General features: G+C 65.4%; 52 protein-coding genes (2 of these 52 cut by a window edge). 23 read left to right on the forward strand and 29 right to left on the reverse strand.

What is annotated here, in order from left to right:
- A protein-coding gene (locus tag HGK27_RS03185; protein WP_206242765.1) for a ribonuclease R family protein crosses the window boundary here: on the forward strand, positions 1–237 show its 3' end. Its footprint begins 2034 nt before the window's first position; the window shows 237 of its 2271 coding nt (coding positions 2035–2271); the start codon falls outside the window, past its left edge; it ends in the stop codon at positions 235–237.
- 188 nt (positions 238–425) lie between these two features.
- On the opposite strand, the gene HGK27_RS03190 is transcribed toward HGK27_RS03185, so the two are convergent.
- On the reverse strand, positions 426–881 hold the full coding sequence (locus HGK27_RS03190; RefSeq protein WP_206238681.1) for a universal stress protein: 456 nt from the start codon (positions 879–881) through the stop codon (positions 426–428).
- Between the two features lie 155 nt (positions 882–1036).
- Here HGK27_RS03190 and HGK27_RS03195 point away from each other — a divergent pair, with 155 nt between their 5' ends.
- From HGK27_RS03195 to HGK27_RS03215, 5 genes are all read left to right on the forward strand, one after another.
- Positions 1037–2326, forward strand: a complete 1290-nt coding sequence (locus HGK27_RS03195; protein WP_206238683.1) for a pyruvate dehydrogenase complex dihydrolipoamide acetyltransferase — start codon at positions 1037–1039, stop codon at positions 2324–2326.
- Between the two features lie 192 nt (positions 2327–2518).
- The gene (locus HGK27_RS03200; RefSeq protein ID WP_206238684.1) at positions 2519–2914 is read left to right on the forward strand and encodes an acyl-CoA thioesterase; all 396 of its coding nucleotides are present in this window, start codon (positions 2519–2521) and stop codon (positions 2912–2914) included.
- A gap of 4 nt (positions 2915–2918) precedes the next feature.
- Entirely contained in the window at positions 2919–4331 is a 1413-nt protein-coding gene (gene lpdA, locus HGK27_RS03205; protein WP_206238686.1) for a dihydrolipoyl dehydrogenase, read from the forward strand.
- 88 nt (positions 4332–4419) lie between these two features.
- On the forward strand, positions 4420–5919 hold the full coding sequence (locus tag HGK27_RS03210; RefSeq protein WP_206238688.1) for a hypothetical protein: 1500 nt from the start codon (positions 4420–4422) through the stop codon (positions 5917–5919).
- Positions 5920–6070: 151 nt separating this feature from the next.
- On the forward strand, positions 6071–6991 hold the full coding sequence (locus tag HGK27_RS03215; RefSeq protein ID WP_206238690.1) for a flagellin N-terminal helical domain-containing protein: 921 nt from the start codon (positions 6071–6073) through the stop codon (positions 6989–6991).
- Between the two features lie 72 nt (positions 6992–7063).
- Here the strand turns inward: HGK27_RS03215 and HGK27_RS03220 are convergent, their stop codons facing one another.
- On the reverse strand, positions 7064–8389 hold the full coding sequence (locus HGK27_RS03220) for an FAD-dependent oxidoreductase (protein WP_206238692.1): 1326 nt from the start codon (positions 8387–8389) through the stop codon (positions 7064–7066).
- Between the two features lie 525 nt (positions 8390–8914).
- Here HGK27_RS03220 and HGK27_RS03225 point away from each other — a divergent pair.
- On the forward strand, positions 8915–11545 hold the full coding sequence (locus HGK27_RS03225) for a putative bifunctional diguanylate cyclase/phosphodiesterase (RefSeq protein ID WP_206238694.1): 2631 nt from the start codon (positions 8915–8917) through the stop codon (positions 11543–11545).
- Here HGK27_RS03225 and HGK27_RS03230 read toward each other — a convergent pair.
- Positions 11533–12441 carry a LysR family transcriptional regulator gene (locus HGK27_RS03230; RefSeq protein WP_206238696.1) on the reverse strand — a complete coding sequence of 303 codons (909 nt, stop codon included), beginning with the start codon at positions 12439–12441 and terminating at the stop codon, positions 11533–11535. The genes HGK27_RS03225 and HGK27_RS03230 overlap by 13 nt on opposite strands.
- A 322-nt stretch (positions 12442–12763) precedes the next feature.
- Here HGK27_RS03230 and HGK27_RS03235 point away from each other — a divergent pair, with 322 nt between their 5' ends.
- The 3 genes from HGK27_RS03235 to HGK27_RS03245 are packed head-to-tail and all read left to right on the forward strand — an operon-like array spanning position 12764 to position 18684.
- The gene (locus HGK27_RS03235; protein ID WP_206238698.1) at positions 12764–15982 is read left to right on the forward strand and encodes an efflux RND transporter permease subunit; all 3219 of its coding nucleotides are present in this window, start codon (positions 12764–12766) and stop codon (positions 15980–15982) included.
- Positions 15975–17252 carry an efflux RND transporter periplasmic adaptor subunit gene (locus HGK27_RS03240; protein ID WP_206238700.1) on the forward strand — a complete coding sequence of 426 codons (1278 nt, stop codon included), beginning with the start codon at positions 15975–15977 and terminating at the stop codon, positions 17250–17252. Before HGK27_RS03235 ends, HGK27_RS03240 begins: the two co-directional genes overlap by 8 nt.
- Complete coding sequence (locus HGK27_RS03245; protein WP_407674584.1) at positions 17242–18684, forward strand: efflux transporter outer membrane subunit; 1443 nt, start codon at positions 17242–17244, stop codon at positions 18682–18684. The genes HGK27_RS03240 and HGK27_RS03245 overlap by 11 nt, the downstream gene beginning before the upstream one ends.
- A gap of 124 nt (positions 18685–18808) precedes the next feature.
- Here HGK27_RS03245 and HGK27_RS03250 read toward each other — a convergent pair whose 3' ends face one another.
- Together HGK27_RS03250 and HGK27_RS03255 are read right to left on the reverse strand one after the other, a co-directional pair.
- Positions 18809–19675, reverse strand: a complete 867-nt coding sequence (locus HGK27_RS03250; RefSeq protein ID WP_206238701.1) for a GGDEF domain-containing protein — start codon at positions 19673–19675, stop codon at positions 18809–18811.
- A 244-nt stretch (positions 19676–19919) separates the two neighbouring features.
- The gene (locus HGK27_RS03255) at positions 19920–20399 is read right to left on the reverse strand and encodes a hypothetical protein (protein WP_206238703.1); all 480 of its coding nucleotides are present in this window, start codon (positions 20397–20399) and stop codon (positions 19920–19922) included.
- Between the two features lie 237 nt (positions 20400–20636).
- Here HGK27_RS03255 and HGK27_RS03260 point away from each other — a divergent pair, with 237 nt between their 5' ends.
- Entirely contained in the window at positions 20637–21101 is a 465-nt protein-coding gene (locus tag HGK27_RS03260; RefSeq protein WP_322099013.1) for a YbaN family protein, read from the forward strand.
- Between the two features lie 229 nt (positions 21102–21330).
- Positions 21331–21774, forward strand: coding sequence for a hypothetical protein (locus HGK27_RS03265; protein WP_206238704.1), 444 nt, complete (start codon positions 21331–21333; stop codon positions 21772–21774).
- Here HGK27_RS03265 and HGK27_RS03270 read toward each other — a convergent pair.
- The 3 genes from HGK27_RS03270 to HGK27_RS03280 all read right to left on the reverse strand — a co-directional run bounded on the left by HGK27_RS03270 (position 21740) and on the right by HGK27_RS03280 (position 25821).
- Positions 21740–23167 carry a PepSY-associated TM helix domain-containing protein gene (locus tag HGK27_RS03270; RefSeq protein ID WP_206238706.1) on the reverse strand — a complete coding sequence of 476 codons (1428 nt, stop codon included), beginning with the start codon at positions 23165–23167 and terminating at the stop codon, positions 21740–21742. The two genes, HGK27_RS03265 and HGK27_RS03270, sit on opposite strands and share 35 nt — an antisense overlap.
- 10 nt (positions 23168–23177) lie before the next feature.
- Entirely contained in the window at positions 23178–25328 is a 2151-nt protein-coding gene (locus HGK27_RS03275; protein ID WP_206238708.1) for a TonB-dependent receptor plug domain-containing protein, read from the reverse strand.
- A 94-nt stretch (positions 25329–25422) separates the two neighbouring features.
- Entirely contained in the window at positions 25423–25821 is a 399-nt protein-coding gene (locus tag HGK27_RS03280; RefSeq protein ID WP_206238710.1) for a hypothetical protein, read from the reverse strand.
- 166 nt (positions 25822–25987) lie between these two features.
- Between HGK27_RS03280 and HGK27_RS03285 the strand changes: the two genes are divergently transcribed.
- Genes HGK27_RS03285 through pnuC form a run of 3 tightly spaced genes read left to right on the forward strand, consistent with a single transcriptional unit; the run spans position 25988 to position 30075 of the window.
- Positions 25988–28315: a TonB-dependent receptor gene (locus HGK27_RS03285; RefSeq protein WP_206242769.1), complete on the forward strand. Its 2328-nt coding sequence runs from the start codon at positions 25988–25990 to the stop codon at positions 28313–28315.
- 7 nt (positions 28316–28322) lie between these two features.
- Positions 28323–29468 (forward strand): phosphotransferase enzyme family protein, encoded by a 1146-nt coding sequence (locus tag HGK27_RS03290; RefSeq protein ID WP_206238712.1) that lies wholly within the window; start codon positions 28323–28325, stop codon positions 29466–29468.
- A 37-nt stretch (positions 29469–29505) separates the two neighbouring features.
- Positions 29506–30075, forward strand: a complete 570-nt coding sequence (gene pnuC, locus HGK27_RS03295) for a nicotinamide riboside transporter PnuC (protein WP_206242771.1) — start codon at positions 29506–29508, stop codon at positions 30073–30075.
- A gap of 3 nt (positions 30076–30078) precedes the next feature.
- Here the strand turns inward: pnuC and HGK27_RS03300 are convergent, their stop codons facing one another.
- Positions 30079–33108, reverse strand: coding sequence for a sensor histidine kinase (locus HGK27_RS03300; protein ID WP_206238714.1), 3030 nt, complete (start codon positions 33106–33108; stop codon positions 30079–30081).
- A gap of 147 nt (positions 33109–33255) precedes the next feature.
- On the opposite strand from HGK27_RS03300, the gene HGK27_RS03305 reads away from it, so the two are divergent.
- Complete coding sequence (locus HGK27_RS03305; protein WP_241126817.1) at positions 33256–33921, forward strand: response regulator transcription factor; 666 nt, start codon at positions 33256–33258, stop codon at positions 33919–33921.
- 4 nt (positions 33922–33925) lie between these two features.
- Here HGK27_RS03305 and HGK27_RS03310 read toward each other — a convergent pair whose 3' ends face one another.
- From HGK27_RS03310 to HGK27_RS03365, 12 genes are all read right to left on the reverse strand, one after another.
- Positions 33926–34630, reverse strand: coding sequence for a YoaK family protein (locus HGK27_RS03310; protein WP_206238716.1), 705 nt, complete (start codon positions 34628–34630; stop codon positions 33926–33928).
- A 17-nt stretch (positions 34631–34647) separates the two neighbouring features.
- Positions 34648–36072, reverse strand: coding sequence for an alginate export family protein (locus HGK27_RS03315; RefSeq protein WP_206238717.1), 1425 nt, complete (start codon positions 36070–36072; stop codon positions 34648–34650).
- Positions 36073–36077: 5 nt separating this feature from the next.
- A complete protein-coding gene (locus HGK27_RS03320; RefSeq protein ID WP_206238720.1) occupies positions 36078–36497 on the reverse strand; it encodes a DoxX family protein in 420 nt (139 codons plus the stop codon).
- Positions 36494–37402, reverse strand: coding sequence for a glyoxalase (locus tag HGK27_RS03325; RefSeq protein ID WP_206238722.1), 909 nt, complete (start codon positions 37400–37402; stop codon positions 36494–36496). Before HGK27_RS03325 ends, HGK27_RS03320 begins: the two co-directional genes overlap by 4 nt.
- A 40-nt stretch (positions 37403–37442) precedes the next feature.
- Entirely contained in the window at positions 37443–39284 is a 1842-nt protein-coding gene (locus HGK27_RS03330) for an amidohydrolase (protein WP_206238724.1), read from the reverse strand.
- A 22-nt stretch (positions 39285–39306) separates the two neighbouring features.
- Positions 39307–39555, reverse strand: a complete 249-nt coding sequence (locus HGK27_RS03335; RefSeq protein WP_206238726.1) for a DUF1427 family protein — start codon at positions 39553–39555, stop codon at positions 39307–39309.
- A 67-nt stretch (positions 39556–39622) separates the two neighbouring features.
- The gene (locus tag HGK27_RS03340) at positions 39623–40282 is read right to left on the reverse strand and encodes a hydrolase (RefSeq protein WP_206238728.1); all 660 of its coding nucleotides are present in this window, start codon (positions 40280–40282) and stop codon (positions 39623–39625) included.
- Positions 40283–40547: 265 nt separating this feature from the next.
- Entirely contained in the window at positions 40548–41681 is a 1134-nt protein-coding gene (gene nhaA, locus HGK27_RS03345) for a Na+/H+ antiporter NhaA (protein ID WP_206238729.1), read from the reverse strand.
- A gap of 99 nt (positions 41682–41780) precedes the next feature.
- Positions 41781–42830 carry a PAS domain S-box protein gene (locus HGK27_RS03350; RefSeq protein WP_241126818.1) on the reverse strand — a complete coding sequence of 350 codons (1050 nt, stop codon included), beginning with the start codon at positions 42828–42830 and terminating at the stop codon, positions 41781–41783.
- Between the two features lie 184 nt (positions 42831–43014).
- Positions 43015–43260: an Arc family DNA-binding protein gene (locus HGK27_RS03355; RefSeq protein WP_206238731.1), complete on the reverse strand. Its 246-nt coding sequence runs from the start codon at positions 43258–43260 to the stop codon at positions 43015–43017.
- Positions 43257–43433, reverse strand: a complete 177-nt coding sequence (locus HGK27_RS03360; protein WP_206238733.1) for a hypothetical protein — start codon at positions 43431–43433, stop codon at positions 43257–43259. The genes HGK27_RS03355 and HGK27_RS03360 overlap by 4 nt, the downstream gene beginning before the upstream one ends.
- A 62-nt stretch (positions 43434–43495) precedes the next feature.
- Positions 43496–43864 (reverse strand): PRC-barrel domain-containing protein, encoded by a 369-nt coding sequence (locus HGK27_RS03365; protein WP_206238735.1) that lies wholly within the window; start codon positions 43862–43864, stop codon positions 43496–43498.
- A gap of 249 nt (positions 43865–44113) precedes the next feature.
- On the opposite strand from HGK27_RS03365, the gene HGK27_RS03370 reads away from it, so the two are divergent.
- The 5 genes from HGK27_RS03370 (at position 44114) to HGK27_RS03390 (ending at position 47398) form a co-directional block, all read left to right on the forward strand.
- On the forward strand, positions 44114–44419 hold the full coding sequence (locus HGK27_RS03370; protein ID WP_206238736.1) for a plasmid stabilization protein: 306 nt from the start codon (positions 44114–44116) through the stop codon (positions 44417–44419).
- A 31-nt stretch (positions 44420–44450) separates the two neighbouring features.
- Complete coding sequence (locus HGK27_RS03375) at positions 44451–44735, forward strand: hypothetical protein (RefSeq protein ID WP_206238738.1); 285 nt, start codon at positions 44451–44453, stop codon at positions 44733–44735.
- A 76-nt stretch (positions 44736–44811) separates the two neighbouring features.
- The gene (locus HGK27_RS03380; RefSeq protein WP_206238739.1) at positions 44812–45666 is read left to right on the forward strand and encodes an SDR family oxidoreductase; all 855 of its coding nucleotides are present in this window, start codon (positions 44812–44814) and stop codon (positions 45664–45666) included.
- 76 nt (positions 45667–45742) lie between these two features.
- The gene (locus tag HGK27_RS03385; protein ID WP_206238741.1) at positions 45743–46810 is read left to right on the forward strand and encodes a zinc-binding metallopeptidase family protein; all 1068 of its coding nucleotides are present in this window, start codon (positions 45743–45745) and stop codon (positions 46808–46810) included.
- Positions 46811–46945: 135 nt separating this feature from the next.
- Positions 46946–47398 carry a PA2169 family four-helix-bundle protein gene (locus HGK27_RS03390; protein WP_206238743.1) on the forward strand — a complete coding sequence of 151 codons (453 nt, stop codon included), beginning with the start codon at positions 46946–46948 and terminating at the stop codon, positions 47396–47398.
- A 315-nt stretch (positions 47399–47713) separates the two neighbouring features.
- Here HGK27_RS03390 and HGK27_RS03395 read toward each other — a convergent pair whose 3' ends face one another.
- The 5 genes from HGK27_RS03395 to fumC form a co-directional block, all read right to left on the reverse strand.
- Positions 47714–48706, reverse strand: a complete 993-nt coding sequence (locus HGK27_RS03395) for a DNA topoisomerase IB (protein ID WP_206238745.1) — start codon at positions 48704–48706, stop codon at positions 47714–47716.
- A gap of 33 nt (positions 48707–48739) precedes the next feature.
- The gene (locus tag HGK27_RS03400; RefSeq protein ID WP_206238747.1) at positions 48740–49045 is read right to left on the reverse strand and encodes a hypothetical protein; all 306 of its coding nucleotides are present in this window, start codon (positions 49043–49045) and stop codon (positions 48740–48742) included.
- 1 nt (position 49046) lies between these two features.
- On the reverse strand, positions 49047–50765 hold the full coding sequence (locus HGK27_RS03405) for a thiamine pyrophosphate-dependent enzyme (RefSeq protein ID WP_206238750.1): 1719 nt from the start codon (positions 50763–50765) through the stop codon (positions 49047–49049).
- Positions 50766–50855: 90 nt separating this feature from the next.
- Positions 50856–51320, reverse strand: a complete 465-nt coding sequence (locus HGK27_RS03410) for a pyridoxamine 5'-phosphate oxidase family protein (protein WP_206238752.1) — start codon at positions 51318–51320, stop codon at positions 50856–50858.
- Between the two features lie 252 nt (positions 51321–51572).
- Positions 51573–52970, reverse strand: a complete 1398-nt coding sequence (fumC, locus tag HGK27_RS03415) for a class II fumarate hydratase (RefSeq protein ID WP_206238754.1) — start codon at positions 52968–52970, stop codon at positions 51573–51575.
- A 107-nt stretch (positions 52971–53077) separates the two neighbouring features.
- Between fumC and HGK27_RS03420 the strand changes: the two genes are divergently transcribed.
- The gene (locus tag HGK27_RS03420; protein ID WP_241126819.1) at positions 53078–53476 is read left to right on the forward strand and encodes a DoxX family protein; all 399 of its coding nucleotides are present in this window, start codon (positions 53078–53080) and stop codon (positions 53474–53476) included.
- On the opposite strand, the gene HGK27_RS03425 is transcribed toward HGK27_RS03420, so the two are convergent.
- The 3 genes from HGK27_RS03425 to HGK27_RS03435 are packed head-to-tail and all read right to left on the reverse strand — an operon-like array spanning position 53473 to position 55803.
- Complete coding sequence (locus tag HGK27_RS03425) at positions 53473–53883, reverse strand: VOC family protein (protein ID WP_206238756.1); 411 nt, start codon at positions 53881–53883, stop codon at positions 53473–53475. The two genes, HGK27_RS03420 and HGK27_RS03425, sit on opposite strands and share 4 nt — an antisense overlap.
- On the reverse strand, positions 53880–54584 hold the full coding sequence (locus HGK27_RS03430) for an alpha/beta fold hydrolase (protein WP_206238758.1): 705 nt from the start codon (positions 54582–54584) through the stop codon (positions 53880–53882). The genes HGK27_RS03425 and HGK27_RS03430 overlap by 4 nt, the downstream gene beginning before the upstream one ends.
- Positions 54577–55803, reverse strand: a complete 1227-nt coding sequence (locus HGK27_RS03435) for an MFS transporter (protein WP_241126820.1) — start codon at positions 55801–55803, stop codon at positions 54577–54579. The genes HGK27_RS03430 and HGK27_RS03435 overlap by 8 nt, the downstream gene beginning before the upstream one ends.
- A 96-nt stretch (positions 55804–55899) precedes the next feature.
- Between HGK27_RS03435 and HGK27_RS03440 the strand changes: the two genes are divergently transcribed.
- Positions 55900–56469 carry the 5' portion of a LysR family transcriptional regulator gene (locus tag HGK27_RS03440; RefSeq protein WP_206238760.1) on the forward strand. Its footprint extends 318 nt past the window's final position, so the window shows 570 of its 888 coding nt (coding positions 1–570); it begins with the start codon at positions 55900–55902; its stop codon lies beyond the right edge, outside the window.

Consider the following 56469-nt stretch of genomic DNA (forward strand, 5'->3'; position numbering starts at 1 on the left):
CAGGTGCTGCGCGGCGAGCAGAGCGGCATCACCTATGCCATCGGTGACCGGCTGCCCTTGCGGCTGGCGGAGGCCAATCCCTTGACCGGCGCGCTGAAGTTCGAACCCAAGGACAGCGATGGCCGCATCGAGAAGCGCGGTGCCCCGGCGCCTGTCGGGCTGAAGAAGCGCGGCAGCCATCTGGTGGGCCAGCGCGGCCGCCCGGCCAACATCCGCCATCAGGGGAAACGCCGCTGATGATGCAGGGGGGCGTCTTTTGGACATTCGGCAAGGCCGAATGTGCGGCATCGGCCCGCTCCCCTGTCCGGTCAGGCATCGGTCGTACCCTGTGGGTGGCCGGGCCAAGAGCAGATACCGCGAGCGGGCCGGTGCCGCCCGCACAAGGCGCTTTTGCGCCCTGTGCCAAAAGGCACGCCAAAAGACTCTCAGCTCAGTCGGTCGATCTCATCCTCGGCAAGGCTGCCGGGGATGATCATCAGCGGGCAGGGCAGGGCGCCAAGGCCCGGGCCGGTGAAGTGAGTCACCAGCGCGCCCGGCTCGCCATCGCGCGCGGCGCCCAGCACCAGCGCGGCAACCTCGCTGTGCGCGGCAAGGTAATCGCGCACGACTTTCACCGCCTCGCCCTGCTGGACCGAGATGTCGGGCATGCGTCCGCCCTCGGCCACGATGGCGCCGGCAAGGCTTGTCAACAGCACTTCCGCACGATCCCGCGCTTCCTGCTCGATGGTGGCCTGAATGCCGCCGAAGGCCACGAAGGGCTCGGGCTCGATCACGCTGAGCAGATGCACCGCGCCCCCGGTTTTGGCGGCGCGCCTGCTCGCGAAACGCAAGGCCACGCGGGCCTCTTCGGTTTCGTCGATGATGACGAGATAGATCCGCATGGCTCCTCTTTTCCCGGTTCCCGTACCGCGCATTTTGCGCCATCACCTATCCGTCACAAAGCTATTTCACGCAAGCCACCTTGCCGAGGCTCATACTTTTGGCCAGAAGCCCGCGTGAACAAACATCCCACCTTGGATTGAGGACTGATTGCCCCATGCCGATTGCGATCAAGATGCCCGCGCTCTCGCCCACGATGGAGCAGGGCAAGCTGGCCCGGTGGCTGGTGAAGGTTGGCGACACCGTCTCCTCCGGCGACATTATGGCCGAGATCGAGACCGACAAGGCCACCATGGAATTCGAGGCTGTCGATGAAGGCGTGATCGTCTCGATCGACATCGCCGAGGGTACCGACGATGTGAAGGTCGGCACCGTGATCGCCCAGCTGGCCGGCGAGGGCGAAGATGCCTCCGCCAAGCCTGCTGCCGCTGCCGAAAAGCCCGCTGCTGCTGCCCCGGCGCCTGCCGCCGCCGCTCCGGCCCCGGCTGCCGCGCCTGCCGCTGCTCCTGTGGCCAAGGCTGCGGGTGACCGCGTGGTCGCCTCGCCGCTGGCCCGCCGCATTGCCGCCCAGAAGGGCGTCGATCTGGCTGGTATCGCCGGTTCGGGCCCCAATGGCCGCATCGTCAAGGCCGACGTCGAGGGCGCCAAGCCCGGTGCCGCCGCACCTGCCGCTGCTGCGCCCGCCGCCGCCCCGGCTGCTGCCGCTCCCGCCGCGCCGACGCCTGCCGCGCCTGCTGCCCTGCCTGACTTCGGCATCCCGCATGAAGACCAGCCGCTCTCGGGCATGCGCAAGACCATCGCGCGCCGCCTGACCGAGTCGAAGCAGCAGGTGCCGCATATCTACCTGTCGCTCGACGTGCGCCTCGATGCGCTGCTCAAGCTGCGCGGCGAGGTGAACGCTTCGCTGTCGGGCCGCGGCGTGAAGGTGTCGGTCAACGACATTCTGATCAAGGCGCTGGGCGTTGCTCTGGAGCAGGTGCCGGTGTGCAATGTCGCCTTCGCCGGTGACTCGATCCGCCAGTACAACCGCGCCGACGTGTCGGTGGCGGTCTCGATCCCCAACGGCCTGATCACCCCGATCATCAAGGATGCCGCGGGCAAGGGTCTGGCCAAGATCAGCACCGAGATGGCGGACCTCGCCAAGCGCGCCAAGGAAGGCAAGCTGGCCCCGACCGAGTATGTCGGCGGCACCGCCAGCCTGTCGAACATGGGCATGATGGGCATCAAGACCTTCCAGGCGATCATCAACCCGCCGCAGGCCATGATCCTGGCCATCGGCGCGGGCGAGAAGCGCCCCTGGGTGCTGGAAGATGGCACGCTGGGCGTCGCCACCGCGATGACCATCACCGGCAGCTTCGACCACCGCGCCATCGATGGCGCCGATGGTGCCAAGCTGATGGCGGCTCTCAAGACTCTGATCGAGAACCCGCTCAGCCTGCTGGCCTGACGATAAGGCCCTGGTCCCGCGCTGTGGAGGCGCGGGGCCGGGGCATGGCCTCGCTGCCACCGGGCAGAGGGGCAGGATAAAAGACCGCGAGGCGGCATCGTGACAGGGAACGGGCGCGGGAATGGCCAAGGCATAACTGCTACCCACCCGGCGCGCGCCCTTGGACGCTCCGCCTTGCAAGGAAGACCCCCGATGATCGAACCGCTCGTTCCCCGCCCTGCCACCGAACCGGTGATCCGCGTCACCGCCATGCCGCGCGACGCCAACGCCTATGGCGACATCTTCGGCGGCTGGCTGATGAGCCTGATGGACAATGGCGCAGGGCTGATCGCCTCGCGCCATTCGGCGGGCCGCGCGGTGACCATCGCCATGGACGGCATGCAGTTTCTGAAGCCGGTGAAGATCGGCGACGAGATTTCCGTCTATGGCGAGATCACCAAGGTCGGGCGGTCTTCGATGACGATTGCGGTGGAGACCTGGCGTCGCCACCGCCATGAGCTTGAGGCGATCAAGGTGACCGAGGCGGTGTTCACCTTCGTTGCCGTGGATGATGACGGGCGTCCTCGCCCCGTGACTCAGGAGAAATAATCTCGTGGCTGAACAGTATGATGTGATCGTTCTGGGTTCGGGCCCCGGTGGCTATGTCGCGGCGATCCGCGCGGCGCAGCTGGGCCTCAAGACCGCCATTGTCGAGCGCGAGAATCTGGGTGGCATCTGCCTCAACTGGGGCTGTATCCCGACCAAGGCGCTGCTGCGCTCGGCCGAGGTGTTCCACCAGATGCAGCATGCCAAGGCCTATGGCCTCTCGGCAACGGGTGTGACGGCTGATCTGGCCGCTGTGGTCGCCCGCTCGCGCGGGGTGGCCAAGCAGCTCAATCAGGGCGTGACCCACCTGATGAAGAAGAACAAGGTCACCGTCCATATGGGCGTTGGCAAGATCGTCAAGCCCGGCACGCTGGAAGTGACCGGCGAGAAGGGCAAGGAGACCCTGACCGCCAAGCACATCATCGTGGCCACTGGCGCGCGTGCCCGCGACCTGCCCTTCGCCAAGGCGGATGGTGACAAGATCTGGACCTACCGCCACGCCATGACGCCGAAGGAAATGCCTTCGAAGCTGCTGGTGATCGGTTCGGGCGCGATCGGCATCGAATTCGCCAGCTTCTACAACGATCTGGGCGCCAAGGTGACCGTGGTCGAGATGATGGACCGCATCGTGCCTGTCGAGGACAAGGACGTTTCGGCCCATCTCGAAAAGTCGCTGACCAAGCAGGGCATGACGATCCTGACCGGCACCGGCGTGGATGGCATCACCACCACCGCGACCGGCATCAAGGCCAAGATCAAGGGCAAGGACGGCAAGGTCACCGAGGAAGACTTCAGCCATGTGATCGTGGCCGTTGGCGTGGTCGCCAACACCGAGAACATCGGTCTGGAAGAGGTCGGCATCAAGACCGAGCGCGGCATCATCTCCATTGATGACTATGGCCGCACGGCTGTGAAGGGCATCTGGGCGATCGGCGACGTGACCCCCGGTCCATGGCTGGCGCACAAGGCCAGCCATGAGGGCGTGACCGCTGCCGAAGCCATCGCGCAGGAGCTGGGCAACAAGGAGGTCCACCCCCACGGTCTGGACCGCAACAACATCCCGGGCTGCACCTATTGCCACCCGCAGATCGCCAGCGTCGGCATGACCGAGGCCAAGGCCAAGGAAGCCGGTTACGAGCTGAAGGTCGGCAACTTCCCCTTCATCGGCAATGGCAAGGCCATCGCTCTGGGTGAGCCCGAGGGCTTCATCAAGACGGTGTTCGACGCCAAGACCGGCGAGCTGCTGGGCGCCCACATGATCGGCGCGGAAGTGACCGAGTTGATCCAGGGCTATGTGGTCGGCAAGCAGCTGGAAACCACCGAGCAGGAGCTGATGCAGACGGTGTTCGCGCATCCGACCCTCTCCGAAATGATGCATGAGAGTGTGCTTTCGGCCTACGGTCGCGCGATCCACTTCTAAGCGTCAGGCGCTGGAAAAAGGTTGGGGCCTGCCCGCCGGATGACCTCCGGTAGGCAGGCCTTAACCATATTTCGGCATGGTGCCCGCCATGAGGGGCATCGATCGACATCCGGCCGAGGGCGTGGGCGCCACGATCACCGTGCGCAGTCTGGCCTTGGCTCTGCTGGCGGTGCTGGGTGGCATGCAGCTTGGGCTTTGGGCCTTTCTGGGCCTGCCTGTGGCGCTGCTGCTGGGCGGCGCTGCGGCGCTGCTGCTGCTGATCCTGGGGCTGGCGAGGCTGACGGGCTGGCGCGGTTCGGTCAGCCTTGGCTCATGGTCCATCGCCACATTTGTCGCTTTGGTGATCCTGCTGCTGGGCGGCGAGGGGCGCTGGTTCTATGCCACGCCCGACTGGCAGGTGCGCTATGGTGTTTTGCGCGATCTGGCCGGACAGCCATGGCCTTTCATCTATCCTCAGGGCGATCTGCTGCGCCTGCCGCTGGGCATCTATCTGGCCCCGGCGCTGATCGGCAAGCTCTGGGGCTTCCACGCGGCGGAACAGGCGCTGCTGGTGCAGAACACCCTGCTGCTGGGCATGCTGCTGGCTCTGGGTGGGGCCCTGTTCGAAACGACGCGGCAGCGGGGCATCGCGCTGGCCTTCTTCTGGGGCTTTTCCGGCATGGATGTGCTGGGGCAATGGATCGTCGGAGGATCGCTGCGCCTGCATCTGGAGTCATGGGCGGGGCTGCAGTTTTCCAGCCATATCACGCAGGCTTTCTGGGCGCCGCAACATGCTTTCGCAGGCTGGCTGCTGGCGCTGTTCTTTCTGCTCTGGCGTGACGGACGGTTGCCGCTGGCGGTCCTGCTGACCAGCTTTCCATTGGTGGCACTGCTCTCACCGCTGGCGCTGATGGGAGGCGCTCCGCTGGCCCTATCCGCCGTGCCGCAGAGCTTTCGTCATCCTATGCGCGATTGGGCATTGCCTTTTCTGGCCACACTGCTCAGCCTGCCCGCCTTACTCTATTTGACCACGGCCAGCGCGACGGTTGGTGCCGGTACGCCCCATGTCCCTTTCAAAGGCTATCTTCTCTTCATCACACTGGAAGTCGGCTTTTATCTGCTGGCTCTATGGTTCACGCGCCGCGATCCACCCTTTGGAAGAGTGAGCGTGATCATCACGGTGCTTTCTCTGCTGCTGGCGCCCTTGGCTCGGGTGGGGAGCAGCGCCGACTTCACCATGCGTGCCAGCATTCCGGCATTGGCGATCTTGTGCCTGACCATGGCCCGCATCGTCATTGAACCCAAGCGCTGGCCGGATGGGAAGTTGGCACAAGGCTGCATTCTGATGGTGTGGCTGATCGGCCTGGCCACCCCGGCAGGAGAGATCTGGCGCGCCGTCACATGGCCTGCCGCGCCCGAGGTGCTGTGCGGTTATCAGGGGGTCATCCCTTCGGGCGCCAACACCTATGTGGCGCCGCTGGACCGCGTGCCGAGGTCGATCAGGCCGCCTCATCCCGTCATTCGTATGCAGGCCGATCCGGCGCCCTGCTGGCGTGTGCCATGGCGCGATCCGATCTCCGGGCAGGCCAGTCTGCATCATCCTTATTGATCGGCACTTTGGCCTGATCACGGCCTGATCTGCAACAGCCTTTCCAGCGCGTTTACCCTCGGGACTTAAAGAACTCTGCGGCTTGACGTCCTTATCGATGAACGCCTCGCAGCATGCGGCGCTCGACTTCGGGAACACAGGGAACACCATCATGACTGTTATCAACACCAACGTGAATGCCCTTCAGGCCACTGCCGCTTCGAACTCGGCAGCTGCGATGACCAGCCAGGCGATGACGCGCCTGTCGACGGGTCTGCGCATCAACTCGGCTTCGGACGACGCTGCCGGCCTGGCCATCGCGACGTCGATGACCAGCCAGATCAACGGCATGAACCAGGGCATCAAGAACGCCAATGACGGCATCTCGCTAGCTCAGACCGCTGAAGGTTCGCTGACGGAAGTCACCAACATGCTGCAGCGCATTCGTGAGCTGGCCGTGCAGTCGTCCTCGGGCACCTATTCGTCGACCGACCGCGATCAGATGCAGCAGGAAGTGACCTCGCTGACCGGCCAGATCAGCAACATCATCACCTCGACCAAGTTCAACGGCGTGAACCTGTTCTCGTCCTCGGCGGGCGCTTCGGGTTCGGGCGTCAGCTTCAACATCCAGGCCGGTGCGAACAACCTGACCACCGACCAGGTCAAGATCACCGCGAGCGATTTCGACAGCTCGCAGTTCGGCACCGCCTCGGCCAGCTACACGGGCACCACTGCAACGGTCACGGGCTTCCAGGTCAATGACAATGTCACGACCACGGGCGGCACGACGACCTATGATGGCCATGGCGCGGATTACGCGCTCAAGACCATCGACAACGTTGACTCGATGCTGGCCAATGTCGCCAAGGTGGACGCCAGCTTCGGCGCCGGCCAGAGCCAGCTGCAGTCGTCGGTCAACAACATGACCAACAGCGTGACCAACCTCTCGGCGGCACGCTCGCGCATCGAGGACACCGACTACTCGGCAGAATCGACCGCCATGGCCAAGGCCCAGATCCTCTCGCAGGCTTCCACCGCCATGATCGCTCAGGCCAACCAGAGCCAGCAGAACGTGCTGACCCTGCTGAAGTAAGCCATACACCTCTTCGAGGTAGGGGGAGGGCGCTCACCGCAAGGTGGGCGCCCTTTTTCGTGCCCGCAGCTTTCAGGCGCGGGTGACGTTCATCAACCCGTCCATATCGATGAATTTTTCGCGCGGAGCGTGATCGCGGGCGCGGGCCACTTCGGCGGCATCGATCTTCTGCCAGTCGCGGAAGGTGACGATATCCAGCCCCCGCTGCTCGACCAGCGCATCGAAGCCCGCGCCACCCGTTTTGCTGGAGTCCTTGCCCTCCAGATCCTGCGCGATACGCTCGACAATGGCAAAGCCGTCGGGCCGGTTGGTGCCGATGGTGCCCGAAGGACCGCGCCGCGCCCAGCCCACGCAATAGAGGCCGGGCAGAATGCGTCCTTCCTCATTGGCGAAGCGCCCGCGCGTCTCATCATAGGGCACGCCCGCGATCGGGCTGGTCTGATAGCCGATGCAGCTCACCACCAGATCGGCGGGCAGGCGCTGGATCTCTCCGGTGCCCACAGCCTTGCCGTCCACAAGCTTCGTGCGCTCGACCTCGATGGCCTGAAGCTTGCCCGAGGCATCGCCGATCAGCGCGCGGGGCGCGGTGAGGAAAGCAAAGCGCACCGGGAAACCGGCCTCTGGCGTTTTGGCCCAGCTGCGCAAGGTCTGCAGCGCCTTGCGCAGGCCCGGATCGAGCTTGGCATCCGCCTCCACCGGCGGAAAATCGGCGGGATCGACATGCGGCACGGCGCGGGCCAGATGGGCCAGCTCGCCCAGCTCCTTGGGGGACATGGAGATCTGATGCGGCCCGCGCCGTCCCAGAATGGTCACGCTTTCCAGACTGGAGGCGCTCAGCTCATCCAGCGCATGGGCGACAATGTCGGAATCCTCGAATTCTTCCGGCGATTTGGCCAGAATGCGCGCCACATCCAGCGCCACATTGCCATTGCCGATCACCACCGCATGCTTGCCCGTAAGATCGGGCGCCAAAGTGGCGTAATCGGGATGGCCATTGTACCAGCCCACCAGCGCCGCCGAGCCGAAAACATTGCCCAGATCGGCCCCGGGCAGGTCCAGCTTGCGGTCATGCGGCGCGCCGGTGGCCAGCACCACCGCGTCATACAGGCCGAGCAACTCCTCCACGGTCACATCGCTGCCCACCGCGACATGGCCGATAAAACGCACCTGCGCCGCCAGTGCCACGCTCTCATAGCGCCGGGCCACGCCTTTGACCGACTGGTGATCGGGCGCCACACCGCTGCGGATCAGGCCGTAAGGCACCGGCATACGGTCGAAAATGTCGATATGGACGTTCTCGCCCCAGTGTTTGTAAGCGGCCTCGGCGGTGTAATAGCCCGCCGGGCCCGAGCCGATGATGGCGATGTGAGGCGCGTTTCGAGGAGTCGTGTGAAGCATGGCGCTCGCTCTCCTTATGTTCAGGACTTCTGCCCCGAACCGGGGGCGGTCCGTCTGCTCGGGGTCACCGGATTGGCGCCCTTTGCCAGATGACCAGAACAGACCTCTTGCCGCCGCTTGGCAAGAGGCAATCGCGTGAGGGCCACGTTTTTTCGGTCGGGCAGAACAAGCGATTTTACATAGGCTTCCATCGCGGTTTAACCGATTGGAAAGCCCCGGCGGGAGATAAGCCGAGCCATGCAGACCGGGCGAAGGGAAAGATTTATGGCGGCGGCACGCGCCGCTGCGCAGGAGGCCGCCGGCACCGCCGAAGGTGGAGCGGCGCCTGAAACAAGCGCGCCTCCGCCCGTCGTTGCCGTGGTTTCTCCCCCTGCTGCTCCGCCTCCTTCCGCACCGCCGCCTGTTTTTCGACGTGGAGCTGGCGGCTCTCAGCCGGTTGCGGGTGTGGCTGCCACGGCCGCCCCGGTTGCGGGGACTCAAACTGGCGGACCGCCGCCTGCCATGCTACCGCCCACGGCTAGACCGATGGGCGATCTTCCGGGGGATGATGTCGATGTTTCGGGTCTGCGCCGAAAGGTTGCCGTGAAATCAGTCGATCGCATGGCCGAACCCTATCCCGGCTATTTCCTTGTGCCTCAGGGCTGGGCGATGATGGCGCCGGCCATGGCCATCGCCTGCCTGCTGCTGGTGCTTGACCAGTTTACCCTGCCGATCCAGCGCACGGTGATGCCGGCCACGGTGGCGGTGGTGATCTGCGCCTGCGCCGGGCTCTTCGTGCGCGCCGAGCGGACCGAGGGCCGTTCTCTGGCCATGCGCTATGGCGTGATGGCGCTGGCGGTGCCGCTGCCTATGGGCTTCTTCGGTCTGGCCATGGCGCTGTGGCATCATGTCGAGCCGCTGCAATCCACGCTGGCGATCATCGGTGCGCTGGCCACTGTGTCGCTGGTGGCTGCTGTGGCGCTTTCTGGCCGGGTGCCTGCATTGGTGGCGGGCTATCTGGCGCTGTGGGCGGCGCCCGCGCTGGAGATCAAGAGTGTTGGCGCCACGGCCATTCTGGTGCTGGGCGGACTGATCGGCATCGTCGCGGCGGTACGCCAGATCGCGCTGGACCGTTCCGCTCAGGCCGAGGCTCATGCGCTGGTGCGCTTGCAGAAGCGCGCCGAGGACATCCTTCACGATTACGAGCAGACCGGGCAGGGCTGGTTCTGGGAAACCGACCGCAAGGGCATCATCACCTATGTCTCGGCCCCGATCGGCCGGGTGCTGGGGGTGGAGGCCGAGCAGCTGCTGGGCCACAATCTCTCCGACCTGTTCATCCTCGACGATGCCAGCCGCGAGGGCGAGCGGACTTTGGCCTTCCATATGAATGCGCGTTCGTCGTTTCAGGAACTGCCGGTGCGGGCCGCCACGCGGCGTGAAGAGCGCTGGTGGTCGATCAATGGCCGCCCGATCTATGACAGCTTCAACAATTTCCTCGGCTTTCGCGGTTCGGGCAGTGACCTCACCGAAAAGCGCCGCACCGAGCAGCATGCCACGCGCCTTGCCCATTTCGACTCGCTGACCGGTCTGGCCAACCGTTTCCAGATGAGCCAGACGCTTGAGAAGATCCTCAACGCGCCTCAGCCCGCACATCGCATTTGCGCGGTCTTCCTGCTCGATCTCGACCGCTTCAAGCAGGTCAATGACACGATGGGCCATCCGGCCGGCGATGCCCTGCTCAAGCAGGTGGCGCAGCGTCTGGCGGGCACGGTGGGCGATCTGGGCCGCGTGGGCCGTCTGGGCGGCGACGAGTTCAAGGTGATCCTGCCGGGCCGTATTGACCGCACCAGCCTGGCCGGTCTCGCCCAGCGCGTGATTGACAATCTCTCGCAGCCCTACACCATCGAGGGCGCGCGGGTGGTGATCGGCGCCAGCGTGGGCATTGCCTTGTCGCCCGACGATGGCGTGACCTCCGAGGCGATCATCCGCAACGCCGACCTTGCGCTTTATGCCGCCAAGGATCGCGGGCGCGGGGTTTATCATTTCTACGCCGCCGATCTGCATTCCGATGCCGAGGAGCGCCGCCAGCTCGAAGCCGATCTGCGCGATGCGCTGGTCCATGGGGGCTTGCGTCTGGCCTATCAGCCGGTGGTCCACACCAATTCGGAGCGGATCACCGGCTTCGAGGCGCTGCTGCGCTGGAACCATCCGACGCGGGGCGATCTCTCGCCCGCGCTGTTCATTCCCATTGCCGAGGAAGCCGGGCTGATCGCTCAGATCGGCGAATGGGCGCTGCGCACCGCCTGCATGGATCTGGCCAAATGGCCCGAGAGCGTGCGCGTGGCGGTGAATGTCTCGCCGCTGCAATTCGCCAATCCGGCACTGCCGGGGATCGTCACCAGCGCGCTGGCCTCGGCGCAGGTCACCCCGGCGCGGCTGGAGCTGGAGATCACCGAAAGCGTCTTCCTCAACGACAGCGAGAGCACCGAGGCGATGTTCGCTTCGCTCAAGCGGGTCGGTGTGCGTCTGGCGCTTGATGATTTCGGCACCGGCTATTCCTCGCTGGGCTATCTGAAGAAGGCGCCCTTCGACAAGATCAAGATCGATCAGGGCTTCGTGCGCGGGGCGACCGAGCCCGACAGCCGCAATGGCGCGATCATCGCCTCGATCGTGAGTCTCGCCGAAGCGCTGGGCATGGAAACCACCGCCGAGGGCGTGGAGACCCTCGATGAGCTGGATCTGATCCGCGATCTGGGTTGCAGCCATGTGCAGGGCTATATTTACGCCAAGCCGCTGGAGGTTGCCGACGCCGATCTGCGCGTCTCGGGCGATCTCTCGATGGAGGCCAAGGGGCCGCGTTCCTCGCGCCTGCCGCGCCGCACCATGCTGCGCCGGGTAATGATGGAGGCGCTGGGCTCGCGTTATCCCGTCACCATCCGCAACATGTCGCCGCGCGGCGTGATGATCGAGGGCGTGCTCGATGTGCCGCTGGGCGTCGAACTGCTGCTGGAAATGGGCGAGGGGCTGGTGCTGGTCGGCATCGTGCGCTGGAGCCGGGAAGGGCGCACCGGCGTCGAATTCCTCAATCCCGTGGCCTTTGACGAGGCGGGCGGCGTGATCCCGCTGTCGGGCTGGAACGCGCCGGATGGTTCAGCGGTGGAAGCTCAAACGGTCTGAGCTTCCTTGGGCAGGCGCCCCAGCACGATATCGAGAAAGGCCTGAGCGGTGGGGCGCGGGCGCTCGGCATGGATCAGCCACAGGCGGGTCATGACGGGCTCACGCAAGGGGCGATAGACCACATTGTCCACCCGCAGCCGCATCAGCGAGCGCGGCAGCAGCGTGGCGCCAAAGCCCGCCGCCACCAGCCCCAGCAAGGTGGCCAGCCCCGCTGCCTCGCTGGCGATGCGCAGGGGCACGCCCGCCGCGCGGGTGCGGGCAAAGACATCCTCGTAATAGCTGGAGGCGCCCGCCGCCGTGGTGATCACCAAAGGATGTTCGGCGCATTCGAGCAGGCTGGGCGGCTGATGCTGCGTCGCCAGCGGGTGATCGGCGCGCACGGCCACCATCATTTCCTCTTCCACCAGACAGCGGGCGTAAAGGCCGGCGGGCAGGGGCGGGGCTGCGGTGGCGCGCACCATGCCCAGATCGATTTCCTCGCGCCGCAGCATCTCGATCTGATCGTTGGTGCCCAGCTCGCGCACCGTCAGCTCGACCTCGGGGTAATGGCAGCGATAGTCATGCAGCGCTTCGGACAGGCGCGCCACATAGGGCCCTGAGGAGGTGAAGCTGATCCGCAGCCGCCCGCGCTGGCCATGCAGCGCCATGCGTGCCACCATGCGGGCATGCTCGGCCTGAGCCAGCGTGCGGCGCGCTTCGGGTTCGAACAGGCGGCCCGCCTCGGTGATCTGCACCCGGCGGCTGGAGCGTTCGAAGAGGCGCACGCCCAGCTCCTCTTCCAGCGCGCGGATCTGCTGGCTGAGCGGGGGTTGCGACATGCCGAGCCTTTCGGCGGCCCGCCCGAAATGCAGTTCTTCCGAGACGCAGAGGAAAGAGCGCAGCTGTTTGAGGTCCATACAGACCTCATTAAGACGAATATCAAATCAATCAATCCGCATTCCATATTGGACAGAAAAGCTTCGCTGCCCCAATCAGCCCTACGTCGCAGGCTTCCCCCCCACTTGCGGCATTTATCGGTCTTTCAGCGCTGCGCGGCCTGCATGCCGCTCCCCTTTGCATCCCGTTCATCGCTGCGGGCCGGTCAAGAACCGCTTGTTCCCCATCGCTCATATCGCAGCGTGCGGGTCATATCTGGTAGAGATGCTTCGGCGGATCATGCCCCCTTGGCCGCATTCACGCGGGCGGGATCTTGGCGTGGGCGGGATGTTGGAGTTATCGATGCTGGATATCGTCAAGGTTGCGCTGCACCGTCCGCTGACCTTTATCGTCATGGCCATTCTGATTGCCATGGGCGGCACGCTGGCGGCCATGAACACGGCTGTCGATATCTTTCCTGAAATCCGTATTCCGGTGATCGCTGTCGCCTGGCAGTTTTCGGGCATGCCCGCCAAGGACATGGCGGACCGTATCACCACCCAGTATGAGCGCGTGCTGACCACCACGGTCAATGACGTGGAGCATATCGAAAGCCAGTCGATGCAGGGCATTTCGGTGGTGAAGGTCTTCTTCCAGCCGGGCGCTGACATCCGCATCGCCAATGCGCAGGTGACGGCGGTCTCGCAGACCGTGCTCAAGCAGCTGCCCACCGGCATCACCCCGCCGCTGATCCTGAACTACAATGCCTCGACCGTGCCGATCGTCCAGCTGGCCCTTTCGGGCAAGGGGCTGAACGAGCAGCAATTGTTCGACATCGGCATGAATCAGATGCGTATCCGCCTGATCACCGTGCGCGGCCTGGCCATGCCCTATCCGGCGGGCGGCAAGCAGCGCGAGGTGCAGATCGACCTCGATCCTGCCGCGCTGCAGTCCAAGGGCCTGTCGGCCACCGATGTCGGCAACGCCATTGCCGCGCAGGACCAGCTGACCCCCGGCGGCTTCATCAAGATCGGCAATCTGCAGTACAGCGTGCGCCTCAACAACGCGCCCGACAAGATCGAGCAGTTCAACAATCTGCCGATCAAGGTGGTGAATGGCGCGACCGTTTACATGCGCGACGTGGCCCATGTGCGCGATGGCTATCCCCCGCAGCAGAATGTGGTGCATGTGGAAGGCCAGCGCTCCGTGCTGATGACCGTCTTCAAGAATGGCGGTGAATCCACGCTGGCGATCATCGCCGGGGTGAAGAGCACGCTGGCCAAGATCAAGCCGGGCCTGCCTTCCGATCTGAAGGTCACGCTGGTGGGTGACCAGTCGCTCTTCGTGAAGGCGGCCGTCACGGGCGTGATCCGCGAAGGCCTGATCGCGGCGGGCCTCACCAGCCTGATGATCCTGCTGTTCCTGGGCTCCTGGCGTTCGACGATCATCGTCTCGACCTCGATCCCGCTTTCGGTGCTGGCGGCCATTGGTACGCTGTCGATCTTCGGGCAGACGCTCAACACCATGACGCTTGGCGGTCTGGCGCTGGCGGTCGGCATTCTGGTCGACGAGGCCACGGTGACCATCGAGAACATCAACTGGCATCTGGAACAGGGCAAGCCGGTGATCCCCGCGATCATCGATGGCGCCTCGCAGATCGTGGTGCCCGCTTTCGTCTCGCTGCTGTGCATCTGCATCGTCTTCGTGCCGATGTTCTTCCTGCCGGGCGTGGCCGGTTTCCTCTTCGTGCCGATGGCGCTGTCGGTGGTCTTCGCGATGATCGCCAGCTTCCTGCTGTCGCGAACCCTCGTGCCCACCATGGCGATGTATCTGCTCAAGCCCCATGCCGTTGGCGGGGCGGGCCATGAGGCCGGCGCGGAAAATTCGCGCAATCCCTTCGTGCGCTTCCAGCGCGGCTTCGAGGATCGCTTCGAGGCCTTCCGCAAGCGCTACATCGGCCTGCTGCGCAGCGTGCTTGAGGTGCGCAAGCCCTTCATCGCCCTGTTCCTGGGCGGGGTGCTGATCTCCTTCGTGCTGCTGCCGTTCCTGGGCAGCAACTTCTTCCCCGATGTCGATTCAGGCCAGATCGCCATGCATGTGCGCCTGCCCTCGGGCACCCGCATCGAGACGTCGGCGGCGCAGGTCCAGCTGATCGACAAGGCGATCCGCGAGATGGTGCCCGGCGACGAGCTGGCCTCGATCACCGACAACATCGGCCTGCCGGTCAGCGCGATCAACACCGTCTACAACAACAGCGGCACGCTGGGCCCGCAGGACGGCGACATGCTGATCACGCTGAGCGAGGATCACCAGCCCACGGCCAAGGTGATCGCCATGCTGCGCCGCGAATTGCCGCGCCGCTTCCCGGGTGCGGTCTTCTCCTTCCTGCCGGCTGACATCACCAGCCAGATCCTCAACTTCGGCTCGCCCGCACCGATCGACGTGCAGGTCTCGGGCAAGAATGTCGAGGATGCGCGCGCCTATGCCGCCAAGCTGATGGCCAGGATGAGCGGCATTGCCGGTATTGCCGATCTGCGCATCCAGCAGCCTGCCCATGGCCCTGAACTGTCGGTGGATGTGAACCGCACGCTGATCGGCCAGTATGGCCTGACCGAAAAGAACGTGACCGACAGTCTGGGCACCTCGCTGGCGGGCACCTCTCAGGTGGCGCCGCTCTATACGGTGAACCCGGAGAACCATGTGTCCTATGCCGTGGTGGCGCAGACGCCGGAGTATCGCGTCTCCAGCATGAACGAGCTGGGCAATGTCACGGTGACGGGCGGGGCCAATGGCGTGCCCAGCCAGCTGCTGGGCGGTGTCGCCAGGCTGGAGCGCAGCAATGCCGAGCCGCTGGTCAGCCACTATGACGTGCAGCCCACCATCGACATCTTCGCCGCCACGCAGGGCCGTGACCTTGGCGCGGTGGCGGGCGATGTGCAGCATGCCATCCATCAGCTCGCCAAGGAGCAGCCCAAGACGGTGACGGTGACCATCCGCGGCCAGTATGCCACGATGAAGACCGCCTTCTCGGGTCTGGGCTTCGGTCTGCTGGGCGCGATCGTGCTGATCTATCTGCTGATCGTGGTGAACTTCCAGAGCTGGACCGATCCGTTGGTGATCATCAGCGCGCTGCCGGCGGCTCTGGCCGGTATCGTCTGGATGCTGTTCATCACCGGTACCACCCTGTCGGTTCCGGCGCTGACGGGTGCGATCATGTGCATGGGCATCGCCACGGCCAACTCGATCCTTGTCATCAGCTTCGCGCGGGAGCGACTGCATGCCACCGGCGATTCCACCAAGGCGGCGCTGGAAGCAGGCTTCGTGCGCTTCCGCCCGGTGCTGATGACGGCGCTGGCCATGGTGATCGGCATGCTGCCCATGGCGCTTGGTCTGGGTGACGGCGGCGAGCAGAACGCGCCGCTGGGCCGCGCGGTGATCGGCGGCCTGTGCTGCGCCACCATCGCCACGCTGTTCTTCGTGCCCACGCTGTTCGCGATTGCCCATCGCAACTACAATCCAGCCGATGAATCCGCCTTCCCCGGCAACGACCCTTCCATCGATCAGGCGCCCCATCATGCATGAACAATCCCTTCTTCCCGATGACGATCAACCCCACGACACCGGCGGCCTGAAGCGGCTGGGTCTGGGCGTGGCGGTGGTGGCGCTGGTGGCTGCCGGTGTGGGTGTGGCCATCCGGCTGCATGCCACCAGCAACCTGCATGGCGTCGCTGCCGAGGCGGCAACCCCCAATGTCTCGGTGGTGATCCCGCGCAACGCCGATGGCGATGACGAACTGGTGCTGCCGGGCAATCTGCAGGCCTATAACTCGGCGGCGATCAACGCCCGCACCAGCGGCTATGTGAAGCGCTGGCTGGCCGACATTGGCGACAATGTCCGCCAGGGTCAGGCGCTGGCCGTGCTGGAGGCGCCCGATCTCGATCAGCAGCTGATCCAGGCTCAGGCCGATTACCAGACGGCGCTGGCCAACCAGCATCTTTCCGAAACCACCAACACCCGCTGGAAGGTGCTGCTGGCCAAGGATGCCGTCTCTCAGCAGGATGCCGATGAGAAGAAGGGCGATCTGGCCGCCAAGGTGGCGCTCTCGCATTCGGCGCTGGCCAATGTGAAGCGCCTGCAGGCTACGCAGGGCTTCAAGACACTGTTCGCACCCTTTGACGGCGTGGTCACCAGCCGCGCCGCACAGATCGGCGCGCTGGTGGTTGCGGGCAACATCGCCACCCAGCCGCTCTTCACCGTCTCGGACATGCATCGCATGCGCATCGATGTGCGCGTGCCTCAGGCCTATTCGGCGATGCTTCACAAGGGGCTGAGCGCCACGCTGCAGTTGCCCGAATATCCCGGCCGCAAGTTCACCGCCACGCTGACCCGCTCGGCCAATGCGGTCGATCAGGGTTCGGGCGCGGTGCTGGTGCAGCTTGAGGCTGACAATGCCGATCATGCTCTGAAGCCCGGCGCCTATGCGCAGGTCCATTTCAACCTGGGCGACAAGGCCAGCGGCACGCCGGAAGTGGCCGTGCCGGGCAGCGCCATCCTCTATGGCGCCAATGGTCCGCAGGTCGCGGTGGTCGACGGGCAGGGCGTGGTGACCATGCACAGCGTGACCATCGCGCGCGACAAGGGCAGCATCGTGCTGCTCTCGGGCGGGGTGAGCGCCAGCGATCACGTCATCGACAGCCCGCCCGACGCCGTGCGCACGGGCGACCATGTCCGCGTGGCGCAGACCACGCAGATGCCCGCGCCGAAGCCCGATGAGACGGCCAAGCCCAACCCTGCGGCTCAGGCTCAGGCCCCGGCGAGTGCCCCTGCGAAGGGAGCCGCCCATGGCGGTTAAGATGGGGGCGTTCAAAAAGGGCCAGGCCCTCCTGGTTCTGGCGCTGGCAGGGACGGCTCTGGCCGGATGCGATATGGCGCCCGCCTATCACCCCAAGGCGCCCGACGTGCCGCCGCATTTCGCCGAAACGCCCGGTTGGCAGGCCGCCGAGCCGATGGACGCCCTGCCGCGCGGCAAATGGTGGGAAGGCTTCAACGATCCCCAGCTCAACGCGCTGGAAGATCAGGCGGAGAAGGCAAGCCCCACGCTCGCTGCCGCTCTGGCCCGCTATGATGCCGCCACTGCTGCCGCCCGTGTCAGCGCCGCCGCGCTGCTGCCGGAAGTGGACGCCGGGGCCTCGGCGGAGCGCACCCGCGTCTCGCGCGATCGTCCTTCGACCACCGGCCGCTCATCGACCTATGATGTCTACAATGTCGGCGCGTCGCTGAGCTATGAGGTCGATTTCTGGGGCCGCGTGCGCAACAACGTCAAGGCTGCCCGGGCCGAGGCGCAGGCCAGCGCGGGCGATCTGTCCAGCGCGCGTCTGAGCCTTCAGGCCGAGGTGGCGGATGCCTATGTGCGCCTGCGCGGGCTGGATGCTCAGGCCGAATTGCTGCGCCATACGGTCGATGCTTACCAGCGCGCCTGGCAGCTGAACCATGACCGCCATGAGGGCGGCGACGCTTCGGGCGTGGATGAAAACCGCGCCCTCTCGCAGTTGGCCAGTGCCAAGGCGCAGGTCTCGGCGATCTCGGTCCAGCGCGCCACCGCCGAGCATGAGATTGCCGCTGCCGTGGGCGAGGTGGCATCCAGCTTCCATCTGGAGCCCAATGCCGTCGCGCTGACCATGCCGCAGATCCCCTCGGGCACGCCGGGTCAGGTCATCCAGCGCCGTCCGGACATCGCCGCTGCCGAGCGCCGCATGTTCGAGGCCAATGCCGGCATCGGCGCGGCGCGTGCGGCGCAGTTCCCCACCGTCACGCTGGGCGGCAATGCCGGCTGGCAGGCGACAGGCGGGCATAATCTGCTCTCCGCGCCCGATACGGTCTGGGCGATCGGCCCGCTGGCGGCCAGCCTGCCGATCTTCGATGCGGGCAAGCGGCGGGCGCAGGTCCGTCAGGCGCGCGCGCAATTCGATGAAGCGGCGGCAAGCTATCGCGGTGCGGTGATCGCGGCCTTCCAGCAGGTGGAGGATGCTCTGGCGACGGAGCGTGACACCACCACGCAGGCGCGCGACCAGACCGAGGCAGCGCAGGCGGCCAGCCGCACCAGCGATCTGGCCTTTATCCGCTATCGCGACGGCGCCACGGATTATCTGGAGGTCGTGACCGCCCAGACCGATGCGCTGACCGCCGAACGCAGCCGGATCGCGGTGGAAACGCAGCGCCGTCAGGCGGCGATTGCGCTGGTCAAGGCGATTGGTGGCGCCGTGCCCGAAGGGCGCCAGCCTTAAACGTCCGAAGGGCACCAGCCTTAAGCGCCTGAAGGGCACTGAATAAGGCGCGTGAAAAATTGAGAGGACGCTGACAGGCGTAGACGGAAAGGGCGGCCCGGCGCAGGACGGGCCGCCCTTTTTGTCAGCTTGAGGGCAGGGCCTTCTGGCTTTCCGATCGGGCACGGCAGACCCGGTCGCGCCCGGCCTGCTTGGCGGCATAGAGCGCTTCATCGGCGCGCTGGAAATGGTCGTCCAGACTGCCCGAACTCCAGCCGCACAGCCCCGCCGAAAAGCTGATCACGCGGCCCTCGACATCGCCGATGGGGGCTTCGCGCATCTGCGCCGCGATGCGCTCCAGCGCGGCGCAGGCTTCCTCTTCGGAGCAGCTGTCGAAGAAGATGGCGAATTCCTCGCCGCCCCAGCGGGCCACCAGATCGGCGCGGCGCAGCTGACCCGCCAGCCTTGAGGCAAAGGCGCAGAGCACACGGTCGCCCTCATCATGGCCGAGCTTGTCATTGACGCTCTTGAAATGGTCGATGTCAACGATGGCGACGCAGCCCCGGCGCTGCTCCTCGGGCATGACCTCCAGCTGGGCGAGGAAGCCGCGGCGGTTGGGGATGCCCGTCAAAGGATCCTCATGCGCGGCTGAGTCCAGCTCGTTGATGCGCGCCCGCGCATGGGCGGCGGAGCGCTGCACCCCGGCATAGAGCGTGTGGATGATATCGCCCACTTGCGGTTCCAGCGGGGCGGGGGTGGCATCGCGATGCAGCGCCTCGGCCAGCACATGGATGGGATTGAGCAGCGCGCCGATGCCCCACAGGGCCAGCCCCATGCCCACCACCGTGGCCAGCGTCAGCAGCAGGAACTCACCCAGAGCGATCCGCCCCGTGGCGAGGCCCCAGCCGCAATAGGCCAGCAGCGGCACATGGGTGGAAACAAAGCACAGGGCAAAAAGCCGCATGCGCAGCGAACGCGGAAAGATGAAGGATGTGGCAAGATAGAAATTCACGAAAGCCTCTCTCTTTCTGCTGTGCACTGCAGCAAAAATTGATGGAGTGGTTTAAGTGAATGATAAGGTTCAAGGTTAATGCGGTGCTGCGGGATAACCCGTGCCTTGGGCATGACGGGCCGCTGGTCGCCATCCGATTGGAGAAAGTGCCAAAGAAAACGCGCGGCAGGCAAAAGCCGCCGCGCGTTCGATATGCCATTCCTGGGGGGCACCTGCCTCGCGGCCAGCCCCCCGTTTGGATGGATCAGTGATGACCCCCATGGCCGCCACCGCCGCCATGACCGCCACCACCACCGTGGAAGCCACCGCCCCCACCGCCGTGGAAACCGCCACCACCACCGCCATGGAAGCCACCGCCTCCACCGTGGAAGCCGCCGCCGCCATGATAACCGCCACCGCCATGCCAGCCCGGGCCGCCGCCGTGCCAGCCGGGACCGCCACGATAACCGCCATGCCAGCCATGCGGACCGCCGGGGCCACCATGACCGCGCCAGCCCCAACCGCCGCCCCAGCCATAGCCGCGGCGCCAGCCATAGCCGCACCAGTACCAGCCCGGGCCGCTCCAGGCCGAGTCATACCAGCAATAGCGGTGACCGCTCCACATGAAGGGATCGATGCCAATGCCTACAGCGATGGGTTGGGCTTGCGCTTCGGTGGTGGCCAGCGGCAGGCCGCCGGTCAGCACCGTTGCGGAAAGCACCAGCGCGAAGAGGGATTTTTTCACGGGGTCGCACCTTTCTTGCCGGCATTGGGGGGATCAGGCCGGCGGCTTGTTTTTTGCTGTCGTCTTTTCGCAGCAAGCGGAAAGAAACAGAACCTGTAGATATATAGCCGGGGAGGCCTGTCGGTTCCCTGAACCGCGCCGTCAGAGGCTGTTTATCGACGAGGAAGCATGCGCGGCAAGTATCTGGCTCCGCGCGATCTTTCTGCCTATCATGGCGGACGCCGCCGGAGGACATGCGTGGAAGAGACCGCCCAGAACAGCAACAGCGATGCTAGCCCCGAGATGGCCGGGGACGACTCGGATCGTCGCTCGTCCCGTCCACCCGCCACAGGTGCGCGACGTGTGGGCTGGCTGGTGCTGGGTCTGGTGCTGGTGGGGATCGGCATCATCGGGCTTTTCGTGCCCTTGCTGCCGACCACGGATTTCATGCTGCTGGCCTTGCCCTGTTTTGCGCGATCCTCGCCCCGGCTGGAGCGCTGGCTGGTCGAGCATCCGGTCTTCGGGCCGCCGATCCGGGCGTGGCGCCGTGATCGCGCCATTCCGCGCCATGCCAAGATGGCGGCTTGCGCGGGGATGACGCTGGGCTTCGCGCTGTTCTGGTGGCTGGTGCATCCGCGTGGCTGGGTGCTGCTGCTGGTGGGCGGCTTGCTGTTCTCTTGCGCCTTGTGGATCGTGCGGCGGCCTTCGGGTGAGACGCGCTAGTTTTTTGTTGTCGCATCGTGCAAAAAGCCGGTGCCCACTTTTTTGCACGATGCTTTAACGGCGGGTCACGTTTGGCGCACGGCTCTGGGTCGGTCGGGGGGCTTACGGGATAAAGCGGCGCGGCGTGACTTGCGCCTGTCACGGATCTCTGTTATTGAGAATGGATCGCAACAACTGTTCGGTGCTGTTCCCGGCATCGACCGGCCGGCCACTCAGGAGGAGACGCCCCATGCCCCCCGCTTTCTCGCCTCCAACCTATTCTCCGCCCTCTTATTCCCCCAAGCCGTCGACCTCGCCGCTGGTGCCTTCCGCGATGGTGGTAGCGGCCATGCGCTGCTGGCGCCGCGCGCGTGACAATGGCGAGCCGGTGCAGCCCAGCCTGACGGCCACCTTGCGTCCTCAGGTGGGGGCGATGCTGGCGCCGGTCTTCGCCAGCCTGATGGCCTTGTGCGAGGCGGCGATGGCGCGGCCTTTGAAGGTGGGGGCGGAGGCTGGCACCGGCCTGTCGGCGGATGAGAGCATGGTGGTGGGGCTGGTCAATGGCTCGCTCAAGCGGCGGGCCTGCCTGACCTGTACCGCCGAGGCGGCCAGCGCGCTGGATTGCGCGCTGTGCTCGACCCGGTTGATGGTGGCGCAGGCTATGTCTGACCGGATGCCGGTTCTGACGAACTGATCGCGCGCGTTGCGCCCAGCCAGCGAGAGAGGGCAGGCAGGCGGGGCAGCAACCAGCGATCGAAGGGCAGCAGCACCGCCAGCGAAAGTGTGAACAGCGGCAGCCAGACCAGCAGCAGGATCATCAGCGCCCATGGCGCGACGCCTTGCAGTCGCGCCGGATTGGCGGCGGGGCGAGGGGCGCCCAACTGGCCTTGCGGTCTGCGGCGCCACCACATCACGCCGCCGCTGACGGCCAGCGTGATCAGCATCAAGGCTGTCGCCAGACCGATCAGCTGGTTGATCCAGCCGAAAAGCTGCCCCTCATGCCAGGCGACGCCATAGGCCACGACCCTGTCGATGGGGTGGCGGTTGGTGATGTCCTCGCGGGAGGTCAGCTGGCCTTGCGCATCGTAATGCAGCGTGACGCGCAAGGGGCGGTTCTGCGCATCGGAGCGCACCGCCCAGCCTTGCGCCGCCTTGCCGCTGCTGCCCTCGCCGGAAGGCATGCCCGGCGGCACCACCAACGCGGGGAAGGCCAGATGGGCGTTGCGTGCGTTGGTGACCATGGTGTCGAGCATGGCATCGTCATCCATGGGCATGGTGGCCATGTGCATGCCCGGCATATCCATTCCGGCCATATCCATGCCTGCCATCATCGCGGCATGGTCGTGTTCAGCATGGGGGGCTTCCGCTTGCGGGGCGGGGCGTCCGCCGATGGTCCAGTCCGGCGTGCCCTGCATCCAGCCCATCTCCTGCCGGATGGCGAGGAAGGCGCTGCCCCAGGCGTCGGCCCATGGCAGGCCGGTGAGAAGCAGCACCAGCGCCAGTCCCGAGACCCAGAAGCCCGTCACCGCATGCAGATCGCGCCAGAACACGCGCCCCTTGGCCGTGAGGCGCGGCCAGAGTGTACCCGCAAGGCCTCGCCCGCGCGGCCACCACAGATAGAGGCCCGTGACGATCAGCACGATGGCCCAGCTGGCCGCCAGTTCGACGATCCAGCTGCCGCGTCTGCCCAGCAGAAGTTGGCCGTGGATGTTGCGGTCTATGGCGATGATGCGATTGTCCGGGCGCAATGTGCCCAGCAGGCGGCCTTGCGGGCTGACGAAGGCGTCGGTCATGGTGCCATCGGCAAGGGCGAGGTGCAGCATGGCGGCGTCGCCCTCGCGTTCGGGGAGGCGGTAATAGGTCAGGTGAGCGCCGGGGAAGGCGGCCAATGCTGCAGCGACCTGCGCCGAGGGCGGTGCAGCATTGTGGGTCGGCAGGTTGTGGAAGGCGCGTTCTTCCCAGCGCTCCACCTGCGGTTTGAACAGGAACAGCGCGCCCGAGAGCGAGAGCAGAATCACCAGCGGCAGCACCAGCAGGCCAGCGTAAAAGTGCCAGCGCCAGACGGTGCGGTAGAAGGTTGAGGTCATGGGTTTTTCCTCAGATATGCGCGCGCAGGCCGAAGGTGGCCCACAGCGGCATGCCCAGCGCGGGAATGGTGCCGCCGCGCACCGTGGTGCCGTTGGTGGTGGTGACGCCATAACCCTGATCGAGGTAGCGCACATTGGTCAGGTTCTGCGCCGAGGCGTAGAGTTCCAGCCCCTTTATCACCTGCCAGGACGCGCCCAGATCGAGCGTCGTCGCGCCATCATTGCGCTGATTGTGCGAGGTGCTGTTCCAATAGGAGGGGAAGCTTTTCACCGTGGCGTTCAGGCTGAACTTGCGGGTGATGCGCCATTGCGCCGAGGCATTGGCGATCCATTCGGGCACTTGACCCAACTGCTGGTTGATGGGGTCGGGGATCACGCCTGCCGAAGCCGTGGTGTAGCGCGAAGAGGTGAGATGGGCATCGGTGTAGGTGAAGCCGCCGGTCAGGGAGAGGGGGCCTTGCGACCATGATCCCAGCACCTCGAAGCCGCGCAACACGGTATCGCCTGCGTTGACATATTGGCTCACCGTGCCGCCGTTGATGCTGGCAAGGCCGGTGCCGCAATAGTTGGTGGCGGCGGAACAGCCCGACTGCACCGTGGCATAGTCGATGAAGTTCTTCAGCTTGTTGGTGTAGGCCGTGGCCGACAGCGTCAGCCCGGCCAGCAGTTTGGAGCCATCCAGATCGAAGCCGGCCTCCACGCCCAGATTGGTCTGCGGCTTCAGATCGGGGTTCACCGAGGTGGAGTTCGTCCCGCTGATGATCGAGCGGTACATCTGGTTCATCCCCGGCGCGGCGAAATTGCTGTAGCCCGCAGCGCGCAGGCTGAGCGCCCCCAGCTTCAGCTTGGCGCCGAGGCGCGGGTCGAAGCGGGCGTAGCTCTGGTTGGCGATGGTCTGCGCCACAGGAGAGCCCAGATAGAAGCCGTTGAGGCTGCCGTTGGCGGTCTGCCAGAAGTCTCCGCGCAGGCCTAGAGTGATGGCCAAAGGTCCATCGCCGGGCACGAAGCTGGCCTGAGCGAAGACGCCCTCGAACTGGTGTCGCGCGTGGGACAGCAGATTGCCGGTGGCGCCTGACGTGCCGAAGAAATTCACCGGATCGTTGCTGGTGATGGTGCGGCCATCGACGCCCAGCTTGATGTCATGCAGCGCGCCAAGACTGGCCTGCCACACCAGCGATGCGCCCAGATTGCTGTAAGTGGCATGCTCGGTCTGCGACACATAGGGCACGCCCACGGACGGGTTGAAGATGCTGAAAGATGGCGACTGGCCGACGTTGGTGGTGTCCATCGCGCCCGAGCCATACCAGCCATTCAGCGACAGCTTGCCGGGGCCGACACCCTTCTCGCCGCCAAAGCTGATGCGGAAGGTGTCCCAGCGGTTGCTGGTGCCCTGCCAGACTTGGCCGGTCTGGCGCAGGCTGTGCCACAGGGCCGAGACATAAAGGTGTGCGTCGGGCGCGACATCGGCATGCAGGCTGCCGCCCAGATTGAGGTTCCGCGATGCTGTGGCGACCATATAGGGGTTGCGATAGGCCTCTGGCGTCTTGTTATAGCCGTCGCTGGTGGTGTCCGATGCGGTGATCCCTGCCACCACGCCCGGCGCGATGCCGATCCCGGCATTCGCGGTGGCCGAGTAAGTCTTGTAGCTGCCCGCGCTGATGTCCAGATCCATATGGCCTGCTTCAGGGCGCTTCGAGACGATGTTGACGATGCCGCCCATCGCCATATTGCCCCACAGGCTGGTGGCGCCGCCGCCGCGGATCACCTCGATGCTTTCGATCTGGCCCTTGGCCACCTGGTTCCAGTCGACCACGCGGAAATAGGGATCGTTCATCGGCATGCCGTCCAGCATGACCAGCGTGTTGACATTGGTGGTGGTGCCAAAGCCGCGAATGCTGAAGGTGTCGCCCGTGGGGTGGAGCGCGGCGGCGGGCTGGTTCAGCGTGAAGATGCCGGGGATGTGGTTGACGATCTGGTCTGTGGCCATGGCGGGGGCGGCCTGAACATCTTTCGCCGACAGCACGCTGGCGGAAACATCCATATCTTTGAGCGCCGTGCCGCGTGCAGCGGTGACGACGATACCGGTGCTGTCAGCCTCATCGGCCATGGCGGGGAGGGCGCCGGCCAGCATGGCGGGCAGCGCGAAGAAAACAGTCTTCATGAAACATCCTGTCCTGAGCAAGGCGCATGCCGTTCGCTGTGCTTATGAGCAGCGATGGATGCGAAATCCCGCGCGCGGGGCGCGGGCCACTGGGTCAGGAGAGGGCAGGTGGTCCGCGCAGCGGCGGGCGCAGGAAGGCGATGCGGCGCGGTGCGGGTGCCAGAACGGGCGCAAAGCCCAGCGCCAGAACAAACGCCAGCGCCACCGCCAGCAGCAGCGGATCGGCACCGCCCAGCATGGCATGACCAAGCGCCGTGAAGTGGCAGGGGCTGTCGCTCTTGGCCTTATCCTCGCCGGAGTGGCTTGAGGGCAGAACGATCTTTTGCGTCACCTGCTGACCCAGCGCATCGGCGCAGATCTGCACCGTCAACACGCGAGAGTCGCTGCCCAGCATAAAACCGGCGGGCACCAGCGCCTTCATCGCCAGAGTCAGCGCGATCAACAGCGCTGCCACACGGCGATGATGGAGGAAAAAGGCGCGAAGGGCGGTCATGCTGGTGGCGTCTCTACAACAGGTCACAAGCTTATACCATTGTCCCCATGGTCGATATGCAGGTTCAATTTGTCAATTTGGCGGCATATCCCTACCGGGGCGCTCGACAAAGGGGCGGGAGGCCCCATCGCGCCGCATCTGGCGCGCCGGGTAGAAAGATTTGATGATGGTTGCGACTGCTGTTTTCCGCTCCGCTTCGCGCAAGCTGGCCCTGTTGGCGACGGGCGCCGCGCTGGCGCTGCCTTTGGTGGGCCATGCCGAGGCCTCGCCAGATGCCGCCGAGCAGGCGCATGAAAACACTACCATTCGCGTCGTCGGCCATCCCGATCCCGAAGGCCTGCTGCCCGACCAGAGCGCGCCCAAGGCGATCAGCGCCGTCTCCAGCGCCTTTATCGAGAAGCAGGCGCCCACCTTCAACGCCTTCCAGCTGGTGAACCTGCTGCCGGGCGCCAATGTCTCGATGAGCGATCCCTTCGGCCTGTCGACCAGCTCCAGCCTCACCCTGCGCGGGCTGGGTCAGGACGAGATCGGCGTGCTGATGGAGGGCGCCCCCCAGAACGACATCGGCTATTACTACGCCTATCCCTCGCAATTTGCCGATGCCGAGAATGTGAAGCAGGTGGCGCTGGGGCAGGGTTCGGTCGATCTCGATTCGCCGATTGTGAATGGCGCGGGCGGCTTGCTGTCGCTCAGCCTCGATGATCCGCATCAGAAGATGGGCGCGCTGGTGGACGGCACGCTCGGATCGTACAATCTGCGGCGCTTTTTCGGGCGCTTCGACACCGGCCAGATCGGCAGCAGCGGCCTGCGCGCCTTCGTCTCCTATTCGAACACCTATGCCGACAACTGGCGCAACCCCGGCTATGAGCGCCGCCAGCACATCGACACCAAGCTGCTGAAGGAATGGGGCGAGGAAAACCGCGCCAGCATCGCCTTCTCGTTCAACGATGCCCGCAACTCCACCTATGCCAACCCCACGCTGGCCGACTGGCAGAGCTATGGCCGCTCCTATGGCTTCGATGCCACCTATGCAGCGGGCGGAGCGAACTATTGGCGGCTCTATCGCCAGCCCTTCCGCAATGAGTATGTCTCGGCCCCGGTGCATCTGAAACTGGCCGACAATCTGCGCTTCGACAGCACCTTCTACCTGCAATATGGCTATGGCAACGCGCCCTATGGCACGGAATTGACCACCACCGGCAATTACCTCGGCACGCAGGCATTGACGCAGCCGATCAACCTGCCGGGCGCGGTGGATGGCACGGCCACGGTGCTGGGCAATTACATCGGCAGCCAGTTCCGCACGGGCGATGTCGCCAAGCTGACCTACAGCGCGGGCCGCCACACGCTGACCGCCGGCCTGTGGTTCGATTACGGCAGCGACCATGACACCCAAAGCTTCACCAGCCTGAACGACAATGGCCTGCCGCTCGACCAGTGGGGCTATGACAGTAACGCCATCCACACCGCCGATGGCCGTCTGCTGGCGCTGGAGAACATCACCACCATCACCGTCACCAAGGGCTTCTTCCTGGCCGACAGCTTTGCCATCACGCCCAGGCTGAAGGTGGATATGGGCTTCAAGGGCGTGGATCTGCTGCACAACGGCCACAACTGGCTGCCCGGCAACCAGAGCGCCGTCCGCACCGACAGCTTTGCCGCCCTGCCGCGCGCCTCGGTGCATTACCAGTTGGATGACCGTCAGCAGATCTTCGCCAATGTGACGACCAACTTCCGCGCCCCCGATCAATACACCATGTATGACACCTATGATGGCTTCGGCGGCATCGCCAGCCAGGGCACCACGGCGCTGAAGAACGAATATTCGATCAGCGAGGAGCTGGGCTATCGCTGGCAGGGGCGCAACCTGTCGGCCTCGGTCACGGCGTTCCATTACAACTTCCGCAACCGCCAATTGGCGACGCTGGCCGATATCAATGGCGCGCAGGTCTACACCACGATCAATGCGGGGCATCAGACCTCATACGGCGTCGATGCCGAGGTGGACTGGCGCCCGATGGAGGGCCTCAGCTTCTACGCCTCGGGCGAGTGGCTGCATGCAAGGCTGGGCGACAACCTTCCCGTTGGCGATGATTTCCTGCCCACGCGTGGCAAGCAGGCGGTGCAGGCTCCTGCCGTGCAGTTGGGCCTTGGCGGTACCTATGACGACAAGCGGCTGTTCGGCAGCTTTGCGCTGAAATATGTCGGCAAGCAGTACAGCACCTTCATGAATGACGAGCACATTGGTGCCTATGCCACGCTGGACCTCTCGCTGGGCGTGCATCTGGCCGACTGGATCGACGGCAAGCGCACCGATCTGCGGGTGAACCTGATCAACCTGACCAATCCGCATGTGCTCTCGGGCGTGTCGGGTATCAGCCCCAATGCGCAGGACACGGTCGGCACCAATGGCACGGTGATCGCCGGTGCCGCGCCGACCTATTACATCGGCAGCGGGCGTGCCTTCTCGGTAACGCTGGCCCGCGCGTTCTGATGACACGATGAGCGGTGACCCGCATCTGATCCACGGCATGGGCACCGGGCTGGAAGCCCCCAGCTGGCCCGCCATCACGCCGGATGAGGCGGAGGCAGTCCTGTCCCGCTTCCCGCAGGCCGGGCGGCTTGAGGCGCTGGAGTGGCATTCGCCGCGCCCGTTCTCCTCGGCGGCTTTGGCGCGGACGGATCGCGGAGAGCTGTTCCTCAAGCGCCATAGCCGCCGCCTGCGGAGCCCTGAGGGATTGGCGCAAGAACATGCCTTTATCGCCCATCTGGCGAGCAAGGGCCAACCGGTGGCCGATCTGCTGGTGGCGGAGAACGGCGCCACCGCTCTGGCGCAAGGCGATTGGACTTGGGAAATCCACCGCAAGGCACAGGGCCTCGATCTCTACCGAGACCGCCAATCATGGACGCCCTTTATCGAGCCCGGCCATGCCTTTGCCGCAGGCGCCGCGCTGGCCCGGCTGCACCGCGCGGCGGAGGGTTTTGCCGCACCCGCAAGGCCCGTCCAGCCGCTGGTCACCAGCCTGAGCATCCTGCCCGCGCCAGACCCTCTGGCGGCGGCGCGGACCTATATCGCGGCCCGCCCGGCACTGGCCACCTATCTGGCCGACAAGCCTTGGCAGGCCGAACTGTCGCGCCTCTTCGCCGCGCTGGACTTGCCCGCACTGCAACCCCTTCTAGCCGCGCAACCCAAACTCTGGACGCATAACGATTGGCACCCCTCCAACCTGCTGTGGAGTGTTGAAGGCGAGGTGGCGACAGTCCTCGATTTCGGCCTGTCGGACCGCACCTGCGCGCTGCATGATCTCGCCACCGCGCTGGAACGCGTGGCGGTGCGCTGGCTGGAATTGGGGCCGGATGGAACCGCCATCACCGAGCCCGAGGATGCGCTGGCGCTGCTTTCAGGCTACGCCAGCGTAACCCCGCTCACCCCGCAGGATCGCGATCTGCTCGCCCGCCTGCTGCCGCTGGTGCATGTGGAATTCGCCCTGTCCGAAGCCGATTACTTCCACGGCGTGCTGGGCAAGGCGCAGGATGCCGATCTGGCATGGCACGGTTTCCTGATCGGCCACGCCGAATGGTTCCTCACGGCAGAGGGGCAGGACCTTCTGGCGCTTGTCCGCAACGCCGCTTTGCCGCACACCTAAGACCCCACACAAAGGCCGCATGATGACGCTGTTTGGCATGTCCCTGTTCGAGATCGTCGCTGTCATCGTCAGCTTTGTCGGCATCTGGCTAACGGCGCGGCGCCATATGCTGTGCTGGCCGGTCTGCCTCGCGGCCTGCGCACTCTATTTCAAGCTGTTCCGCGACGAAAAGCTCTATGCCGATATGGCGCTGCAGCTGCTCTTCGGCCTCGGCATCGCCTATGGCTGGATCGCCTGGCGCGGCGACCGCGACGCCAGCGGCGAGGTCATCGTCCGCCCCCTGCCGCCCGGCGAGGCGCTGATCGGGCTCACCGCAGGGGCCATTGGCGCCGTCGCCATCGGCTGGTTCACCAGCCATTACACCGATGCCGCGCTGCCCTGGGTGGACTCTGGCCTCACCAGCTTCAGCCTTGTGGCGCAGCTGTGGACGGCGCGCCGCCACAAGGCCAACTGGCTGCTGTGGATCGTGGTGGACGTGATCTATGTCGGCATGTTCGTCTTCAAGGGGCTGTACCCGACCGCCGTGCTCTATGCCGCGATGGTGGGGCTGGCGGCGATGGGCTATGTCGATTGGCACAAGGCCGGGCGCAGACCGCTGACTGCGTAGGGCCTACTCTTCGCGCAGCCACGAAAGCAGCCCCGCCCCGATCCCCCTGGGGTCGGCATAGACCGTGCGGGCGGGGAGGGAGACCATGATCTCCAGCCCGCCTGACGCGCCATTGGCGATGCTGATGCGGCCCTTCAGACGGGCCACTCTCTCGCGCATACCCGGCAGGCCGAAATGGCCTTCGCGGAAACCGGCCTCCAGAATGGCCGGATCGATGCCCACGCCATCATCGGCAAAGCACAGATCCAGCCGGGCGCGCCGCCAGTTGATACTCACCAGCATCTCTTTCGCCCCCGCATGGCGCAGCGCATTGAAGAACACCTCGCGCGCCAGTGCCGAAAGCTCATGCGCGGCCAGCGGCGAGAGATCCTGAGGCACCCCGCTCACCATCGTCCGGCAAGGCAGGCGATCCCCCAGCACCGTCTGGGCAATCCGGCGCAGGCTGCTTTCCAGATCGCCCGGCGCCTGAGGCAGGCGCAGGGTCTCAACCCTTTCGCGCAGTTCCACCACCGCATCCTGCGTGTTGTCCAGCGCCTGCTCCAGCCTGAGCCGCGCCGCTTCGCGCGGCGGCAGATCCTGCGCGGCCACCTCGACATGCAGGATCAGCCCCTGAATGGATTGCAGCAGCGTATCGTGGAGTTCGCGGGCGATGCGCTCACGCTCGTCATGGCGCTCTTCCATGCGCAGGCGGACATGGGCCGCCACCGCGCGCATCCGCGCATGATAGGCCAGCCACAGCAACAGCACCGCCAGCCCCGCGCAGAGCAGCTTGAAGGGCCAGTCCTGCACAAAGCCGGGGCGGATGGTGAGATGCAGCAGGCTTTCCGGCCCCCATACGCCATCGCCCCCGGCGGCCTGCACATGGAAGGTGTAACGGCCCGGCCCAAGATTGGTGTAGGTGGTGGCGCGGCGGTTTTCGGCCTCCACCCATGCGTTATCAACCCCGTCCAGCCGAAAGCGGAAGTGCAAGGCCTCGGGCGCGGCGGCCCCGGGGCTGGTGTAGGCCAGACGGATGGTGGAACTGCCTGGCGGCAGCACGGGCTCATCAGGATCGCGCAGCAAGCCGCCGCTGAACGTCAGGCCGCTGATCCGCACGGCAGGCGGCGCAGATAGAGCGGGCAGGGTGCGCGGGTCCAGCATGGCCACACCCGAAGCGCTGGCCAGCCACAGCCGTCCGTCGGCCCCGGCCAAAGCCTGTGTGCCGATAAAACCGGGATGCTGCATGGTGACGGGCAGGCCATCGCCAGTGTCAAGCAGGCGGTGAGGGATGGGGCGTCCGGGATGCTCGAAGCCTGCATCCAGATCTTGCGCCGAGACCATCGCCAGCCGCCCCGGCCCATAGAACCAGCTTTCGCCCCGCGCGCCGCGCACCACGGTGCGCATGGTGCGCAGCCATGGCTGATCCTGCGTTGTCAGCACGGCAAGATGCCCGTCCCGCAAACGCGCCACGCCCAGTTCCATCGTGAAGAGAAAGCCCCGCTCCCCCGCATCGATGCCGCGCAGCTGCCCCAGCTTGAGCGGCGCCAGAGCGATCCGGCGGAAGGCTGAGCCCTCCACCACCGTCACACCGTCCACCCCGTCGGCAAAAGCGACATGGCCCTGGCGACCCAGCCGCAGCCCCGCGCCGGGCAGCAGCAGATTCTTGCCTTGCCCGGCGCGGTGCCAGCCCGCTTGATCCTGCCACCACACCGCATGATCCTCGCCCAACACCCATGACCGGCCCTGCGGATCACGCAGGCAGCCAAAGGGCATATGCACTGGCAGGGGCGAGACATCGCGCTTGGCATGGCCCTCCAGCCGGAACATCGCGTCGCTGTCGGCCAGCCACAGGGCATCGCCGGTGGTCTCGCACAAAGTCGTCTCGCGCTGGAGCCGCATGCGCAGCCTTGCAGGCCCGTTCATGGCGATATCATAGAGGTTGCCATGGTTGAGGATATGCACCGCCCCGTCCCGCGAGGCCGCAAAAGCGATCCCGTCGATCGGGCTGGTGGCGATGGCATGGTTGATGGCGATGGGGGCCCGCGTGAAACGGTCGAGCCCCTCTTCGGTGGAGACCCAGACCGTGCCGTTGCGGTCCTGCAGCATGCGGCGGGTCTGATCGGAGGTCAGGCCGCCTTGCGCATCCATGACCTGAGCGCGGCTGGCCGGATCGTCGGGGTTGGCGATATGCAGCAAGCCCTTGGTGCGCGTGGTTTCCCAAAGGCCGCCGGTTTTGTCGAAACGCAGCGTCGGCAGGCCGGTGCCGGGCACGGCGGGCCAGGCGGGGCCTGTCGCCCGGCCGTCCGCATCCAGCCGCGTGATGGCATGCCGGTCACCCACCCAGAGTTGGCCATGGGCATCCTCGGCCAGAACGGGATACTCGAAGCGTCCCGGGTGCCAGCGGAAGCGATGTTCGCCGGGGCGCAGTTCGGCAAGGCCAGCGCCATCCTGCTCGGGGCTCATCACCGGTAGCCAGAGCGAGCCGTCGCTGCGGCGGATGAGCGGCATGGCATAGCCCGGTGGCAGACCGAAAGCATCGTCCATCAGCGCCCAGTGCCCACCTGCGTAACGCCACAGCCGCTTGTCGATCCCGCCCCATTGTGCCCAGATCGCGCCATCCGGCCCCTGCAGCAGGTTGACGATCTGCGGCGGTGGTTCGCGCATGCCACCGTCCATCAGCCTGCCGCCGCGAAAGACCGCCACGCCGCCGCTGGCTCCATAGCCGACCCAGACCTCACCCTGCTGCGTGACGATCAGGCTGGTCGCGGCGGCTTCGGCAAAACGGGCGCCGTGGGGGGCGGGGATATGCTCGAAACTGGTGCCGTCATAGCGCCACAGGCCGTCGCGCGCGGCCAGCCAGAGATAGCCCTCGGGGCCTTGCGCCATGGCGCTGATGCCCGGGGGGGCGCCCTGTTGCGCGGTCAGCGCGGCATGGGTGAGGTTCGGGAATGCGGGGGCTGTTTGCTGCGCCTCGCCCGCGCCCGTCATCAGCGCCAGAGCGAAGGCAACAGCAAGGCGCCAGCGGTTTGGCAAAGCAGGGCGGGGGTGCAGCATCGCGCCCTTATAGGCAGGGCGGCGTGCTCCGCCAGAGGGCGCGGCTGCGCAGAATGACGCATCCGACCGCCGAGGCCATCGACAGCGCCGGAAAGGCAATGCTAGGCGGGTGAGGCCCCACCCTGCTCCTTGCGGAGAACCTTTGTCTTGCCTTTGCCCCCGCTTTCGTCGGCCTCCTCTCGCGCGTCTGCTGCCGGCGTGATCCGCGTGCTGGTCGTGGATGACCATGTGTTTCTGCGTGACGGCATTCGCGCCATCATCGCCTCGCAAAGCGACATGGAAGTGGTGGGCGAGGCCGAGGATGGCGAGCAGGCGGTCGCCCGGTTTCAGGCCCTGCATCCCGATGTTGTGCTGATGGATCTGCAGATGCCGCGCATGGGCGGGCTGGAGGCGATCGAGGCGATCATGGCGCTCGATTCCGCCGCGCGCATTCTGGTGCTCACCACCTATGCCGGGGATACGCAGGCCTTGCGGGCTCTGAAGGCCGGGGCTGCGGGCTATCTGCTGAAAAGCGCGCTGAGGCAGGAGTTGCTCGATACGATCCGTTCGGTGCGGCAGGGCGGGCGGCATGTCGATGCGCAGGTGGCCACGGGGATCGCCATCCATATCGTGCAGGACGCGCTGAGCGAGCGCGAGATCCGCGTGCTGTCGCTGGCGGCCTCGGGCCACTCCAACCGCCAGATCGCCGATCGGGTGGCCGTGGCCGAGGAGACGGTGAAGGGCTATATGAAGGCGATCTTCTCCAAGCTGGGCGCGCGCGATCGCACCCATGCCGTGACCATCGCGGCCAGGCGGGGCATCATCGAGATTTAGGCTGTCAGCCTTCATGCGGCCTGTTGGCGACAGGATGCAGCGAACACGCCACCGTACCGGCAAGGATCAGCGCTCCGGCCAGCAGCAGCGGGGGGACCAGCCCGCCTTGCGTGACCATCCATGCCCCCAAAGCCGCGCCCAGCAAAATGGCGACGACACTGGCGATGCGCCGCCCGGCGTTGGGATTGGCACCGCCCGCCAGCGCTGAATCGGCGGCAAGGCCCGTCAGTGTCAGGGTCAGCACGGTGGTGGTGAGGTCGGGCACTTTGAGCTGGCGGATGGTGGCATTGCGGAAGCCCATTGCCAGCGCCGTCAGCGCGATGATGCCATAGAGCGCATGAGAGGGACTCTGCGCTGCCATATCGAAGTGCAGCGCCAGAGCGGCGGCGGCCCACAGGGCAGCGGTTTCCAGCGTGGCGGCGCCGATCAGCCAGCGGCGCAGGGGACGGTTCGCCATGGCCCTGGCCGTTCGCCCCGCCAGCAGAGCGCCGCCCAGAAAGGCGCCGATGGCCAGGATGTAGGACAGGGGGTGGAACCCCGGCGTGCCCACGGCGGCAAAGCCGAGGAACACGATGTTGCCCGTCATATTGGCCGTGAACACCTTGCCCAGACCCAGCACGCTGATCGCATCGATCAGCCCGGTGGTGACCGAAAGCAGCAGCAACAGGCCGGGCAGCATCAGCGGCTTGGGTGCGGGAGGTGTGATCATGGCAGGTCCTCTTCGCGTTACAGGCGGTAATTGGCCTCAAGGCCGAGCATATGGATGGTGCGGGCAAAGCCGGCCTCGCGCAGGAAGCCGCCACTGCGGAACAGGGAGAGCGAGGCCGACAGCGTCAGCTCCTGCGTGGCGCGCCATTCCACAGCGGTTTCGGCCTGATTGCCGAGGAAGCGACCATTGCCCTTGTCACTGGCCACCAGCAGATGGCCGGGAATATCATAGACGCCGTCACCCCGGCTCTGACGCCAATAGGCTCCGGCAGCCACGCTGAGCCCCACGCCCTTGCCCAGATCAAACGCCAGCACCGGCTGGAGATTGACCAGATTGTAAGGCCCGATGGGCGAGAGTTCGCCGAAATATTTGCCCTTGGGGAACAGGGCGTTGAAGGTGCCGAGGCGATGGTCGCCCGCGTTCCTGTCGCCGCTGGCCACATTGAAGCGCAGGGTGAGGTCGGGCTTCAAGGGGGCCTTGGTGAAGCTGACACCGGCCTCACTGCCGACGGACCAGGCATGGATGGTCTGGTCGGCCAGATGGCCCGATTGCAGCATGCCCTCCATATTCCAGTGGACGGTGGCGGTGTCGCTGACGGGCGTCTTGCCGAAAAAGCGCAGCCCTGCCGTGCGGCGGATCTCGCGCCCGCTGGCGTTCTGGAAGCTCGCCAGATCGTTGCGATAATCGAGCCAATAGACATCCACGCCCGCAGGCCCCATCAACTGCGTGGCATAGACGCCCCACAGCGCTCTGGCCTGCGATGTATGATCGTCGAAGGTGCCTTTGCCGGGCTCGACGGGGCGCAGGTAGAAGGCGTTCACCGTCAGCTTACCGCGATGGACAATCGCCCGCCCGCCATCGAAGGCCAGCGGCACATTGGGGCCATAGCGCGTGCCGATCAGGCGCTCGGTGCCGAGGCTCATCATCTCGCGGCCGCCGCGCAGGCGCAGGGTGGTCTTGCTGTCCAGCGGCACCACCACATCGGCGAAGGCCTGAAGTGTATCGACGCGCGTCTGATCGATGGCGCTGGCCGAGGGCGCGACGCCCGCTGCATAGGCGATGATCGGCTGGGCAAAGGCGCGGACTTCGATTTTGCCCAAACCCACATGCAGATCGGCATAGGGCAGCAGGCGGGTCCAGAGATACCCATTGTTGGGGGCGGCGGCATTGCCCAGCGCGTTGTTGCCATAATCCTCATTGCGCAGCCGCAGTTCAAGGCCGGTGGTGAGGTAATCGCGGCCCGTATCGTCCAGCGGGATATACTTCAGCTTTTCTGTCCAGTGGCCCGTGCGGCTGGTCTGGTTGGCCAGATTGGACCAGTCCTCATTGTAGCGCTCGGTGGTCAGCACGGGGGGCTGCCACGCCTCGGTGGGGGTGTCGGCCTGTGCCGTGGCGGGGATGAGGCCGAGGAGCAGCAGCGAGAGGGCGGAAAAGCGGCGCATGGGGATTAGTCTCGGCGGCGGGCCAGCAGGGCGGTGAGGATAAAGCCGCCGACAAGGCCCAGATGTTCGAAGAAGGCGTTGGTGGCGCCGAAGCGTTCAGGGCCGGTGGGCATGGTCCAGAAGGCATTGGCGGTGATGGCGGCCAGAGCGGTGAAGACCCCCAGCATGCCCGCGCCCAGCCACACCAGCCTGCCGGACAGGATCAGCGCCGGGCCGATCAGTTCCACCGCGATGGTGAGGATGGCGAAAAGGGTGGGATAGGGCATGCCGAAATGGGCCTGCTCGGCGATGGCGCCGGGGAAGTCGGTCAGCTTGACCAGCCCGCCCAGCAGATAGGCGCTGGAGAGCGCCAGACGGGCGATGAAGCCCGTCCCGGCCCAGTCGAGGATGGCCTCGACCGGGCGCGGGGTGAGGGCCTTGCTCATTTCGACTTCGCCTTCTTATCGGCGGCCTGATGGATTTCGGCGATGTAGCCGCCGGGGAAGCGGACGATGGCACTCTGGCGATCAGCACCGGCATGGGCGGTGACCAGCGTTTCGGCACCGGCGGCGGTGGCCTTGGCCAGCGTGGCGTTCAGATCGGAGACGTTATAGCCCGCCATATCGCGGCCATAGGGCCAGGGGAGCTGGCCGTCCGAGACGATCACCAGCATCTTGCCATAGCCGCTCTCGATGGCGATGCGGCGGATGGTCTTGCCCGGCTGGCCGACTTCATCGCCGGGGGCATTGCGATCATCAGCGGTGATCTTGCCGTGAGCGTAGCCGGTCCAGCTTTTAACAAAGGCGTCGGCGGCATCGGGGGTGAGGTAGATGCGGTTCTCCGGCACGCTGGCCAGCGGCGTGTAGTTGGGCTTGGCGGTGTGCCAGTAGAGCTGCATGTTCACGCCGCCCGGCCATTGCACCACCACATCGCGGCCGATGGGATCGGGGAAGCTGGTGATGAGGCGCGTGGCGCCATGCTTGCGGGCGTCAGCCACGGCGGCGTCGAGGTCGGTCACCAGATAGCCGGTGCGCTCATCGCCGAAGGGGGTGGGGATCGGCGTCTTGAAGCCGAAGACCGAGAGCGTGCCTGCGGGGGTCAGGATCAGCTGCGATTTGGTCAGGCTGGGGGTGGGGGTGACCTGAAACTCGCCCTGCTTGCTGGTGGTGCCGCCGAAGGTGGCCGAGAAGCTGGTGACGAAAGCGTCGAACTGGTCCGCGGGGACGTAGACGTGGGTGGTGTCATACTGCGGGCCCACGGCGTAGTCGGCAGAAGCAGCGGGGGCGGCCATCACGGCGGGGGCGGCCAGTGTGAGGGCTGAAGCGGCGAGCAGGGTCTTGAACAGTTTCATGGGGATTATCCTTGTGGAGCAAAGAACGGGGGAATGAGTGTCAGACGGCCCAGCAGCCGCAGCCAAGGGCGCCCCAGAAGCTCTGGGGGTCGGCGGTGGGGGCCTGCGCGCCAAGGGCAGCGGCGTGGTCATGGCCATGGACGCCGCAGGAGGAGGCGCAGCCACAGGCCGAGGCGAGCTTCTTCTTGGTTTCCGGTGCGGTCCACGATCCGAAGGTGCCGACCGGCGACCAGTCGGGCATGGGCTTGGGCAGGTCGGGGGCATGCTTGGCATAGCTGCCGTTGCCATGGACGACCTTGCCGCCAAGCACGGTCATCACCGCGCGGATGTGGGCGATTTCATTGTCGGGCACGGTGAAGAAATCGTCCGAGAGCAGCGCGAGGTCGGCCAACTGTCCGGCGACGATCTGGCCCTTCTTGCCCTGCTCGTTGGAGAACCAGGTGTTGGCCTGAGTCCACAGACGCAGCGCGGTTTCGCGGTCCAGACGGTTGCGCACCGGGTAGAGCGAGAGGCCGCCCACGGTGCGCCCGGTCACCAGCCATGAGAGCGAGACCCAGGGGTTGTAGCTGGCGACGCGGGTGGCATCGGTGCCGGCGCCCACGGGGATGCCTGCCTCCATCATGCGCTTGATCGGCGGGGTGGCCTCGGCGGCTTTGGCGCCGTAGCGCTCGACGAAATATTCGCCCTGAAAGGCCATGCGATGCTGCACCGCGATGCCGCCGCCCAGCGCAGCAATCCGGTCGATGTTGCGGTGGCTGATGGTCTCGGCATGGTCGAAGAACCAGTTGAGGCCTTGCAGCGGAATGTCGCGGTTGACCTTCTCGAAGACATCGAGCGCGCGGCTGATCGTCTGGTCATAAGTGGCATGCATGCGCCAGGGCCAGCGGCGCTCGGCCAGCAGGCGGATGACGGGCTCCAGATCGCCTTCCATCTCGGGCGGCATATCCGGGCGGGCGACGCGGAAATCCTCGAAATCGGCGGCGGAATAGACCAGCATTTCGCCCGCGCCATTGTGGCGGTAGGTGTCGTCGCCGTCGCCCGGCTTGACCTGCTTGGACCAGTTGGTGAAGTCGGCCAGTTCCTCTTTCGGCTTCTGCGTGAAGAGGTTGTAGGCGACGCGCAAGGTCATCTCGCCGTCCTTGTGCAGCTTTTCGATGACTTCGTAATCGTCGGGATAGTTCTGCGAACCGCCACCGGCATCGATGACTGAGGTGACGCCCAGCGAATTCAGCTCACGCATGAACTGGCGCGTCGAATTGAGCTGATATTCTTGCGGCAGCTTCGGACCCTTGGCCAAGGTTGCGTAAAGGATCGTGGCGTTGGGCTGAGCCAGAAGCAGGCCAGTGGGGTTGCCTTGCGCATCGCGCACGATCTCGCCGCCCGGCGGGTTGGGCGTGTCCTTGGTGTAGCCCACGGCGCGCAGGGCCGCAGCATTGAGCAGGGCGCGGTCATAGAGGTGCAGGATGAAGACCGGCGTATCGGGGGCGGCCTCGTTGATTTCCTGAATGGTGGGCAGGCGCTTTTCGGCGAACTGATGTTCGGTGAAACCGCCGACCACGCGCACCCATTGCGGGGCGGGGGTGTTCTGGGCCTGAAGCTTGAGCATCGCCATGGCGTCGGCCAGCGAGGGCACGCCTTCCCAGCGCAGCTCCATATTGTAGTTCAGACCGCCGCGGATGACATGGATATGGCTGTCAATCAGGCCGGGGATCAGGCGGCGGCCGCCGGCGTCGATGATGGTCGCCTGAGGGGCGGCGGCGCGGGCTTCGCCTTCCGAGCCTGCCACGAGGATCTTGCCGTCACGGATGGCCACGGCCTCGGCAGTGGGGTTGCTGGGATCCAGCGTGGTGACCTTGGCGTTGATGATGATGAGATCGGTCATGGGAAGGCTCCGGGGGGCTGGATCAGGCGTTGTCGGTGGGGAGTTTGATGTGGTCGCCCAGCACGCGGCGGGCGGCATGGGTCTTCACGAAGGCCAGCACCGGTTCCTTGCGCAGCATTTTCTGCGCCACCGGCACCGCCTGTTCGCCCAGCAACATGCCCAGCAGGCCGATCAGGGCGATAGTGGGGGGAGCGGGGGACTTCACACCCAGCAGGGCATAGATGCCGCCGACAAGCACACCGACGGCCAGCGAGAGAAGATAGGGTTTCATGGGGGTAGGCCTTCCGGAAAAGGGCGGCGCCGGGGCAATCGGGGGGATTTGCCCCGGCGCCAGAGGATCAGTGGCCGCCTTCCGAGGCGTTGAACATGGTCTTGGCGTAGGTGATGCCGAGGCCATAGGCTCCGCCCAGCTTGCGGGCGACGCCGGTGGTGAAGTCATAGGTTTCGGTGCGGGCCCAGTCGCGCTGCAGTTCGAGCAGGTACTGGAGCGAGGTGACCGGGCGGGCGCCGGCCTGGATCATGCGCTCCACGGCGCGTTCATGGGCTTCGGTGGAGATGTCGCCGCAGGCGTCGGTGATGATGTAGACCTCATAGCCCTGCTCGATGGCCGAGAGCGTGGGGCCGACGATGCAGACGCTGGTCCACAGGCCGGCGAAGACGATGCGCTCCTTGCCGATCTTGTTGATCTCGTCGATCACGGCGGCGTCTTCCCAGGTGTTCATGCTGGTGCGGTCCAGCAGCTTCTGGCCGGGGAAGGGCTCGGTCACTTCGCTGAACATCGGGCCCGAGAAGCTCTTTTCAGCGACGGTGGTCAGGATGGTGGGGACGTTGAAACCGGCGGCGGCATTGGCGACGAGGCCGGCATTGTTGCGCAGCAAAGTCGTGTCGATGGACTTGGTGGCAAAGGCCATCTGCGACTGGAAATCGATCAGCACCAGAGCGTGATTGGCGGGCGAAAGCAGAGCCTTGGCGGGGGTCGGGGTGGCAGTGATGGTCATGGGTCTTCTCCGTCAGGGGGTGGTATCGGTGTCGCGTTAGTGCCGCGGTGAGCACTGGATAGGCGAGGATAATCCTGCGGAGGAGTGGGATAAAAATGATCAAAATGTTCAAGAAAGTGGAATGAAAGGTTGAAGGGGGTCCGCCGCAGGTCGCGCGGGGATGATGGCGCGGCAGCGGGCAAGGCGCATGCCCCACAAGGGGGTGAGATGATCACCCCTTCGTGGGAAAATGATGATGCCAAGGTTTAGGTGTTGCTGACGCGTTTCAGATCGCCAGCACAAGCGCTCCGGCCAGTGCGGAAAGCAGCGATCCGCCCAGCACGCCGATCTTCACCGCATCGACCAGCGCCGGGTCGGCAAAGGCGAGGCCGCCGATAAACAGGCTCATGGTGAAACCGATGCCGCAGAGCAGGGCGGTGCCATAAGTCTGCCGCCAACTGGCGCCGCGCGGTCTGGCGCCGATCTTCAGTTTGGCGCAGAGCCAGAGTGCGCCCATCACGCCCATCTGTTTGCCAAGGAAGAGGCCCGCCGCGATGCCCAGCGGCAGAGGGTCAAGCCACTGCGCCAGCCCCATCCCCCCCAGCGCCACGCCCGCATTGGCAAAGCCGAACAGCGGTACGATGGCGAAGCTGACCCATGGGTGCAGCCCATGCTCCAGCCGGTGCAGCGGGGAGGGGCGGGCGCCTTGTCTGCGCAGCGGGATAAAGCAGGCGGCCAGCACGCCCGCCAGCGTGGCATGCACGCCCGAGAGCAGCACCGCGACCCACAGCAGCGCCGCCAGCACCAGATAGGGCCAGAGCTTGGCGACGCCGCTTCGGTTCACCACGGCCATCGCGATCAGCACCAGCCCGGCCACGGCCAGCGGCAGGGCATGGATCTGCGCCGTATAGGCCAGAGCGATGATCGCCACCGCGCCCATATCATCGATGATGGCAATGCCCGCCAGCAGCATGCGCAGCGAGGGCGGCGCCTTGCGCCCCAGCAGCGCCATCACGCCGATGGCAAAGGCGATATCGGTGGAGGCGGGAATGGCCCAGCCGCGCATCATCCGAGGCTCGCCATGGATGATCGCCAGATAGATCAGCGCGGGCACCACCATGCCGCCCAGCGCGGCGATCAGCGGCAGCACGCGGTCAGCAGGGCGGGCAAGTTGGCCCACCAGCATCTCGCGCTTGATTTCCAGCCCGACGAGCAGGAAGAACAGGCTCATCAGCGCGTCATTGATCCAGTCCAGCACGGAGAGCGGGCCCAGATGCCCGTGCAGCGCATGGGTGTAGGCCGGTTCCAGCGGGCTGTTGGCCACCACCAGCGCCAGCGCCGCACAGAGCATCAGTACCACCCCGCCCGAGGCTTCTGCCTTCAGAAAACGGGCGAAAAATGAGCGGTTTGGCTGTGGCATGGCAGTCCCCCGGCGGATCGGTCCGGTGCTTCATGCCATGGCTTGCGGGCCAGGGCTATGGCCGCATGGTCATGCTGCGCAGCATGGCCTGCAAGGGGCTTATTGTGCCAGCGTTTCCAGCGGGATGGTCAGGTCGATCACCAGACCGTCCCTCTGCCAGGCGCGGGTGATCACGCCGCCAAGGCCGCGCACCGAAAGGCTTTCCAGACGGCTGCCAAAGCCCTCGGTCATGCTGCCTTCCGTGCGGGGAATGCCGCTTTCGGTCCAGACCAGATGCACCTGCTCGCCATCGCTCTCCAGCGTGACGGTCAGCGAACCTTGCGGGGCGCTGAGTGCGCCATATTTGGCGGCATTGGTCGTCAGCTCATGCAGCAGCAGGGCCACGGAGGGCAGGCTGCGCGCACCGATGGGGGCGTCATGGCCGCTGGCCTCGATCTTCGCGCCATGCTCGCCCTGATAGGGGCGCAGGATGGTGGAAAGCAGATCATGCAGCGCGGTGGAGGTCTGCATCTGCGGGCGATGCGGGCCCGACAGGGTGATCTCATGCGCCTTGGCCAGCGCCACCAGACGGGCCTGAAGGTCGCTGGCAAGCGCCTCCTTGGTCTCCGCCTCACGCGAGCTGAGCGAGACAAGGCTGGTGGCCAGCGAGAAGAGGTTTTTGATCCGGTGATTCATCTCATGCAGGATCAGGTTCTGCTCTTCGGCGAAGCGGCGGGCCTGGGTGATGTCGCGCGCCACTTTCGAGGCGCCCAGCAGCTTGCCGTCGCGATCCCGCACCGGCGAGATCGTCAGCGAGACATCCACCATCGTGCCATCCTTGCGGCGGCGCACCGTCTCGAAATGAGAGACGCTGCGGCCTGCCTTGATGCTCTCGATGATGGCGTCTTCCTCGTGAAGGCGCTCCTCGGGGATGATGATGGTGATGGATTTGCCGACGGCTTCATCCGCCGTGTAGCCGAACAGTTTTTCCGCGCCCTCATTCCAGCTCAGGATGATGCCGGAGAGCGTCTTGCTGAGAATCGCATCCTCGGAATTTTCGACGATGGAGGCAAGCCATGCGCTGGCGTCAAGCGGCGCGGGCTGGCCCGGCTGGCTTTCGACCTGTTTGGTGGGATGATTCATCTCTTCGGCGCGCCCGGCAAGCAACACGTGATTCTCCTGCGAGCATCTGCTGTGCCACAATAGCACCGCCCACGGGAAGTCCCGCAGGGAGGTTGGGCCCGAAGACTCACAGCGTGTTAAGTCACGTTAGGCGCTTTGTCGCAAAAGGCAACTTGATACGAATTATCAACCTGTCCTTCCGGACAGGCGGTGAACAGGGAAGGGCCGGGCCTTACGCGTCGGCGCTGTGGCTGGCTTCCTCGGCCAGATCTTCCAGCCGGTGCAGCTTTTCGAGCAGCGCCTGATGGCCTTCGGCAAGGCTTTCCTGCGGCTGGGCCGTGAAAGAGCCTTCCAGCCGGGCGATCACCTCGGCCTCAAGCGACTGGTGGTTGGCCTGAGCCGCCGCTTTCAGCCGGTCGTAAAGCCTGTCTGCGATGCGCAGGGTCAATTGCGGGAAATGGGCGAGGGGGTCGCTCATGGTTTTTCCTCCTGATGCCGGTCTTTCCGGTGCGGCGCGCGTGGTTCGGTGGCGGGGCGTGGGGGCAGGTTGCTGCCGCGTGGAGGGCAGAGCATCTCATCCTCCACCTCGCGGTTGTGGGGGCGCTTGTCCTGCGGCTTTTCATCGTCACGGTGCTGATGCCTGGTGGCCATGATCGGGGCCTTTCGTGCAAGGCGCTTCCCATGGCCAAGGATACCACGGGAAGCGCGGAAAGTCAGAGGATAGGTGCGGGCGACTGATAATATTCGGTCAGCCGCCGGTCGTAGTCCTTGTCATAGACGGGGACCTCCTCGCCGTAACGCGGGGCGCTTTTGATCTGTTCGGGTGTGATATCCACCACATAGCCGCTGCGGATGGGCTCATAGCTGAGCTTCTCCCAAGGGATCGGGTAGTAATCATTGCCGATGCCCAGAAAGCCGCCGAATTGCAGCACGGCATAGTCAGTTCGGCCCGAAGCCTTGTCGACCATGAAATTGCGAATCGAGCCAAGATGCTCGCCATTGTTGCTGTAGACCGGCGTGCCGTTGACAAGATCCGAGGCGATGAGACGCGATGTCTCCGCAATGGGCAGGGGTTCGGTCATAAGATGCATCCTTCCAGCCAGGGTTTCTGGTGAGGGCATGAGTCTTCGGGTGCCCTTTCCGGTCTTGTTGCCGGACCCGTTGCGGCGCTGCGAAAAACGCGCCGTCGAACTATGGAACGCTTTGCCGCGCGCAAGGTGCCGGGGCCAATTTACATTGGCCGCAGGGCCGCGCCATTTCGTCGCCGGTTCGGATCAAAGGCCGATGCGGCGCATTCCAAGGCCCATCAGGTGATCTTGAGGAGAGCCACGATGCCACGCGGTGACAAAAGCGCCTACACCGACAAGCAGAAGCGCAAAGCCCAGCATATCGAGGACAGCTACGAAAGCCGCGGTGTGCCCGAGGAGGAGGCCGAAAGGCGCGCCTGGGCCACGGTGAACAAGGAGTCGGGCGGGGGCAACAAGTCCGGCTCGGGGCGTGGCAAGCCTGACACGCATGTATCCTCGTCACGCGGCGGGCGGGCGAACAAATCCGGCTCGCCCGAACAGCGCAGCGCCGCCGCCCGCAAAGGCTGGGTGACGCGCCGCAAGAATGCCGCGCACAGCCACGCCGCCTGATTGTCCACTCCATCCTGCAGGAGGATCTGTCATGACCACAATGACTTTGAAAAAAGGCCTGTTTTTCGGTTTGCTCAGCGCCGTGGGCAGTTGGCTCTATCTCAATCGCGGGCGCTATGGCGCGGCGACGGTGAAGAAGGACGATGGCGTGCATCATCCCGCTCCGGCTTTTGCGGGGCCGGGCGCGCATAAGGACTCGCCCAGCCAGGTGCGCGACGCCGGCCCCGCCCATATGCGTGACCGGCAGCACCATTGGGATGATGTCGATCAGGCCTCGGATGAGAGCTTCCCGGCCAGCGATCCGCCCTCGCACTAAGCGGCCTTACCCCGACTGATGATGGCGCGGGCCGGTTGCTGCCGGTCCGCGCTGCCCTGCGAGATGGGAGCAGAGCATGAGCGACACCACCATCGGCATGATCCATGAAGACACGCTGCCCGGCCATGAGACGCGGCTGGAGCCCAAGCCCGCATGGCAGCCGCGTCATCCCGGCTCCGGCAAATTGGCGGGCAAGGTGGCCGTGATCACCGGGGGCGACAGCGGCATTGGCCGCGCCGTGGCGGCGCTTTTCGCGCGCGAGGGCGCGGATATCGCCATCGCCTATTTGAACGAACATGACGATGCGCGCGAGACCGAGAAGATCGTCATCGCCGAGGGCCAGCGCGTCCTCTCCTTTGCGGGCGATCTGGGCGAAAAGGCCAATGCCGAGCGCTTTATCGCTCAGGTCATTGCCACCTTCGGCACCATCGATATCGTGGTCAGCAATGCCGGGGAGCAGCATGAAGACCAGAACATCGAAGACATCACCGAGGATCAGCTGCGCCGTACCTTCCAGACCAATGTCTTCGCCATGTTCTTTCTGGTTCAGGCGGCGATGCCTTATCTGAAGAAGGGCGCCTCGATTGTCACCTGTACATCGGTGACGATGTATCAGGGTTCGCCAGGACTGCTCGATTACGCCAGCACCAAGGGCGCGATCACCGCTTTTACCCGGTCGCTGAGCGAAAATCTGATTGAGAAGGGCATTCGGGTGAACGCCGTCGCGCCCGGCCCGATCTGGACGCCGCTCAATCCGATGGGCGGGGCCAATCCTGAAAAGGTCGCCCATTTCGGCGAAGATACGCCGATGGGGCGCCCCGGCCAGCCCAATGAGGTGGCGCCCAGCTTCCTGTTTCTGGCCAGTGACGATGCCAGCTATATGAGCGGGCAGGTGCTGCATCCCAATGGGGGCACGATCGTCGGCAGTTAAAACCATGCGTATTCATGCCAATTGAGAGCACGCGCGGCAGGGGTTACCGTCGCGCGGGGCAACAGGGGGACGTTTCATGCAGCTTTTCCAATGCCAGTCCTGCGGTCAGGTGCTTTATTTCGAGAACACCGCTTGCGTGAAATGCGGCCATCGCCTCGGCTATCTGCCCGACCGGGGCCGGATGAGCGCGGTGGAGCCCGATGGCGCCGAATGGATCGCTCTGGCCAATCCCGAGGCGCGCTATCGCTTCTGCGCCAATTGGGAGCAGAATGCCTGCAACTGGATGGTCGATGCCGCGCAGGATGAGCCCTTTTGCATCGCCTGCCAGCACAACCGCATCATCCCGGATCTGTCGCTGCCGGAGAACCGCGCCAATTGGCAAAAGATCGAGGAGGCCAAGCGCCGCCTGTTCTACACGCTGATCAAGCTGCGCCTGCCGATGCCGACCGTCGCCAGCGGCGATCCCGAGCCTTTGGTCTTCGATTTCCCCGCCTCCAGCGATGGCCACAAGGTGATGACAGGCCATGACAATGGCGTGATCACCATCGCGCTGGAAGAGGCTGACGATGTGGCGCGCGAAAGTGCCCGGGCCTCGATGGGGGAGCTTTATCGCACGCTGCTGGGCCATTTCCGGCATGAGGTCGGCCATTACTACTGGGACCGTCTGGTGCGTGATGGCGGGGAGCTGGACAGCTTCCGCGCCCTGTTCGGCGATGAAACGCTCGATTACGGCGAGGCTCTGCAGCGCCACTACGATCAGGGCGCTCCGGCGGATTGGCAGCAGGATTTCGTCAGTTCCTATGCCACCATGCATCCGTGGGAAGACTGGGCCGAAACCTGGGCGCATTACCTCCATATCATCGACACGCTGGAGATGGCGGGCGCCTTTGGCATCCGCATCGAGCCGCGCATTGATCACGATCCGCAGCTGGAAACCGAAATCGTTTTCGATCCCCATCAGGATGTGCCGGTGGAACGGCTGATCGATGCGTGGTTGCCGCTGACCTATGCGGTCAATTGCCTCAACCGCTCGATGGGGCAGAGCGATCTCTATCCCTTCGTGATCCCGCCGCGCGTGGTGGAGAAGATGGCCTATATCCACCGGCTGATCCATGCCCGCGCCGCCATTCCTGTCCTTGGCTAAACCCTGCGGTGAGTGGTCGCTGGGGCGGGCCGGGCGGTTCGTCGCAGCGCCACTTTCGCGGGATTGGGGGCTTTCATCCAAGGCAGGCGAGGCCGCAGCCAAGGCCTTTCCGATCCAAGCCATGGGAGTAAAGCGATGTCACAGCATGATCACGATATTTCGACGCTGAACGAGCTGATCGCCACCACCATCGACAGCGCCGACGGCTATGCCGAAGCCGCCAAGGAGGCGCGCGGCAGCCGTTTCGAAACGCTCTTCAACGCCCGTGCCGGTGAGCGCCGCAACATCGCCAACACGCTTCAGCGCGAAGTCGGCCTGCTGGGCGGCGAGGCCGAAAGCAGCGGCACCATCCTGGCCAGCGCCGAGCGGCTGTTCTTCAACCTCAAATCGGTGGTGACCTCGCATGACGAGAAGATGATCGTCAACGAGGTCGAGTCCGGCGAGGACCATATCAAGGCCAAGTACGAGGATGCCGTGCGTGACACGGGCCTTTCCACGCAGGTCAAGGCGCTGATCGAACAGGCCTATCAGACCGTGCGCGCGGGCCATGACGAAATGCGCGACATCAAGCACAGCATGCAGGGTTAGGTCCTTTCCCCCGTCGGGACCTGACCCTGGGAAAAGGGCGAGGCGGCTGGAGCGCCTCGCCCTTTTCTTGTGCTTGTGGGTGGGAGTTGAATGGCAGGGGGATCGGTAATGCCTCCGGCGGGCAAAGGGCCATCGCCCTTTGCAATCCCTTTATTGTCAGCATTGCGCCTCGGGTTCGGCGTGAGATTTCGGGCTCAACGCAGCAGCTGTTGTTAGCCACTACGCGGATTGTTGCGGCCCGCCCGGAACCCGTGTTTTGCGCTGAAAAGTCCCTGCAGCGGTCATCGGAGAAACGGCCGAGTGCGTTTGCGCCACTCAGGCCGCGCCGATGCTGTCCAGATGACGCTGCAACCCGCGCTCATGGCGCGTCAGCCAGCGGGTGGCGCGGGGCAGGGGTGTGGTGGCAAACTCTCCCTTATCCTGCGCCAGAGCGATCAGGCTGGGATGGACATAGGATTTGCGCGCCACCGCCGGCGTGTTGCCGAGATCCGCGCAGACATGCGCCAGCATCGCCGTCAACCCGCCTGTGGGGCGCCGACGTTCCATCAGCCATTCAAAGGCCAGCACCGATGCAGCAAAGGTGCGAAAATGCTTGGCGGTGATGGCTTCCCCGGTGATGGCGCGCAGATAGTCGTTCACATCATGCGAGTGGATGGGATGGGCTTGGCCCTCATCGTCCAGCCACTGGAACAGATGCTGCCCCGGCACATCCTGCATCGCCTTCACAAAGCGCGCGAGGCCTTTGTCGGAAACAGCCATCCGGCATTGCTTGCCCGATTTGGCGCGGAAGCTCAGCGCGATTTTCCCGGCCTGCAGTTTCACATGCCGCATCCGCAGGGTGGAGGCGCCGAAGCTGCCGTTCTCGCGCGCGTAGCACTCATTGCCGACGCGGATATGCGTGACATCCAGCAGCCGCACCAGCGAAGCGATGGCCCGCTCACGGCTAAGGCCGCGCCGCGCCAGATCGGCCTCCACCCGCGCGCGGATCAGCGGCAGAACGGTGGCGAATGCGGCGCATCCGGCAAATTTCTCCGCCTCGCGCGCGGCGCGGAAATCAGGGTGATAGCGGTATTGGCGGCGGCCCTTGGCGTCGATCCCGGTGGCCAGCACATCGGCCTGCGGATCGGGTGAGAACCACGCCTGCTGATAGGCGGGCGGCAGGGCGATGCGGTTGAGCCGCGCCACCTCCTCGGCCTGCGTGATGCGGCTGCCGTCGGGCGCGAAATAGTGCCAGACCTTCCCCCGCCGCCTCCGTGTGATGCCCAAAGGCTGGTCGGAGGCGGGGAGGGAGAGTGCTGAGCTGGCCATAGGCATGAAAGCACGGCCAGCAAGGCTTTGTTCCTATTTGGCCTTCTTCAGCCGTCGCAGATTGGCGCGCACCCGCCCGCGATAGAGGCGTGTCGCCCCGCTGGCCTGATCGTGGGGCTGCATGCCCCATTGGCCCAGCGCCAGCTTCCAGCTGACATCGCCCATGGCACGCAGCTTTTCGCTGACCATACGCTCGCTTTCCCTGGCGGCGCCGGGCCCGCCGGTGGAGATCATCATCATGCGCAGGGCGATGACCTGTGCCGCTTCGAAGGAGAGCATGCTCCAGTCGAGCCACAGCTTGCTCATCTGCGCGGCGGTCTGGTGAGGAGAGGGCATCATCTCAAGGCACCAGCGCGTGGGTGAGCAGCTTGGCAACCTCTTCGGATTGCCCGTCCAGCACCGCCTTGGCCGAATAAAGCGCCGTGCCCAGCACCTGCGAGGCGCTGACCTTGGGCGGCATCACCAGCTCATAGCGGTCTGTCACCACATCGAGCAGGGCGGGGCCCGGCTCGGCCAGCCATTGCGCCACGGCGGCCTCAAGGCTTTCAGGGGCCTCCACCCTTTGCCCCCAGAAGCCGATGGCGCGGGCCACCTGCGCGAAATCGGGGTTCTTCAGATCGGTGAAGGCATGCAGCAGCCCCTCCACCTTCTGCTCCAGCTCAACAAAGCCCAGCGAGGCATTGTTGAACACGCAGACCTTGATCGGCAGCTCCTCCTGAATGGCGGTCAGCAGATCGCCCAGCAGCATGGAAAGCCCGCCATCGCCGCACAGCGCGATCACCTGCCGATCCGGATAGGCCGCCTTGGCCCCCAGCGCCTGAGGCATGGCATTGGCCATGGTGCCATGGGTGAGGGAAATGATCGTGCGGTTCTTCCCCGTGGCGGGCACATGGCGCAGGCACCACACCATGGGCGATCCACCATCGGCGGTGTAGACCGCGTCTTGCTGCGCATGGGCGGCGATCAGGCTGGTGAGATATTGCGGATGGATCGCTCCGCCCTTGCCGATCGTGGCGCGGCTCTGCTGGCCCTTGCGGGTTTCCGCCTGCATCTCCAGCGCGGCATCGAGGAATTTGCGATCCTCCCGCTCGCGGATCAGCGGCAGCAGCAGCTCCAGCGTGGGGCCGATATCGCCCACTGCGCCGATCTGCACCGGATGGCGGCGGCCCAGATGGGTGGGGTCGATGTCGATCTGGATGATCTTGGCCTTTTCCGGATAGAACTGCCGCCAGGCGAAATCGCAGCCCAGCAGCAGCAGCGTGTCGCAGCCCATCAGCGCGTGATAGCCCGCCTTGCCGCCAAAGATGCCGGTCATCCCCACATCATGCGGATTGTCATACTCCAGAAAATCCTTGGCGCGCGAGGTATGGGCGACGGGCGCCTTCAGTCTATCCGCCAGCGCCAGAATGGCATCATGCGCGCCCTCGCAGCCCGAACCGCCATAGATCGCCACCTTGCCTCCAGCGTTCAGAGCCTTGGCGATGCGGTCGATCTCATGGGGCGCCGGGACGGTGCGCGACTGGGCATGATGGACGGCGAAAGGCGCATCATCGGTCAGCTTGGCGGCGGAGATATCGGCAGGCACGATCAGCACCGCCACGCCCTTTTTCGACAGCGCCGCCTGAGCTGCCATCGCCGCCTTGCGCCGGGCTTGAGCAGGCGTGCGGATTTCATCGCACCACACGCTGCAGCTGGCATAGACCGCCTTGAAATCCACCTCCTGCGGGAAATCGAAGCCCAGCTCGTCGCGCACGATCTGACTGGCGATCAGCACCACCGGCGCGCGGTTGCGATGGCTCTCAAACAGGCCGTTGATGAAATGCAGGCTGCCCGGCCCGCAAGAGCCCGCGCACAGCGCCAGATCGCCCGTCAGCAGCGCATCGGCCCCGGCGGCGAAGGCGCCCGCCTCCTCATGCCGCACATGGACCCAGCGCAGATCCTCTTTCTCGCGAATGGCGTCGGTGATGTGGTTGAGCGTGTCGCCCGGAATGCCATAGACGCGCCGCGCCCCCGCTTCGAACAAAGTGTCGACGATGGCCTGCGCAACGGTGGATGACATCGGATGCTCCTTGCGAGAGAGATACAAAAAATGGGGCAGGCTTTCGGCCCGCCCCGCAGATGTGAGTCAGGGATGTGCGGCGCTTGGGTGTCACAGCAGCCCCACCGCATGATGACCGGCCTGATCGGGCCGGATGGCCAGACCGGTGAACAGGTCGAACAGGCCCGCCAGCGTGATATCGGCGGTCCAGACCTCGGCCTTGCTGATCTCGAAGCGCATCAGCGCCAGCGTTGGATCGTCCTTGCCGCCGGGGAACCAGGCTTCGACCTTGTTCGACCACAGCTTGTCCAGCACATTGCGGTCCTGCTCGCGGTGCAGGCGGCCAGACAGGGCAGCAAACAGCTTGTGCCCGCTGCTTGAGAAATCGACCTCCGCCGAGGCCTCGACCGCCAGCGTGCTGGACTGGTGCATGAAGAACCACACCGTGTGGTGCGCGTTGCGATCCAGCATGGCCGTCATCGGCTGGCTGTGGGCACCGGCCTCGCTCAGGCGCATCATGACGAAGGGGCTGTCGTCCAGCGCGTTCCAGAAGGCGTTGCGGATATCATTGTCCATGGCGAGTTCTCCTCGGTAGGGGGCACCTTGGGGAGCAAGCGGCGTGGAGCGCTATGCGTTGCGTCAGGGAGATAACGGGCAAGGCGGGGCGCTTGTTCCGCGTAAAATCGCCTTGCGGATAAAAGCCTTGGCGGCTGGGCGGTTGCCTTGCCGCAGGCCCGTGAAGGGCGCATAAAAGCGCACCCCGGCCCCGCTGGAGTCGCGGGGCCGGGGTGCTGATAACATCGGTTTTACAGCTGGATCAGGCGCCCCTTATGCTCCGGGCCCGATCATGGTTTCGGGCCGCACCAGCGAGTCAAATGTCGCCTCTTCCACCAGCCCGGTTTCCAACGCCGCTTGCTTCAGCGTCAGCCCGTTGTGCTGGGCATGTTTGGCGATCTTGGCGGCATTTTCGTAACCGATGGCCGGAGCCAGAGCCGTCACCAGCATCAGCGAACGGTCGAGCAGTTCGGCCAGCCTTTCGCGGTTGGGCTCAAGCCCCTCCAGCGTGCGCTCCGTAAAGCTGGCGATGCCATGGGCCAGCAAATGGATCGAACGCAGCACATTGGCCCCGATCATCGGCTTGAAGACGTTCAGCTCCAGATGGCCCTGCAGCCCGCCAATGGTGATTGCCGTGTTGAGGCCGATCACCTGAGCGGCCACCATGGTCAGCATCTCGCATTGCGTGGGGTTGACCTTGCCCGGCATGATCGAGCTGCCCGGCTCATTTTCAGGCAGCAGCAATTCGCCGATCCCGGCGCGCGGGCCGGAACCCAGCAGGCGGATATCATTGGCGATCTTGGTCAACGCCGTCGCCAGAGCCGACAGCGCGCCCGACAAAGCCACCAGCGCATCATGCCCGGCCAGAGCGGCAAAGAGATTGGTGGCCGGGCGGAAGGGCACGCCGGTGATCTCGGCCAGTTCCGCCGCGATGTCCTGAGAAAAGCCTTCCGGCGCGTTCAGCCCGGTGCCGACCGCTGTGCCGCCCTGCGCCAGCTCCAGCACCTCGTTCAGCGTGTAGGCGATGCGGGTGCGCGCCTTGGCGATCTGGTCGGCATAGCCCGAAAATTCCTGCCCCAGCGTGATCGGCGTGGCATCCTGCATATGGGTGCGGCCGATCTTGATGATGGGCTGCCATTCTTCCGCCTTGCGCTCCAGCACATGATGCATCGCGGCCAGCGCCGGATCGAGCTGCGCCAGCACCGCCACGGCAGCAGCAATATGCAGCGCAGTGGGGAAGCTGTCGTTGGAGGATTGCGCGCGGTTGACGTGATCGTTCGGGTGGACAGGGCTCTTGCCGCCGCGCTTGCCGGTCAGCAATTCGTTGGCGCGGCTGGCCACCACCTCGTTGACGTTCATGTTGGTCTGCGTGCCGGAACCGGTCTGCCAGATCACCAGCGGGAACTGGTCGTCAAGCTGGCCGGTCGCCACTTCGCTGGCGGCGGCATCGATGGCCTCGGCAATCTCGGCAGGCAGGCCGTGGCGGGCGTTCACCTTGGCGGCGGCCTGCTTGATGCGGGCGAGGGCATGGATGATCTCGATCGGCATGCGTTCCTGCGGGCCGAAGGGGAAGTTCTGCAGGCTGCGCTGGGTCTGCGCGCCCCAATAGGCCTCGGCGGGGACGGGTATGCCGCCCAGACTGTCGGTTTCGGTGCGGAATTCCTGAGTCATGTTAGTCCTCCGAGGGGTGAGGCGGGTCGATGAACAAGATAGGCAAGGCTTGCGCTTATGGAAGCCTTATCCGACGATGGTCGAGGCCAAGGCGAAAGGGGCGTGCGATGCCTGGAATGCTGCGCAACAAACGAGCCATGGCGCGCTGGTTTCTGGTGGTGCTTTATGCGCTGGCGGGGGTGCTGCATCTGGTGCTGCCCGCGCCGTTCATCGGCATCACACCCGGCTGGGTGCCATACCCCGCGCAGGTGATCGCTGTGACGGGCTTGTGTGAGATCGCAGGAGCGGTCGCTTTGGCCCAACCGCGCTGGCCGGGGCTGAGGCGCGCGGCGGGGGTGGCTCTGGCGCTTTATGCGCTCTGCGTGTTTCCGGCCAACATCCACCATATGATGATGGATCTGGCGCGAAGCGATCATGGGCTGGGTTATGCCTATCATCTGCCCCGCATGGTGGCGCAGCCGGTGCTGATCTGGCTGGCCCTGTGGTGCAGCAAGCCGCCTCATTAAGCCGAGGGATAGCTGGAGAGTTCCACCAGATTGCCATCGGGATCACGGCAATAGACCGAGCAGATTGTGCCCCTTGCCCCGCGCTTCTCCACCGGGCCAACTTCCACGACGACACCCTGCTGCGCCAGATGCGCCAGCACGGCGTCGGGCGAGGCATCGACCAGAAAGCAGAGATCGTCACTGCCGGTGGCGGGATGGTGACCGGTGAACCACTCGGCCTGCGTGGCGGCGATGGGGCGCAGATTGATCTTCTGTGCGCCGAAATGCAGGCTGATGCGCGGGGTTTTGCCGGGCCCCGGGATATGCTCCTCGCGGCTCATGCCGAGGATGCTTGTGTACCACGCGGCGCTGGCCTCGGGATCGCGCACATTCAGCACGATATGGTCGATGGCGGTGGCACGGATCATGCGGTTTTCTCCCAGTTCAGCCAGTCACGCAGGAGAGCGCTGGTGGCCTCGGGCTGTTCCAGCGGTGGCAGATGGCCGCATTGCGCAAAGCGATGCAGACGCGCGCCGGGGATGGCCTGATGCATCGCCTCGGCCAGAGGGGGCGGGGTCATCCGGTCATCCTCGCCCACCGCGATCAGCGTGGGCACCGTGATGCCGGGCAGCAGAGGGCGACTGTCCGTGCGAGTCAGGATCGCCTGCTGCTGGCGGACAAAGGCCTGCTGGCCGACCTCCTTGGCCATGGCGCGCACGGTGGCGCCCACCGGCCCGCACACATGGCTTTCATGCACGAGTTGCGGCAGCATCGCCTCGGTCACGCCCATAAAGCGGCCCAGACCCAGCGTCTTTATGGCGCGCTGGCGTTCGGCTTGCCGGGCCTCACCATCGGGCGCGGCACTGGTGTCGAGCAGGGCGAGGCGGGTGACCCGCCCGGGCGCCTGCCGCATGATCTCCAGCGCGACATAGCCGCCCATCGACAGGCCCGCCAAGGCAAAGCGTTCCGGCGCCTGAGCCAGCACGCGGGCGGCCATGGCGGGGATGCTATCGTCCTGCGTGAGGTCAGCGATCCATGGCGCTGCGATATCGGCCAGATCGTCGGCCTGCCTTTGCCATAGCCGCGCATCGCACAGCAGGCCGGGGAGCAGCACAAGGGCCTCAGCCATGGGCGCGCTCCTCGCGGATGGTCAGCGTCAGCACCACGCCCACCAGCGCCAGCGCGCCAGACAGGCCTGCCACGCCGCTCCAGCCCAGATGCTGCCAGAACCAGCCGCCCACCGAGCCCGTCACGCTGGAGCCCAGATAGTAGAACAGCAGATAGAGCGAGGCGGCATGGCCCTTGGCCGGCCCCGCCAGCCGCCCGACCCAGCCGCTGGCAATGGCATGGGCGGCGAAAAAGCCGATCGTCACCAGAAGAATGCCCAGAATGACGATCCACAGCGCGCTGGCCATGGTGGCCGCCACGCCCAGCCCCATCAGCGCCAGAGCGGCGGCGGCGGGCAGGCGTCGCCCGATGCGGTCGGCCAGTTGCCCGGCGGCGGAGCTGGTGAACATGCCCGAGATATAGGTCAGGAAGATCATGCTGATCGCCGTCTGCCCCAGATTGTAGGGCGCGGCGGAGAGGCGGAAACCGGCGTAGTTGAAGATGGTGACAAAGACGCTGGTCAGCACAAAGCCCACGCCGAACAGGCGCAGCATCGCCGGATTGCGCAGATGGCCCAGCCAGATCGCGGGATGGCCGCGCAGCTGGAACCGCTCATGCGGGATAAAGCGCTTTGAGGCGGGCAGCAGCAGCGCAAAGCCAGCCGCTGCCGCCAGATCGGCGATGCTGATGGCGATCATCGCGCCGCGCCATGAGGTGAGGTCGGTCAGCACGCCCATGCCCACACGCCCGGCCATGCCGCCAAAGGCCGTGCCCGCGACATAGAGGCCCATCGCCCGACCCAGATCGCGGTGGTGGATCTCCTCGGCCAGATAGGCCATCGCCACGGCGGGCACGCCGCCCAGCGCCAGACCTTCCAGCAGGCGGAAGCCCAGCATCGCGGGCCACCATGGCGCTATCCCCGCCAGCAGGTTGAACAGCGCCGCGCAGGCCATGGAGGCGAACATCAGCGGTCTGCGCGGCAGGGCCTGAGACAGAGCGCCCATGGCAAAGATCGCCAGCGCCAGCGCTCCGGTGGTGAGCGAGAGGGCCAGCGAACTTTCCGCCGGGCCGATATGAAAGCTGCGCGAGAACTCCGGCAGCAGCGGCTGCACGCAATAGAGCAGCGAGAAGGTCGAGAACCCCGCCAGAAACAGGGCGAGGCTGGCATGGCGATAGGCGGGCGCGCCGCGCGCCATGCCTTCGGGCAGGGTTGTTTCGGAGAAGGAAGCGATGGCGTTCATGGCCCTCGATATAGGCCTGCGGAGACCGCCAGTCCAATCTATGGCACTGGCGATTGTGATCTGTTTTATATATGATGATGGCGAGAGGATCGCCTGATGGAACTGCGCCATATCCGCTATTTCCTCGCCGTGGCCGAGGAGGGCAATTTTACCCGCGCCGCCGCGCGCATGGGCATCGGCCAGCCGCCGCTCAGCCAGCAGATTCGTGATCTGGAGGAGGAGATCGGCACCCGCCTGTTCCACCGCGTGCCCCATGGTGCGGAACTGACCGAAGCGGGGCGCGCCTTTCTGGACGGCGTTTCCGCTCTGCCCGATCAGGTGGCGGGGGCGGTGAGGCAGGCCCAGCGGGCAGGGCGCGGCGAGACCGGGGCGCTGCGCATCGGTTTTACCGGTGCGGCGGCGCTGAACCCCATCGTTCCCGCCGCGATCCGGGCCTTTCAGCGCTCACGCCCGCAGGTGGAACTCACGCTGCTGGAGCGCAACAGTACGGCGCTGGGTCAGGGGGTGCGCGACGGCAGCCTCGATCTGGCCTTTCTGCGACCCTCTCCCACCGAGGCGGATCTGCATCTCAGCCTGTTTCCTGATGAGGAGATGATCGCCGCCGTGCCTGTGGGCCATCCGTCCCTGCCTGAGGACCCAGACGCGCCGCTGGTGCTGGCCGATCTG

This window comes from Novosphingobium terrae (assembly GCF_017163935.1).
In the GTDB taxonomy this organism is placed as follows: Bacteria; Pseudomonadota; Alphaproteobacteria; order Sphingomonadales; family Sphingomonadaceae; genus Novosphingobium; species Novosphingobium terrae.

Excerpts from the sequence above, each read along its gene's own strand:
- HGK27_RS03315 (WP_206238717.1), bottom strand. The coding sequence starts at position 36,072 with ATGCGCCGCTTTTCCGCCCTCTCGCTGCTGCTCCTCGGCCTCATCCCC.
- HGK27_RS03325 (WP_206238722.1), bottom strand. The coding sequence starts at position 37,402 with ATGAAACTGTTCAAGACCCTGCTCGCCGCTTCAGCCCTCACACTGGCC.
- HGK27_RS03360 (WP_206238733.1), bottom strand. The coding sequence starts at position 43,433 with ATGGCCACCAGGCATCAGCACCGTGACGATGAAAAGCCGCAGGACAAG.
- HGK27_RS03230 (WP_206238696.1), bottom strand. The coding sequence starts at position 12,441 with ATGGACCTCAAACAGCTGCGCTCTTTCCTCTGCGTCTCGGAAGAACTG.
- pnuC (WP_206242771.1), top strand. The coding sequence starts at position 29,506 with ATGTCCCTGTTCGAGATCGTCGCTGTCATCGTCAGCTTTGTCGGCATC.
- HGK27_RS03220 (WP_206238692.1), bottom strand. The coding sequence starts at position 8,389 with ATGCTTCACACGACTCCTCGAAACGCGCCTCACATCGCCATCATCGGC.
- HGK27_RS03400 (WP_206238747.1), bottom strand. The coding sequence starts at position 49,045 with ATGATGCCCTCTCCTCACCAGACCGCCGCGCAGATGAGCAAGCTGTGG.
- HGK27_RS03240 (WP_206238700.1), top strand. The coding sequence starts at position 15,975 with ATGCATGAACAATCCCTTCTTCCCGATGACGATCAACCCCACGACACC.
- HGK27_RS03330 (WP_206238724.1), bottom strand. The coding sequence starts at position 39,284 with ATGACCGATCTCATCATCATCAACGCCAAGGTCACCACGCTGGATCCC.
- HGK27_RS03335 (WP_206238726.1), bottom strand. The coding sequence starts at position 39,555 with ATGAAACCCTATCTTCTCTCGCTGGCCGTCGGTGTGCTTGTCGGCGGC.
- HGK27_RS03190 (WP_206238681.1), bottom strand. The coding sequence starts at position 881 with ATGCGGATCTATCTCGTCATCATCGACGAAACCGAAGAGGCCCGCGTG.
- HGK27_RS03200 (WP_206238684.1), top strand. The coding sequence starts at position 2,519 with ATGATCGAACCGCTCGTTCCCCGCCCTGCCACCGAACCGGTGATCCGC.
- HGK27_RS03265 (WP_206238704.1), top strand. The coding sequence starts at position 21,331 with ATGCCCCCCGCTTTCTCGCCTCCAACCTATTCTCCGCCCTCTTATTCC.
- HGK27_RS03375 (WP_206238738.1), top strand. The coding sequence starts at position 44,451 with ATGACCACAATGACTTTGAAAAAAGGCCTGTTTTTCGGTTTGCTCAGC.
- HGK27_RS03285 (WP_206242769.1), top strand. The coding sequence starts at position 25,988 with ATGGTTGCGACTGCTGTTTTCCGCTCCGCTTCGCGCAAGCTGGCCCTG.
- HGK27_RS03245 (WP_407674584.1), top strand. The coding sequence starts at position 17,242 with ATGGCGGTTAAGATGGGGGCGTTCAAAAAGGGCCAGGCCCTCCTGGTT.
- HGK27_RS03410 (WP_206238752.1), bottom strand. The coding sequence starts at position 51,320 with ATGGACAATGATATCCGCAACGCCTTCTGGAACGCGCTGGACGACAGC.
- HGK27_RS03225 (WP_206238694.1), top strand. The coding sequence starts at position 8,915 with ATGGGCGATCTTCCGGGGGATGATGTCGATGTTTCGGGTCTGCGCCGA.
- HGK27_RS03290 (WP_206238712.1), top strand. The coding sequence starts at position 28,323 with ATGAGCGGTGACCCGCATCTGATCCACGGCATGGGCACCGGGCTGGAA.
- HGK27_RS03430 (WP_206238758.1), bottom strand. The coding sequence starts at position 54,584 with ATGGCTGAGGCCCTTGTGCTGCTCCCCGGCCTGCTGTGCGATGCGCGG.
- HGK27_RS03420 (WP_241126819.1), top strand. The coding sequence starts at position 53,078 with ATGCCTGGAATGCTGCGCAACAAACGAGCCATGGCGCGCTGGTTTCTG.
- HGK27_RS03340 (WP_206238728.1), bottom strand. The coding sequence starts at position 40,282 with ATGACCATCACTGCCACCCCGACCCCCGCCAAGGCTCTGCTTTCGCCC.
- HGK27_RS03270 (WP_206238706.1), bottom strand. The coding sequence starts at position 23,167 with ATGACCTCAACCTTCTACCGCACCGTCTGGCGCTGGCACTTTTACGCT.
- HGK27_RS03385 (WP_206238741.1), top strand. The coding sequence starts at position 45,743 with ATGCAGCTTTTCCAATGCCAGTCCTGCGGTCAGGTGCTTTATTTCGAG.
- HGK27_RS03195 (WP_206238683.1), top strand. The coding sequence starts at position 1,037 with ATGCCGATTGCGATCAAGATGCCCGCGCTCTCGCCCACGATGGAGCAG.
- HGK27_RS03310 (WP_206238716.1), bottom strand. The coding sequence starts at position 34,630 with ATGATCACACCTCCCGCACCCAAGCCGCTGATGCTGCCCGGCCTGTTG.
- HGK27_RS03275 (WP_206238708.1), bottom strand. The coding sequence starts at position 25,328 with ATGAAGACTGTTTTCTTCGCGCTGCCCGCCATGCTGGCCGGCGCCCTC.
- HGK27_RS03390 (WP_206238743.1), top strand. The coding sequence starts at position 46,946 with ATGTCACAGCATGATCACGATATTTCGACGCTGAACGAGCTGATCGCC.
- HGK27_RS03235 (WP_206238698.1), top strand. The coding sequence starts at position 12,764 with ATGCTGGATATCGTCAAGGTTGCGCTGCACCGTCCGCTGACCTTTATC.
- HGK27_RS03370 (WP_206238736.1), top strand. The coding sequence starts at position 44,114 with ATGCCACGCGGTGACAAAAGCGCCTACACCGACAAGCAGAAGCGCAAA.
- HGK27_RS03355 (WP_206238731.1), bottom strand. The coding sequence starts at position 43,260 with ATGAGCGACCCCCTCGCCCATTTCCCGCAATTGACCCTGCGCATCGCA.
- HGK27_RS03395 (WP_206238745.1), bottom strand. The coding sequence starts at position 48,706 with ATGGCCAGCTCAGCACTCTCCCTCCCCGCCTCCGACCAGCCTTTGGGC.
- HGK27_RS03365 (WP_206238735.1), bottom strand. The coding sequence starts at position 43,864 with ATGACCGAACCCCTGCCCATTGCGGAGACATCGCGTCTCATCGCCTCG.
- nhaA (WP_206238729.1), bottom strand. The coding sequence starts at position 41,681 with ATGCCACAGCCAAACCGCTCATTTTTCGCCCGTTTTCTGAAGGCAGAA.
- HGK27_RS03215 (WP_206238690.1), top strand. The coding sequence starts at position 6,071 with ATGACTGTTATCAACACCAACGTGAATGCCCTTCAGGCCACTGCCGCT.
- HGK27_RS03405 (WP_206238750.1), bottom strand. The coding sequence starts at position 50,765 with ATGTCATCCACCGTTGCGCAGGCCATCGTCGACACTTTGTTCGAAGCG.
- HGK27_RS03300 (WP_206238714.1), bottom strand. The coding sequence starts at position 33,108 with ATGCTGCACCCCCGCCCTGCTTTGCCAAACCGCTGGCGCCTTGCTGTT.
- HGK27_RS03435 (WP_241126820.1), bottom strand. The coding sequence starts at position 55,803 with ATGAACGCCATCGCTTCCTTCTCCGAAACAACCCTGCCCGAAGGCATG.
- HGK27_RS03210 (WP_206238688.1), top strand. The coding sequence starts at position 4,420 with ATGAGGGGCATCGATCGACATCCGGCCGAGGGCGTGGGCGCCACGATC.
- HGK27_RS03380 (WP_206238739.1), top strand. The coding sequence starts at position 44,812 with ATGAGCGACACCACCATCGGCATGATCCATGAAGACACGCTGCCCGGC.
- HGK27_RS03425 (WP_206238756.1), bottom strand. The coding sequence starts at position 53,883 with ATGATCCGTGCCACCGCCATCGACCATATCGTGCTGAATGTGCGCGAT.
- fumC (WP_206238754.1), bottom strand. The coding sequence starts at position 52,970 with ATGACTCAGGAATTCCGCACCGAAACCGACAGTCTGGGCGGCATACCC.
- HGK27_RS03320 (WP_206238720.1), bottom strand. The coding sequence starts at position 36,497 with ATGAGCAAGGCCCTCACCCCGCGCCCGGTCGAGGCCATCCTCGACTGG.
- HGK27_RS03280 (WP_206238710.1), bottom strand. The coding sequence starts at position 25,821 with ATGACCGCCCTTCGCGCCTTTTTCCTCCATCATCGCCGTGTGGCAGCG.